49 protein-coding genes and 1 tRNA gene are annotated in these 49,688 nt (G+C 71.9%); 30 read left to right on the top strand and 20 right to left on the bottom strand.

Annotated elements, in window-relative coordinates; genetic code table 11:
- Positions 1-506: 506 nt before the first annotated feature.
- The gene (locus tag QSK30_RS24130; RefSeq protein WP_285506025.1) at positions 507-881 is read right to left on the bottom strand and encodes a transposase; all 375 of its coding nucleotides are present in this window, start codon (positions 879-881) and stop codon (positions 507-509) included.
- A gap of 402 nt (positions 882-1,283) precedes the next feature.
- On the bottom strand, positions 1,284-2,243 hold the full coding sequence (locus QSK30_RS24125) for an aldo/keto reductase (protein ID WP_285506024.1): 960 nt from the start codon (positions 2,241-2,243) through the stop codon (positions 1,284-1,286).
- A gap of 89 nt (positions 2,244-2,332) precedes the next feature.
- On the opposite strand from QSK30_RS24125, the gene QSK30_RS24120 reads away from it, so the two are divergent.
- From QSK30_RS24120 to QSK30_RS24110, 3 genes are read left to right on the top strand one after another with little or no spacing between them, the layout of a single operon-like run.
- A complete protein-coding gene (locus tag QSK30_RS24120; protein WP_285506022.1) occupies positions 2,333-3,277 on the top strand; it encodes an oxidoreductase in 945 nt (314 codons plus the stop codon).
- 40 nt (positions 3,278-3,317) lie between these two features.
- On the top strand, positions 3,318-5,075 hold the full coding sequence (locus tag QSK30_RS24115; RefSeq protein WP_285506020.1) for a long-chain-acyl-CoA synthetase: 1,758 nt from the start codon (positions 3,318-3,320) through the stop codon (positions 5,073-5,075).
- Positions 5,072-5,611, top strand: coding sequence for a DUF1697 domain-containing protein (locus tag QSK30_RS24110; RefSeq protein ID WP_285506018.1), 540 nt, complete (start codon positions 5,072-5,074; stop codon positions 5,609-5,611). Before QSK30_RS24115 ends, QSK30_RS24110 begins: the two co-directional genes overlap by 4 nt.
- A gap of 173 nt (positions 5,612-5,784) precedes the next feature.
- Here QSK30_RS24110 and QSK30_RS24105 read toward each other — a convergent pair whose 3' ends face one another.
- Positions 5,785-7,179 (bottom strand): MFS transporter, encoded by a 1,395-nt coding sequence (locus tag QSK30_RS24105; protein WP_285506016.1) that lies wholly within the window; start codon positions 7,177-7,179, stop codon positions 5,785-5,787.
- A 400-nt stretch (positions 7,180-7,579) separates the two neighbouring features.
- Positions 7,580-8,320: a class I SAM-dependent methyltransferase gene (locus tag QSK30_RS24100; protein ID WP_285506014.1), complete on the bottom strand. Its 741-nt coding sequence runs from the start codon at positions 8,318-8,320 to the stop codon at positions 7,580-7,582.
- A 120-nt stretch (positions 8,321-8,440) separates the two neighbouring features.
- Here QSK30_RS24100 and QSK30_RS24095 point away from each other — a divergent pair, with 120 nt between their 5' ends.
- Positions 8,441-11,404: a glycosyltransferase gene (locus tag QSK30_RS24095; RefSeq protein WP_285506012.1), complete on the top strand. Its 2,964-nt coding sequence runs from the start codon at positions 8,441-8,443 to the stop codon at positions 11,402-11,404.
- Here QSK30_RS24095 and QSK30_RS24090 read toward each other — a convergent pair whose 3' ends face one another.
- A complete protein-coding gene (locus tag QSK30_RS24090; protein ID WP_285506010.1) occupies positions 11,405-12,262 on the bottom strand; it encodes a class I SAM-dependent methyltransferase in 858 nt (285 codons plus the stop codon).
- A gap of 7 nt (positions 12,263-12,269) precedes the next feature.
- Positions 12,270-13,649 carry a hypothetical protein gene (locus QSK30_RS24085; RefSeq protein ID WP_285506009.1) on the bottom strand — a complete coding sequence of 460 codons (1,380 nt, stop codon included), beginning with the start codon at positions 13,647-13,649 and terminating at the stop codon, positions 12,270-12,272.
- Positions 13,650-13,795: 146 nt separating this feature from the next.
- Between QSK30_RS24085 and QSK30_RS24080 the strand changes: the two genes are divergently transcribed.
- Positions 13,796-14,998, top strand: a complete 1,203-nt coding sequence (locus tag QSK30_RS24080; RefSeq protein ID WP_285506007.1) for an acyltransferase family protein — start codon at positions 13,796-13,798, stop codon at positions 14,996-14,998.
- Here the strand turns inward: QSK30_RS24080 and QSK30_RS24075 are convergent.
- A complete protein-coding gene (locus tag QSK30_RS24075) occupies positions 14,885-15,718 on the bottom strand; it encodes a hypothetical protein (protein ID WP_285506005.1) in 834 nt (277 codons plus the stop codon). The two genes, QSK30_RS24080 and QSK30_RS24075, sit on opposite strands and share 114 nt — an antisense overlap.
- A gap of 94 nt (positions 15,719-15,812) precedes the next feature.
- Between QSK30_RS24075 and msrA the strand changes: the two genes are divergently transcribed.
- On the top strand, positions 15,813-16,481 hold the full coding sequence (gene msrA / locus QSK30_RS24070) for a peptide-methionine (S)-S-oxide reductase MsrA (protein ID WP_285506003.1): 669 nt from the start codon (positions 15,813-15,815) through the stop codon (positions 16,479-16,481).
- A 5-nt stretch (positions 16,482-16,486) separates the two neighbouring features.
- On the opposite strand, the gene QSK30_RS24065 is transcribed toward msrA, so the two are convergent.
- The 4 genes from QSK30_RS24065 to QSK30_RS24050 form a co-directional block, all read right to left on the bottom strand.
- Entirely contained in the window at positions 16,487-16,747 is a 261-nt protein-coding gene (locus QSK30_RS24065; protein ID WP_285506001.1) for a Txe/YoeB family addiction module toxin, read from the bottom strand.
- Complete coding sequence (locus QSK30_RS24060) at positions 16,744-16,986, bottom strand: type II toxin-antitoxin system Phd/YefM family antitoxin (protein WP_233427811.1); 243 nt, start codon at positions 16,984-16,986, stop codon at positions 16,744-16,746. Before QSK30_RS24060 ends, QSK30_RS24065 begins: the two co-directional genes overlap by 4 nt.
- Positions 16,987-17,494: 508 nt before the next feature.
- Entirely contained in the window at positions 17,495-17,953 is a 459-nt protein-coding gene (locus QSK30_RS24055) for a hypothetical protein (RefSeq protein ID WP_285506000.1), read from the bottom strand.
- A 115-nt stretch (positions 17,954-18,068) separates the two neighbouring features.
- A complete protein-coding gene (locus QSK30_RS24050; protein WP_285505997.1) occupies positions 18,069-18,341 on the bottom strand; it encodes a DUF3892 domain-containing protein in 273 nt (90 codons plus the stop codon).
- A 292-nt stretch (positions 18,342-18,633) separates the two neighbouring features.
- On the opposite strand from QSK30_RS24050, the gene QSK30_RS24045 reads away from it, so the two are divergent.
- The gene (locus QSK30_RS24045; RefSeq protein ID WP_285505996.1) at positions 18,634-18,972 is read left to right on the top strand and encodes a hypothetical protein; all 339 of its coding nucleotides are present in this window, start codon (positions 18,634-18,636) and stop codon (positions 18,970-18,972) included.
- Here QSK30_RS24045 and QSK30_RS24040 read toward each other — a convergent pair.
- Complete coding sequence (locus QSK30_RS24040; RefSeq protein WP_285505994.1) at positions 18,969-20,063, bottom strand: UDP-N-acetylglucosamine 2-epimerase; 1,095 nt, start codon at positions 20,061-20,063, stop codon at positions 18,969-18,971. The two genes, QSK30_RS24045 and QSK30_RS24040, sit on opposite strands and share 4 nt — an antisense overlap.
- Positions 20,064-20,187: 124 nt before the next feature.
- On the opposite strand from QSK30_RS24040, the gene QSK30_RS24035 reads away from it, so the two are divergent.
- The 3 genes from QSK30_RS24035 to QSK30_RS24025 are packed head-to-tail and all read left to right on the top strand — an operon-like array spanning position 20,188 to position 23,540.
- Positions 20,188-21,576 (top strand): DUF2252 domain-containing protein, encoded by a 1,389-nt coding sequence (locus QSK30_RS24035; protein ID WP_285505992.1) that lies wholly within the window; start codon positions 20,188-20,190, stop codon positions 21,574-21,576.
- 39 nt (positions 21,577-21,615) lie between these two features.
- Positions 21,616-23,196: an Eco57I restriction-modification methylase domain-containing protein gene (locus QSK30_RS24030; protein ID WP_285505990.1), complete on the top strand. Its 1,581-nt coding sequence runs from the start codon at positions 21,616-21,618 to the stop codon at positions 23,194-23,196.
- A gap of 44 nt (positions 23,197-23,240) precedes the next feature.
- Positions 23,241-23,540: a YiaA/YiaB family inner membrane protein gene (locus QSK30_RS24025; protein WP_285505988.1), complete on the top strand. Its 300-nt coding sequence runs from the start codon at positions 23,241-23,243 to the stop codon at positions 23,538-23,540.
- Between the two features lie 74 nt (positions 23,541-23,614).
- Here the strand turns inward: QSK30_RS24025 and QSK30_RS24020 are convergent.
- Positions 23,615-23,687, bottom strand: a tRNA-Gly gene (locus QSK30_RS24020).
- A 255-nt stretch (positions 23,688-23,942) separates the two neighbouring features.
- Here QSK30_RS24020 and QSK30_RS24015 point away from each other — a divergent pair.
- From QSK30_RS24015 to QSK30_RS23960, 12 genes are all read left to right on the top strand, one after another.
- On the top strand, positions 23,943-25,538 hold the full coding sequence (locus QSK30_RS24015) for a sigma factor (RefSeq protein ID WP_285505987.1): 1,596 nt from the start codon (positions 23,943-23,945) through the stop codon (positions 25,536-25,538).
- A gap of 168 nt (positions 25,539-25,706) precedes the next feature.
- Positions 25,707-26,144: a DUF983 domain-containing protein gene (locus tag QSK30_RS24010; protein ID WP_285505985.1), complete on the top strand. Its 438-nt coding sequence runs from the start codon at positions 25,707-25,709 to the stop codon at positions 26,142-26,144.
- A 94-nt stretch (positions 26,145-26,238) separates the two neighbouring features.
- Complete coding sequence (locus QSK30_RS24005) at positions 26,239-27,102, top strand: Fpg/Nei family DNA glycosylase (RefSeq protein ID WP_285505983.1); 864 nt, start codon at positions 26,239-26,241, stop codon at positions 27,100-27,102.
- Positions 27,103-27,169: 67 nt separating this feature from the next.
- Positions 27,170-28,447: a sensor histidine kinase gene (locus tag QSK30_RS24000; protein ID WP_285505982.1), complete on the top strand. Its 1,278-nt coding sequence runs from the start codon at positions 27,170-27,172 to the stop codon at positions 28,445-28,447.
- A 49-nt stretch (positions 28,448-28,496) separates the two neighbouring features.
- Positions 28,497-29,369, top strand: a complete 873-nt coding sequence (locus QSK30_RS23995) for a S49 family peptidase (RefSeq protein WP_285505981.1) — start codon at positions 28,497-28,499, stop codon at positions 29,367-29,369.
- Between the two features lie 135 nt (positions 29,370-29,504).
- Positions 29,505-30,314: a LytR/AlgR family response regulator transcription factor gene (locus QSK30_RS23990; RefSeq protein ID WP_285505979.1), complete on the top strand. Its 810-nt coding sequence runs from the start codon at positions 29,505-29,507 to the stop codon at positions 30,312-30,314.
- Positions 30,311-30,706, top strand: coding sequence for a hypothetical protein (locus QSK30_RS23985; RefSeq protein WP_285505978.1), 396 nt, complete (start codon positions 30,311-30,313; stop codon positions 30,704-30,706). Before QSK30_RS23990 ends, QSK30_RS23985 begins: the two co-directional genes overlap by 4 nt.
- Before the next feature lie 30 nt (positions 30,707-30,736).
- Positions 30,737-32,527 (top strand): sodium/solute symporter, encoded by a 1,791-nt coding sequence (locus QSK30_RS23980; RefSeq protein ID WP_285505977.1) that lies wholly within the window; start codon positions 30,737-30,739, stop codon positions 32,525-32,527.
- 81 nt (positions 32,528-32,608) lie between these two features.
- Positions 32,609-33,103, top strand: a complete 495-nt coding sequence (locus QSK30_RS23975) for a SigE family RNA polymerase sigma factor (protein ID WP_285505975.1) — start codon at positions 32,609-32,611, stop codon at positions 33,101-33,103.
- Entirely contained in the window at positions 33,103-33,927 is an 825-nt protein-coding gene (locus QSK30_RS23970; RefSeq protein ID WP_285505973.1) for a hypothetical protein, read from the top strand. The genes QSK30_RS23975 and QSK30_RS23970 overlap by 1 nt, the downstream gene beginning before the upstream one ends.
- A 48-nt stretch (positions 33,928-33,975) precedes the next feature.
- Positions 33,976-34,317 (top strand): rhodanese-like domain-containing protein, encoded by a 342-nt coding sequence (locus QSK30_RS23965; protein WP_285506104.1) that lies wholly within the window; start codon positions 33,976-33,978, stop codon positions 34,315-34,317.
- 1 nt (position 34,318) lies between these two features.
- The gene (locus tag QSK30_RS23960; protein ID WP_285505971.1) at positions 34,319-35,224 is read left to right on the top strand and encodes a DUF4328 domain-containing protein; all 906 of its coding nucleotides are present in this window, start codon (positions 34,319-34,321) and stop codon (positions 35,222-35,224) included.
- 21 nt (positions 35,225-35,245) lie between these two features.
- Here the strand turns inward: QSK30_RS23960 and QSK30_RS23955 are convergent, their stop codons facing one another.
- Entirely contained in the window at positions 35,246-36,427 is a 1,182-nt protein-coding gene (locus tag QSK30_RS23955) for a cytochrome P450 (RefSeq protein ID WP_285505969.1), read from the bottom strand.
- A gap of 88 nt (positions 36,428-36,515) precedes the next feature.
- Here QSK30_RS23955 and QSK30_RS23950 point away from each other — a divergent pair, with 88 nt between their 5' ends.
- The 5 genes from QSK30_RS23950 (at position 36,516) to QSK30_RS23930 (ending at position 40,655) form a co-directional block, all read left to right on the top strand.
- Entirely contained in the window at positions 36,516-38,324 is a 1,809-nt protein-coding gene (locus QSK30_RS23950) for a hypothetical protein (protein ID WP_285505967.1), read from the top strand.
- Between the two features lie 64 nt (positions 38,325-38,388).
- Complete coding sequence (locus QSK30_RS23945; protein WP_285505965.1) at positions 38,389-39,351, top strand: DUF5926 family protein; 963 nt, start codon at positions 38,389-38,391, stop codon at positions 39,349-39,351.
- Positions 39,348-39,683: a DUF952 domain-containing protein gene (locus QSK30_RS23940; RefSeq protein ID WP_502871877.1), complete on the top strand. Its 336-nt coding sequence runs from the start codon at positions 39,348-39,350 to the stop codon at positions 39,681-39,683. The genes QSK30_RS23945 and QSK30_RS23940 overlap by 4 nt, the downstream gene beginning before the upstream one ends.
- Before the next feature lie 139 nt (positions 39,684-39,822).
- Positions 39,823-40,314: a SigE family RNA polymerase sigma factor gene (locus tag QSK30_RS23935; RefSeq protein ID WP_285505962.1), complete on the top strand. Its 492-nt coding sequence runs from the start codon at positions 39,823-39,825 to the stop codon at positions 40,312-40,314.
- The gene (locus tag QSK30_RS23930) at positions 40,311-40,655 is read left to right on the top strand and encodes a hypothetical protein (RefSeq protein ID WP_285505960.1); all 345 of its coding nucleotides are present in this window, start codon (positions 40,311-40,313) and stop codon (positions 40,653-40,655) included. Before QSK30_RS23935 ends, QSK30_RS23930 begins: the two co-directional genes overlap by 4 nt.
- Before the next feature lie 73 nt (positions 40,656-40,728).
- Here QSK30_RS23930 and QSK30_RS23925 read toward each other — a convergent pair whose 3' ends face one another.
- Positions 40,729-41,259, bottom strand: a complete 531-nt coding sequence (locus tag QSK30_RS23925) for a ferritin (protein ID WP_285505958.1) — start codon at positions 41,257-41,259, stop codon at positions 40,729-40,731.
- A gap of 325 nt (positions 41,260-41,584) precedes the next feature.
- A complete protein-coding gene (locus tag QSK30_RS23920; RefSeq protein ID WP_285506100.1) occupies positions 41,585-42,769 on the bottom strand; it encodes an arginine deiminase in 1,185 nt (394 codons plus the stop codon).
- Positions 42,770-42,952: 183 nt separating this feature from the next.
- Here QSK30_RS23920 and QSK30_RS23915 point away from each other — a divergent pair, with 183 nt between their 5' ends.
- Entirely contained in the window at positions 42,953-43,519 is a 567-nt protein-coding gene (locus tag QSK30_RS23915) for a DM13 domain-containing protein (RefSeq protein ID WP_285505956.1), read from the top strand.
- Here QSK30_RS23915 and ligD (QSK30_RS23910) read toward each other — a convergent pair.
- Complete coding sequence (gene ligD / locus QSK30_RS23910; protein WP_285505954.1) at positions 43,516-44,430, bottom strand: non-homologous end-joining DNA ligase; 915 nt, start codon at positions 44,428-44,430, stop codon at positions 43,516-43,518. The genes QSK30_RS23915 and ligD (QSK30_RS23910) overlap by 4 nt on opposite strands.
- Positions 44,420-45,901: a non-homologous end-joining DNA ligase gene (gene ligD / locus QSK30_RS23905; protein WP_285505951.1), complete on the bottom strand. Its 1,482-nt coding sequence runs from the start codon at positions 45,899-45,901 to the stop codon at positions 44,420-44,422. The genes ligD (QSK30_RS23910) and ligD (QSK30_RS23905) overlap by 11 nt, the downstream gene beginning before the upstream one ends.
- A gap of 84 nt (positions 45,902-45,985) precedes the next feature.
- Between ligD (QSK30_RS23905) and QSK30_RS23900 the strand changes: the two genes are divergently transcribed.
- Positions 45,986-46,405: a hypothetical protein gene (locus tag QSK30_RS23900; protein WP_285505949.1), complete on the top strand. Its 420-nt coding sequence runs from the start codon at positions 45,986-45,988 to the stop codon at positions 46,403-46,405.
- Here QSK30_RS23900 and QSK30_RS23895 read toward each other — a convergent pair.
- Together QSK30_RS23895 and QSK30_RS23890 are read right to left on the bottom strand one after the other, a co-directional pair.
- Positions 46,402-47,208 (bottom strand): CPBP family intramembrane glutamic endopeptidase, encoded by an 807-nt coding sequence (locus QSK30_RS23895; protein ID WP_285505947.1) that lies wholly within the window; start codon positions 47,206-47,208, stop codon positions 46,402-46,404. The genes QSK30_RS23900 and QSK30_RS23895 overlap by 4 nt on opposite strands.
- Before the next feature lie 63 nt (positions 47,209-47,271).
- On the bottom strand, positions 47,272-48,057 hold the full coding sequence (locus tag QSK30_RS23890) for a DUF2470 domain-containing protein (RefSeq protein WP_285505946.1): 786 nt from the start codon (positions 48,055-48,057) through the stop codon (positions 47,272-47,274).
- Between the two features lie 107 nt (positions 48,058-48,164).
- Between QSK30_RS23890 and QSK30_RS23885 the strand changes: the two genes are divergently transcribed.
- Positions 48,165-49,274, top strand: a complete 1,110-nt coding sequence (locus QSK30_RS23885; protein ID WP_285505944.1) for a hypothetical protein — start codon at positions 48,165-48,167, stop codon at positions 49,272-49,274.
- Positions 49,275-49,688 lie beyond the last annotated feature (414 nt).

The raw sequence follows: 49,688 nt of genomic DNA, 5'->3' as shown, positions 1-49,688 counted from the left end.
ACCTTGGGTGATCTGCTTGGGTGATCTGCTTGGGTGATCTGCTTGGGTGATCTGCTTGGGTGATCTGCTTGGGTGATCTGCTTGGGTGATCTGCTTGGGTGATCTGCTTGGGTGATCTGCTTGGGTGATCTGCTTGGGTGATCCGCTTGGGTGATCCGCTCGGCTGATCCGCTCGGCTGATCCGCTCGGCTGATCCGCTCGGCTGATCCGCTCGGCTGATCCGCCGCAGTGTCTTCTGACCACACCCCGGTCACCCTGTCAATCCCGGTTCGACCCGAGCGCCCTGCGGCCGGTCGCCCACCTCGCCCGGCACCGCACCACGGCACCCATCGGACACCGCCACCCGGACCTCGATCCAAGTTCACCCGTCTGAGACCCCGAGTTGTCCACAGCCAAGATCAACACCTGCCGTTCCCCCGCCTCCACCAGGTAAAATGGCTGCGGGGCCTGCCCCCTGGGACGGGTGGGGCATGTTCTGAGGGGGGTGGGGTGTCCCTATGTGGTTGTCAAGCTGCGGTGGGGACTGGTGCTGGTTCGGGGTGTCGGTGGTGGGTGTTGGTGCGGAGGATGGCGTAGGGGACGTCGCGGCGGCGGGCGAGGCGGATGAGGGCGGGTTGGGTTCTTGCCCTCGGCTCGTTTGCAGTTGTGGTGGGCGCGGCTGACCGGGTCGGTGTGGGGCGGGCGCGGCGGGGGAGAGCGCGCGGGTAAGTGTGCGGCTGTGGGTCCGGGCCGGGGTGCTCGCCCTTGACGCTGGTGCCGGAGGCGCGGTTGACCGGGGCGATGCCCGCGTAGGCGGCGCGGTGTCCGGAGGGGGCGGGGTTCGAGGCGTCGCTGATCTTGTGGAGGATGCGGGCTGCGGGCTTGACGCCGGTGCCGGGCATCGGGGTCAGGACTCCGGCGAGTAGGTGGGCATCGAGTCCCCCTTGACTTGGTCGGCGGCCTGTTTGTGTTGCTGGAGGACCGTTTTCAGGCTGTCCGCCTTGCGGGGCGGGCCGGTGTCTGCGGCGGTGGTGTCTGGGACCGCAGCGGTTGTTCGTCCAGGGTGGGTTTGTCGCCCGTGTGTGGTGCGTGGAACTTCGTGATCGTGGCGGTCGTGTCCCGATTCGGCGGTCCCTCGATGCCACCAGACCCGGCGACACCACCCCCCCGGATCACGGGTTCGACTGGGGGCGCAAGTCATGCGGACCTGGCGACCACCACTCCCAGCCGGGAGCCACAAAGAAGTAATGGAGGGTGTTGAAAGGCTGGCTGGCTCAGGGGGCTTGTCAGCTGCCGGGGGTGGGTCAGCGGCGGGGTGGGCAGATCTCGTCGATGGCGGCGAGGTCGTCGGGGGTGGGGCGCCAGGTGGGGGCTTTCGCGTTGGCGGTCACCTGTTCCGCGGTGGTGGCGCCCGCGATGACCGAGCCGACGGTCGGTCTGCTGGCCAGCCAGCCGATGGCGAGGGTGGTCATGGTGATGTCGCGTTCGTCGGCGAAGGCCCTGAGCTTCTCGATCCGGGTCCACGGGGCGTCGGCGAGCAGTCGGTGCCTGCCCGCCAGCCTGCTGCCCTCCGGGGGTGGGGTGTCGCGGGCGTACTTGCCGGTGAGCAGGCCGTTGGCCAGCGGGAAGTACGGCAGCAGGCTCACCGCGAAGCGGTGGCAGGCGGGGACGACCTCGCGTTCGGTTTCGCGTTCCAGCAGGGAGTAGTGGTTCTGGGTGGACACGACCGGGCCGACCCGTTCGGTCTGGGCGGTCCAGCTGACGTCGGCGATCTGCCAGGCGGCCAGGTTGCAGACGCCGGTGTAGCGGACCAGGCCGTCGCGGACCAGGTCGTCGAGGGCGGACAGGGTTTCCGCGAGCGGGGTGCGCGGGTCCGGGCGGTGCACCTGGTAGAGGTCGATCCAGTCCGTGTCGAGTCGGCGGAGGGAGGCCTCGGCGGCGCGGCGGACGTAGCGGCGGGAGCCGCGGGCGCCGAAGTCGGGGCCGTTGCTGCCCTGCATGTCGAGGCCGAACTTGGTGGCGATGACCGCCTTCTCCCGCTTGCCCGCCAGCGCCAGGCCGAGCAGCTCCTCGCTGCGGCCGCGCGGTGCCCCGTACACATCCGCCACGTCGAAGAAGGTCACACCGGCCTCCAGGGCGGCCTCGACCAGGGCGCGGGAGCCCGCCAACGACTCGGCGGCCGTGCCCGGCCTGCCGAGGTTGTTGCAGCCCAGGCCCACCGAACTGACGACCAGTCCGGACTCGCCCAGGTGACGGAGCTCCACAACGCTGACCATAGGGTGGCGCACTCGTGTGATCCAGACGTTGTGGCCACACCCTGTGTGGGTGACGTCGGTAGGGCAGGCTAGGGCCCATGAGCAGACCTGACGGTGATCCGGGGGCCGCGGCCACCGGGTGGACCGCCGCTGACATCCCCGCCCTGGGCGGCCGGACCTACATCGTGACCGGCGGCAACAGCGGCCTCGGCTTCGAGACGGCCCGCGAGCTCGCCGGGCACGGCGCCGAGGTGATCCTCACCGCCCGCGACCCCGAGAAGGGGCGGGCCGCGGTCGAGCGGATCCAGGCCGCGCACCCCGACGCGCGGGTGGAGTCCCGGCTGTTGGACCTCGCCGACCTGGACACCGTCGAGGTGTTCGCCAACGGCATCCAGCAGGTCGACGTGCTGATCAACAACGCCGGAGTGATGATGCCGCCGCGCACGGAGAGTGCGCAGGGGTATGAGTTGCAGTTCGCCGTCAACCACCTGGGGCACTTCGCGTTGACCGGGCGGTTGCTGGACGTGCTGAAGGAGAGCGCGGACCCGCGCGTGGTCACGGTCAGCTCCTTCCTGCACAAGCGCGGCCGCATCCACTTCGACGACCTGCACGGCGAGCACAAGTACTCGCGCGCCGGCTACTACTCCCAGTCCAAGCTGGCCAACGTGGTGTTCGGGCTCGAGCTGCACCGGCGGCTGCGGGCCAACGGTTTCGCGGTGTCCAGCCTGCTGGCGCACCCGGGCTACTCGGCGACCAACCTGCAGTCCAGCGGCCCGACCGGGGTGGCGAAGCTGGCGATGAAGGTGTCCAACCGGTTCATGGCGCAGGAGGCGTCGATGGGCGCGCTGCCGCAGCTGTTCGCCGCGACGTCCCCGGACGTGGAGAGCGGCCAGTTCATCGGTCCGGACGGGCGCAAGGAGCAGAAGGGCTACCCGCGGGTGGTCGAGCCGCTGGAGGCGGCGCGCGACCGCGAGCTGGCCAAGCGGCTCTGGGACACCAGTGAGGAGCTGACCGGGGTGGCGTTCGGCCTGGCCGCCCGCTGAGCCTGCCGGGAGTAGCTACTTCCCAGTAGCATCCCGGTGCATGGATGCGACGGAGCAGTCGGCGGCCACCCGGGTCCGGGTGGGGGACCTGGCTCGGGCGCTGCCCGGGCTCGCCTTCGAGGGACCGCGGCTGGCGCTCGGCGGCCTTCGGCTGCTCACCATGCGGCCCGCGATGCGCGAGTCGATCGGGCACATCTTCCAGCGGGCCGCGGCCCGGCACCCGGACCGCCCGTTCGTGCGGTTCGAGGACCGGGAGATCAGCTACGGCGCGGCGAACACAATCGTCAACAAGTTCGCCTCGGTGCTCGCCGCACACGGCGTGCACCCGGGTCGCACGGTGGCCATCCTGGCGGGCAACCGGCCGGAGACGCTGTTCGCCGCGCTGGCCGCGGTGAAGCTCGGCGCGGCCGCCGGGATGGTCAACACCAACCAGCGCGGCGACGTGCTCGACCACAGCCTGCGACTCCTCGACGCCACGGTCCTCGTGGTGGGCAAGGAATGCCGCGACGCCCTGGCGGGTATCGAGGTCCGCGAACCGCTCGACCTGGACACCCTCGGCGACGCCGCGACCACCGAGGACAACCCGGCGGGCACCGAGCGGATCATGGCGGGCAGCAACGCTTTCTACATCTTCACCTCCGGGACCACCGGGCTGCCCAAGGCAAGCGCGATGTCGCACTACCGGTGGCTCAAGAGCATGACCGGCATCGGCGGCTTGGGCGTCCGGCTGCGCGGTGCGGACACGCTCTACTGCTGCCTGCCGCTCTACCACAACAATGCGCTCACCGTTTCGCTCTCGTCCGTGCTCTCGGCGGGGGCGACGCTGGCGCTGGGCCGCTCGTTCTCCGCCTCGCGGTTCTGGGACGAGGTGGTCCGGCAGCGCGCCACGGCGTTCTGCTACATCGGCGAACTGTGCCGCTACCTGCTCAACCAGCCCGTCCGCGAGGCGGAGCGCGGGCACCAGGTGCGCGTGGTGGTCGGCAACGGCCTGCGCCCGGAGATCTGGGACGAGTTCGCCCGCCGCTTCCGCATCCCGCGGATCGCCGAGTTCTACGGCGCCAGTGAGTGCAACCTGGCCTTCGTCAACGCGCTGAACCTCGACCGCACCGCGGGCATCTGCCCGCTGCCGTTCGCCGTCGTCGAGTACGACGCGGAGACCGGCAGGCCGAAGCGCACCGGGGACCGGCTCCGGAAGGTCCGCGCGGGCGCGGTCGGCCTGCTGCTGACCAAGGTCACCGACCGGGCGCCGTTCGACGGCTACACCGACCCCGAGGCCACCGAGCGCAAGCTGGTCCGGGACGGCTTCACCGACGGCGACTGCTGGTTCGACACCGGCGACCTGGTGCGCCACCAGGGGTTCAAGCACGTCGCGTTCGTCGACCGGCTGGGGGACACGTTCCGCTGGAAGGGCGAGAACGTGGCCACCACCGAGGTCGAGGGCGCGCTCGGCGAGCACCCGGACGTCGAGCAGGCCGTGGTCTACGGCGTGCCCGTCGCGGGCGCCGACGGCAAGGCGGGCATGGCCGCGGTGAAGCTGCGCGCTGGCGCTCGGTTCGACGGGCGGGGTCTCGCCGCGCACCTCGCGGCGCGGCTGCCCCCGTACGCGGTGCCGCTCTTCGTCCGGGTGGTCGACGAGGTCGAGCAGACCTCGACGTTCAAGTCGCGCAAGGTGGACCTGCGCGACCAGGGCTACTCCGACGAGGTCACCGACCCGCTGTACGTGCTCGACGACGGTGCGTACATCGCCTCCTATCCCGACTATCCGCGCGAGGTGGCGGCGGGCAAGATCCGGGTGTGAGCGCATATGTGGCCCTGCTGCGCGGGGTGAACGTCGGCGGTCGGGCGAAGATCGCCATGGCTGACCTGCGGTCGGTCCTCGCCGGCCTCGGGTACGGGGACGTGCGGACGCTGCTGCAGAGCGGGAACGCGGTCTTCACCGCCGCCGCGAAGCCCGCGGCCGTGGCGGCCGCGGTCGAGTCGGCGCTGGAGACCGAGCTGGGTCTCACGACCCGCTGCCTAATTCGCACCGGCGACGAGCTGCGGGCGGTGATCGCGGCTCACCCGTTCGCCGAGGTGGCCGACAACGGGTCGAGGATGGTGGCCGCGTTCCTGTCCGAGCTGCCTGCCGCCGCGGTGCGGGCCGAGCACGACCCGGTGGCACTCGACCCGGAGCGGATCCGGCTGGGCGACCGGGTGATCTACCAGTGGTGCCCGGACGGGATCTCCGAGGCGCCGCTGATGGGGCCGTACGTCGAGCGGAAGTGGAAGGTCGTGGTGACGGCTCGGAACTGGAACACCGTGACCAAGCTCGCCGACATGGCAGGACCCGGCTGACCGTCCGCGCGACCCGGCTCAGGAAGCCGCCGAGCGCCCCGGATACACATGACCACAGGGCGCGCGCGGTGCCGGTGAGCTGCGGCCGGATGGTGAACACGCAGGCAAGATAGCCGAATCCGGCGGATGCGTTCGAACACTTGTGCACACTGTGGACAAGACCTGTGGATAACTCAGGCGGGCACCTCCGCCGGCGCGGGCGAGGTGCGTGCGGCACGGCGGGTGAGCACGGTGAACAGGACCACGACACCGGCGATCATCGCGCCCATCAGCCACAGCGACAGGTGCAGCGAGTCGGTGTAGCCGGGCCCGGCCAGCGTGCCGCCGGTGCCGGTGGCCAGGATCGAGCCGATCACCGCGATGCCGATCGTCTCGAAGGCGAGCCGGGACGTGCCGAACATGCCGGAGGCGGTACCGGCCCGGCTCGGGCCCGCGCTGGCCAGCGCCATGTTGTCGACCAGGCCGGTGGACAGGCCGATGCCCGCGCCGAGCGTGAGCAGCGGTGCGGCCAGGGACAGGGCGGTGCTGTCCGGGCCGATCGTGGTGAGCCAGAGCGTGCCCGCGCCGACCAGGACGAGCGCGACCAGCAGCACCGAGTTCTCCGCGACCCGCCGGACCAGGATGCCCGCGAGCAGCGGCAGCACGAGGATGGGCGCGGTCAGCAGGATCAGCGTCGCGCCCGCCTGCTGCGCGCTCTGGCCCATCACCGCGGTCAGGTACGACGGCAGGTAGACGATCAACGGCACCAGCACCGCGACGAACGCCGCGGCGGCGAGCGCGGCCGCGAGGAAGCGGGGCGTGCGCAGCAGGTCGAAGTGGAACATCGGGTTCGCCACCCGGCGCTCGATCACCACGAAGGCGACCAGCAGCGCCACGCCGCCCGCGAACGCCACGAGCACCAGCGGGCTCGCCCAGCCGAGCGCGGGGCCCTCGATGAACCCGGTGATCACCAGCAGCAGGCCCGCGGTGAAGGTGGCCGTGCCCGGCCAGTCCACCCCGAGCGCGTCCGGGTTGCGCGACTCCGGCAGCACCGGCACCAGCGCGAGCGCGGCCACGCCGACGGCCGCGGGCAGCCAGAACACCGCCTGCCACCCCAGCGCGCCCATCAGCACACTCGCAACCGACGGCCCGAACGCCAGGCCGAACCCGATCACCGTGCCGAACAGGCTGAACGCCCTGGCCCGCTTCGGTCCGTCGAACGCACTCGCCAGGATCGCCACCGCACTGGTCGCCGCCGCCGACGCGCCGATCCCGGACAGGCCGCGCAGCACGTCGAGCACGAGCAGGTTCGGGGCGACCGCACTGAGCAGACCACCGGCGGCGAAGATGCCGGTCCCGAAGGCGAACACCCGCCGCCTGCCGAGGATGTCGGCCAACCCACCGGCGGCGAGCATGAAGCCCGCGAAGGTCGTGTTGTAGGCGTTGACCACCCACTGCACCGAGGCGAGGTCGCCGTGCAGCGCCTCCCGGATGTCGGGCAGCGCGATGGCCGCCCCGGTCAACGTGATCGGGAACATCAAGACGGCGAGCAAGACCGTGGCCAGCGTGACGGCTTGGTTGTTGCGCACCCCAGCATGTTCGTCGCTTACCGAACTATTGGGAAGCGGGTATCTGGGATGGGGCCGGGGCAGTGGGGAGGGAAGGCCAGGTCAGCGGTGGGGAGGTGCTGGTGGACGTGGTGCGTTCCACATCTGGCTCGCTCTGGGCTTGCTTTGGGGCTGGCTGCGCCCGGGGTTGCCGCGTCGGGGTTTGCTCAGGTGGGGTGCTGGATTGGGTGGAGTGGCTTTGCCCGGGGCCCCTAGGGGCGATCGTCGTGGGAAAAGCGGGTGGGGAAGGGCATCCCACGACCACAGCAAGTTTACGATCGCCCCTCCCCCCAGACAAAGCCACTCCACCCAATCCAGCAGGCGAGTTGTCCAGGTGCGGTTGGGGCTGGGGTCGGTCAGTGAGCCGGGCGGGCAGTAGTGCTCAGTGGCGACTGCGGAGCAGGCAGAAGGCGCGTTCGTCTCGGTCCGGGGTGCTCGGGTCTGAGCCCGAGGTCCGGCCGACTGTCGTGTAGTCCACGATGTCCCAACCGGTGCGCGACAAGAGTCGGCGCAGGCCCTGGTCGGAGAAGATCCAGAAGTTGGTCGCGTCGCCGTTCGTCTCGTCCGGGCCCACCAGGTAGGCCAGCGGCAGGTCTCGCAACGTGGTCGCGTGGTCCGGGGAGAGTTCGGCGATGCGGGTCGACAGGAAGCAGTACTCGGCGCGCTTGGCCAGGTGTTCCAAGGCGTAGTAGGGGTTCTTCAGGTGGTAGAGCAGACCCATGAAGAAGACCACGTCGTAGCGGTCGGCGGGCAGGGTGAACTGCGAGTCGAGGTCCACGTCGACCACGCGGGCGCCCGAGTCGAGGGACTTGCGGATGCGGTCGGCCGCGCGCAGGCCGTTGTAGTTGGTCGGGGCGTAGTCGACGAGGTCGACCGTGCAGCCGAGCTCCTGCTCCAAGAAGAACCCGAAGTCGCCGTCGGCGCAGCCGATGTCGGCGATGTGCTTGCCCTTGACCGCGCCGAAGATGTCGCGGTTGTCGCCGGTGAGCAGGCCGCGCAGGTGCACGATGTTGCTCATCGTGTCGTACGGGTACCAGGGGAAGTCCGGGTCGATCTCCTGTTTCCTGGTGGCCAGTTCCGCGCGGAAGCGCAGCGCTAGCTCTGACACCGCATCGAAGTCCACGTCGCCTCCGCGCTCGCAGGAAACCCGCGACAGCTTATCGGCGACGATCCGATCGACCAGGGCCAGATCGCACCTGGTTCACTTTTACCGGCGAAGCCTCACGCGACTGGGAGACGATGCATGACCGACGGCGCACCCGAGCTGCGGATCGAGCGGGCCCCGGCTCCTGAGGGCACGCTGGCCTCCCACCTGCACCGACACCGGTACGCGCTGGCGGCGGGCCTGAGCGCGGGCAAACGGGTCCTCGACCTCGGCTGCGGGCGCGGCGCAGGCGCGGCCGTGCTGGCCGAGCACGCCGCCGAGGTCGTCGGGGTGGACGCGGACCGGTCCCTGGTCGACGCGGCCCGGTCGGCGCACCGGCGGTCGAACCTGCGGTTCGAGTCCGGCTCGGTCGGCGACACCGGTCTGCTGGCCGACCACGGCACCTTCGACGTGATCACCTGCTTCGGTGCGGCGGGCGAGCGCGACCGGCTGCTGCGCGTGGTGCGCGGCTGGCTGGCCGAGGACGGACTGCTGCTGGTGGACGTCGAGGGCCTGTCCAAGGCCGCGTTCACCGAGCTGCTCACCGACCGGTTCGCCGCTGTCGCCGTGCTCCGGCAAGCCGCGGCCGTCGGCTCCGTGATCGCCTCCGCTGACCGCGACACCGTCGGCGGCGCGGTCGGCCGAACCCTCCGCCGGGATGGGCAGGAGTGGACGGTCGAGGCGGATTTGCCCTGGGAGTACACCATTGTGGCCGCGTCCAATGTGGACCTGCCGGTCTTCCCGTCGGTCGACCTGCTGGTCGACCCGGAGTGCTCGCCGGTCGCGGGCGCCGAGACCGACCGGCTGCGCGACGAGCTCACCCGGGTCGCCACCACCCTCGCGCACGAGGCGCGCACCGCCTCCCGGCAGGCCGCGCGCATCGAGTGGCTCAGTTCCTCGCTGGCGGAGATGGAGCGCCGCGCGGTTCGCGCTGAGCGACAGGTGAGCCAGCTCAGCGAAGAGGTGCAGAAGCAGTCCGCGCTCATCCAGCGTGCGCTCGGCCGCTACCGGCACACCGTTGAACGGGTCGCCCCCCGCGGCACGCTTCGGCGTGACGTCTACGAGCGCGCACTCGGCCGTACGGCCGGGGTTCCCGCGCCCGCGCCCGCCGAACTGTCGCCGGTCGCCGTGCACACCGACGAGTCGCCGCTGGTCAGCGTGATCATCCCGACCTACGGCAAGTGGTCCTACACCCGCCAGTGCCTGCTCACCCTGGCCGCGGCCAACTCCACCGTCCCGTTCGAGGTGATCGTGGTCGACGACGCCTCGCCCGACGACGCCGCCGACCAGGTCGCCCGCTGCCCCGGCGTCCGGCTGGTGCGCGCCGAGCGCAACCGCGGCTTCATCGGCGCCTGCAACCTCGGCGCCGAGCACGCCCGCTCGGACCTGCTGGTGTTCCTCAACAACGACACCGAGGTCCGCCCCGGCTGGCTCGACGAGCTCTACGAGACGATGACCTCCGACGACCGCATCGGCCTGGTCGGCGCCAAGCTGGTCTACCCGGACGGCTCGCTGCAGGAGTGCGGCGGCATCATCTGGTCCGACGCCACCGGCTGGAACTACGGCCGCGGCGGCGACCCGGGCGAGCCCGCGGTGAACGTCACCCGCGACGTCGACTACTGCTCCGGCGCCGCGATCATGGTCCGCCGGGACCTGTTCGAGCAGGTCGGCGGCTTCGACACCCGCTACGCGCCCGCCTACTACGAGGACACCGACCTCGCCTTCGCGATCCGCGCGAGCGGGCACCGCGTGGTCGTGCAGCCCAACTCGGTCGTGGTGCACCACGAGGGTGTCTCGCACGGCACCGACATCGCCCAGGGCGTCAAGCGCCACCAGGAGCTCAACCGGGTCGTCTTCGCCCAGAAGTGGGCCGACGAGCTGGCCAGGCAGCGCCCGGAGCCGACCCCGGCGAACCTGTGGCTGGCCAGCAGGCGCGACCCGCTCGACCGCGACGGCGGCCTGGTGCTGGTGATGGACCACAAGATCCCCACCCCGGACCAGGACGCCGGGTCGATCCGGATCTACCGGCTCATCGAGGAGCTGCTGGCCCTGGGCTGCCGGGTCGTCTACTTCCCGGCCGACTACGCCGAGACCCAGCCCTACACCGCCGACCTGCGCCGCAAGGGCGTCACCGTGCTGTCCGACCCCGGGCGGCAGCAGACCTTCGTGCGCGAGGTCGGCCCCGAGCTGGCGCTGGTGCTGCTGGCCCGGCCGTCGGTGGCCTGGCTGCTGCTCGAGCAGCTGCGCGAGCACGCGCCGCAGTGCACCATCGCCTACGACACCGTCGACCTGCACTTCCTCCGGCTGGAGCGGCAGGCCGCGCTGGCCGAGCAGGAGGGCGAGCTCGCCGAGGCGCTCGGGCTGCGCCGCAAGGCCGACGCCTCCCGCGAGCTGGAACTGGGCCTGATGCGGGCGTGCGACCTGTCGCTGGTGGTCTCGCCGGTCGAGCTGGAGCTGCTCGCCAAGCTCGTCCCCGAGGCCGACGTGCGCATCCTGTCCCTGGTGCAGGACGTCGACTGGGCGCCGTCGAGCCCGGACGGCCGCGCGGGCGTGCTGTTCGTCGGCGGCTACGACCACCTGCCCAACCGCGACGCCGCGGCCTGGCTGGCCGAGGAGATCATGCCGCTGGTCCGCCGCGAGCGGCCCGGCACCGTGCTGCACCTGGTCGGCAGCAGGCCCACCCGCGAGGTGCTCGACCTGGCGAGCGAGCACGTCGAGGTGCACGGCTTCGTGCACGACCTGACCTCGCTCTACGCGCGCGCCCGGGTCGTCGCCGCGCCCCTGCGGTTCGGCGCCGGGGTGAAGGGCAAGATCGCCGAGAGCGCCGCCCTGGGGGTCCCCACGGTGGCCACCACGATCGGTGCCGAGGGCATGAACCTGACTCCTGAGCAGGACATCCTCGTCGGCGACGACGCCGAGGAACTGGCCGCGGCGATCATCCGCCTGCTCGACGACGACCGCCTCTGGCTGCGCCTCTCGGCGGGCGGCAAGATCAAGGTCGACGAGGTCTTCGGCCGCGCCGTCGCCCGCCGCTTCCTCGAGGGCGTGCTGGCCGGGCACTGATCACCGCGTGGAGTCGGTGCGCTCCAGCCACAGGCTGCCGCCGCCGAACGAGTGCCCGCCGGGCAGCGCCATCGCCCGGCGGACCTCCTCCTCGAACCGCCAGTGCGCGTAGGCGGAGCCGAACAGCACCCGGAAGCCGTGGCTGTACATCAGCAGCGCGCGCACCAGGTACTGCTCGTTCCAGCTGCGGTTCTCGCCGAGCACCCAGTCCTTCGGGTACTCGTGCGGCAGGAAGATGTCGTGGATGTGCACCCGGACCCCGGCCCGCAGCCGCGGCAGCACCTCGAAGTAGAGGTAGTTGACGTCGCTGCCGGTCTTGGCCACGTGCGAGGAGTCGATGAACAGCATGTCGCCCGCGCCCAGCCGGTCGAACTCGGCCAGCGGGACGTCCTGCACCTTCTGCTCCAGCACCCGGGACAGCCCGGCCACCCCCGAGTGCAGGAACGCCCGCGGGTAGGGCTCGACGCAGGTGATCTCGACCGCGTCGTCGAGGAAGCGGCGGTTCACATCGGCCATCAGCAGCGACGAGAAGCCGGAGCCGACCTCGATCACCCGGGCGGGCCGCCAGTGCCGCAGCAGGACGAACAGCGACCGCGCGTCCAGCCAGCTGAACTGGGAGTTCTGGGTGAAGAACCGGTCCAGGTCGGGGGTCTCGGGCAGCACCTCGGGGTAGTCGTAGTCGCCGAAGTAGCGCGGGAACAGCTCGGTGAGCACGTGCCGGTGGTGCTCGTCGTCGAAGTCGATGCCCAGGATCTCCGGCCGCGCGGGCCAGAGCCGCGTGGACTGCGCCGCCAGCTCGCCCGGGTCGGTCACCGGTGAGTAGAAGTGACCGTTGGGGTGTGAGGCCTCGATCGTCATCGACGAACTACCTCCCGGTCGGCGGGGCGAACTCGACCTGGTTCTTCAGCAGGTCGACGAAGGCCTCCCGGACGCCCTCCGGCGGCTTGGACTGGGTGAACGCGTCGACCACGACCACCCGGTTGTAGAGCACGTACACCCCGCGGTGGACCGAGCCGGTGCTGTCGGTGAACACCTTGACGCCCTTGTAACCCACATCGGTGAGCTCGCGCAGGGCCGCCTGGTCCTTGACGTAGGCCGCCGCTACCGCCTTCGCCGCGTCGGCGTCCTTCACGTCGAACACCACGAGGCTCAGGATGTTCGCGCCGTCGGTGTTGGTGGCCAACCAGCCGTCGGTCATGCCGTTGGCGTCGAGGGCGGCGATCGTCTCGGGCCCGAACGGCTTCTCCGCCTTCATCTTCTCCAGGCTCAGCGCGCCGCCGCCGGGGCGGGTCGTGCCGGGCAGCGGGGAGAACAGGGACGCGCGGCCCGGCCCGGGGTCGGGCTTGGCCGCGGGCGGGTCGGGCAGCTCCGGCGCCCGGGACGCGGTGGTGGTCGCGCTGGTCGTCGGCAGGCTGTTGGGCGGGGTGACCGGGCCGCTGCCGGTCTCGCTGCCGTTGTCCTTGGTGAAGTAGAAGTAGGCCGCCACGCCGAGGCCGAGGACCAGCACGACCACGATGAGGATGCCCAGGCCGCGCTTGCCGCGCTTGGGGGCCTTGGTGGTCTCGAACACCTCCGGGCCCTGGTGCAGCCACGGCGTGTTGCCCAGCTCCGGCATCGGCTCGTCCGGGTGGCCCCACGGCGGCACGCTCTCCATCGGCCGCTGCTGGCTCCAGCCGCCGGAGTTCATCGGGCGGGGCGGGGCCGGGTAGCCACCGGAGAGGTGCGGCGGCGGCTGCTGCTGGTGCGGCGGCTGCTGGGCGTTGCGCAGCTGGCTGTCGGACACGACCTGGGTGCGTTCGCCCTGGTCAGCGGCGATCGGGTTGCGGACGATCTGGGTGCGCTCGGGCTGGTCGTCCTGGCGCACCGTCTGGGTGCGGTCGGCGCCCAGGTCCGCGGGCGGCGGGGTGTTCGCCGTGATCGGCGCGATGATGCTGGTCGCCTCGTTGGCCGGGGTGCTGTCCTGCCAGCGGAACGCGGGCGGGAACGGCCCGTTCTCCGCCGGGTTCGACTCGGCGGGCGGCGTCGGGGCGGGCGGTGGCACCGGGGCGGGCGGCAGCGGCGCGGGCTGGGCCAGGGGGGTGGCGGCGGGGGCGGGGGTGACCGGGGTGAACGGCGTGGCCGACCCCGTGTCCCCGCTGGCCGCCTTGGCCAGGACCGCGTCGCGGCGCACCCGGTAGTCGTCGGATGAGAGCCGACCGGCCGCCAACTCGGCGTCCAGCTGCCTCAACTCTTCTTGCCACGTCATCGGCGAGCCCCTCACCCTTACCACCGCGTTCGCGCACCGGCAAAAGTCGGCATCGACCTCGGTGCGCGGCGAAGAAGCCATGCCCTCCACCGTGAGTCGGTACCCTACCCAATGTCACCTGCCGCCGAGGGAATCGGGTAATACCGGTGGACTTAGCGAACACTCGGCGGTACGCACCGGCGAGCCACGGGTTCGCCTGGTTGCGGATCGTGTGCGCGCTCCTGGTCATCTTCGACCACACCGCCCCGATCTCCGGCCAACGGCCGATCATGCTCCCGGCCAGTTGGCACCTGCTGCCCTCGCACTTCGGCCTGATGGCGTTCTTCGCGATGAGCGGCTACCAGGTCACCAGCAGCTGGGTGCACGACCCGTCCGCGCTGCGGTTCGTGGTCAAGCGGGTCACCCGGATCTGGCCGCCGCTGCTGGCGACCCTGCTGCTCACCGCCGTGGTCATCGGCCCGCTGTTCACCACGCTGAGCCTGGGGGACTACTTCAACGACCAGTCCACCTGGGGCTACGTGGTCAACGGCGCCTCGGTGCTGAACCTGCAGCACACGCTGCCCGGGGTGTTCGTGGACAACCCCTACCCGGACTCGGTCAACGGTTCGCTGTGGACGCTGCCGATGGAGCTGTTCGCCTACGCGATCGTGCTGCTGCTCGGGGTGACCACCCTGTTGCGGCGGTTCCCGTTCGCCGCGGTGCTCGTCCTCGTGGCGCTGGTCGCGGTCGACACCCGGCTGATGACCACCGGCGGCGGCAGCTTCCTGAGCGTGCCGGTCGGCGCCACGGTCACCTTCCTGGTGCCGTTCGTCTGCGGGGTGGTGCTCTACCTCTACCGCGACAGGCTCCCGCTGTCGCCCGCGTTCGCCTTCGCGCTGGTCCTCGTGCAGGTGGCGGTGCACTTCACGCCGGTCAGCGCGTTCTGGCTGAGCTTCGCGGTCAGCTACGGCGCCATCACCCTCGTGCACCACTGGCCGCGGTGGCTGGTGGTCGACGAGAAGTGGGTGCGCAACAGCTACGGCACCTACCTGTGGGGGTTCCCGGTCACCCAGATGCTCGCCCAGCTGGGCCTGCGCGCGGCGTGGCCGCTGGCGGGCGCCGCAATGGTGCTCTCCTACGGTCTGGGGCTGCTCTCCCGCCGGTACGTCGAGCTCCCCACCATGCGCCTGCGCGACGTGCTGCTGACCGACCGGCGGACCGTGGACACCGTGGTGATCAGCCGCTCGGTGATCGAGTCAGCCGACCGGCAGGGTGGCGCGGGTCCGGTCGAGGACCGATTCGAAGTACGCCCGGAACCCCTCGTCGTCCGCGGCCCCGGTGGCGGTGACCAGCACGGTCCACCGCGTTGAGCGGTAGATCCCCCGGTAGAGCTGCACGGTCGGGTGAACGGTGCGCACGACCTCGACACCGCTGGTGCCCTCGGGCGCGGGCGCGACGACCCAGCCGGAGGCCTTCGCGTAGCCCAGCGCCTGCGCGGTGCGATCTTGGCCCGCGCCGTTGTCCAGGACGTTGACCACCAGCGAACGGGGGCCGTCCGCGGTGGCGGTGTTGACCAGGCCCGAGCTGTCCTCGGGCGCGACGCCGCGGGCGTAGAGGCCCAGCTGCGGCCCCAGCGTGGCGGGCAGCACCGCGGGCTGGGACACGACCGTGCCGGGCAGCGCGGGCAGCTTCACGACCAGCTCGGCCGCCGGTGACACGGCGACCGGCGCCGCCGCCTCGGGCTTGTCGCCCCTGCTCACGGCCCACCACACGGCGGCCCCGACGGCGATGGCGGCGACCACCGCGACCACCACCAGCCGCCCCGGCCCGCGCTGCGGCGTGGCGGTGGTGAACACCGCCTCACCGTCGAAGTGCGGCTGCGGTACGGGTAAGGCCTGCGGCACGTCGTTCGGGGGCGGCCACCCCGGCTGCGGGGGCACGGCGGACTGGAACGCCGAGCCCGGGATCCGGCCGGTGGTGCTGGAGGCCTCGGCCAGCACCTCGTCGCGCCGCCTGCGGTGCTCACCCGCGCTCATCCGCCCGGCGGCCAGCCGGGCGTCGAGCTCGCGAAGGTCGTCCTGCCACTGCATCCGCTCGCGTCTCCTCGCTAGGGGGTTGCGCCGTGGTGGTCCATCCTGGCCGAGATCACCCCGCGCGTTCCGCGAAGGTCTCTACAGTGGGGCTATGACGCTGTTCAGGCGGGACAAGAGTCGCACCGTGGCGGCCGACCGGGCACTACCCGGCCGCCCCGACCCGCTGCGGGTCTCGCCGCACCACGCCGTGCACACCGACCGGCGGATCGTCCCACCGTTCCCCGAGGGCACCCGGACCGCGGTGTTCGCCATGGGCTGCTTCTGGGGCCCCGAGCGGGTGTTCTGGCAGGTCCCCGGCGTCTACTCCACCGCGGTCGGCTACATCGGCGGATACACCCCGAACCCGACGTACGAGGAGGTCTGCTCGGGGCTCACCGGGCACACCGAGGCCGTGCTGGTGGTCTACGACCCGGCGGCAGTCGGCTACGCGGACCTGCTAAAGATCTTCTGGGAAGGCCACGACCCCACCCAGGGCATGCGCCAGGGCAACGACCTAGGCACCCAATACCGCTCCGGCGCCTACTACGCGGACGACGAGCAGAAGACCGCCATCGAGGCCACCCTGACCACCTACCAACAGGCGATCACCGCGGCAGGCCACGGCACCATCACCACCGAGATCGCCCCCGTCGGCCAGTTCTACTACGCCGAGGATTACCACCGGCAGTACCTCTCACCAGCCAAGAACCCGAACGGCTACTGCGGCATGGGCGGCACCGGCGTGGCATGCGCCATCGGCCTCGGCGTCCGTGAGGGCTGAGGGCTCTACTTGCCGTAGTCGTAGCGGCAAGCGGCGATGCGGACCTCGTCCCCTGCCAGTTTGTAGATCAAGCGATGTTCGTCGGTGATGCGGCGGGACCAGTAGCCCTGGAAGCCGTGCTTCAACGGCTCTGGTTTGCCGATCCCCTCGTTGCCGTTGCGGGTGACGTCCTTGATCAGCTCGTTGATGCGCCTGAGGATCTTGCGATCCTCGGACTGCCACCAGACGTAGTCTTCCCAGGCGAGTTCGTCCCAGGTCAGCTTCATTCGGCCAAGTCGTGCTGTGCGCCGCCGCCGGACTCCAGTCGCTCGATGGCCGTGATCAGTCGCCGGGCGTTCTCCGGGCTGCGGAGCAGGTAGGCGGTCTCCTTGAGTGACTGGTAGTCATCCAGCGACACGATGACGACCGGTTCGTGGCCTGCCCGCGTGATCACGACCTCTTCGCGGTCATTGACCACGGAGTCGAGGGTCTCGGCGTACTTCGCGCGAGACTCGGAGTAGCTCATGGTCTTCACTAGCACCCTCCCTTCGACGTACAAGATAATGTACGTCCGCTGGCGTGCTGGCGCAAGGGCGCGCTGCCCGGTGTCAGCCATGATCAAGCTTCGGGTCGGCGTATTGCCTGCGGCATGGGCGGTACCGGCGTGGCCTGCGCCATCGGCCTCGTTGTCCGCGAGGGCTAGTCGGTCTGCTTGGGGCGGCCCGTGCCCGCATGGGTCACCCACGTTCTGGGCAGTACCAGATCCGGCCGCCCGCTGTGACCTCGTATGGCCATTGGTCCAACACTGTGCCCGCGAGCTCGCGAGCGCCCAGGGTGCCCCGGAGGCGGTGCTGCCGAGCGGGATTCTCTGGCGCGGTCGGTCGTTCGGTCAGCACGATCCAGGCCTCCCAGGTGTTGGCTCGGGCGGCTTGGCAGAGCTGTTCCCAGCCCTTGGCTGCTTCGGTGGTGGCGAACCGGGCTTCCCAGCCGCCGGGGCGTTGGGGTGGGGCGACGCCGCGTTCGGCGGGCATGGGTCAGTGGTTCACCGGGGTGGGGACCTCGCCGAAGTCGTCGCCGAGGGGGCCGCTGAGGGCGGTCCGGAGTTCGGGGTCGGCGTGGACGGCTGCGGTGCTGCGCCATTCCGTCACGGCTTGTTCGAGGACCGACCAGTGGCCCAGTTCGGCGGAGGCTTGGAAGGCGCGGACGAAATCACGCGCGAACTGGAGTTGGTCTTCCTGTGGGAGTACGTCCGCCCAAGGGAATTCCTCCAGCAGGGCGACGGTCACGATGTCCGGCGGCAGGTGCGCCAAGACGTTGCGCAACGCCCGTGCGGCAGTGACCGATCCCGCCGCGGCCGAGCGCGTGCGGTCCTCCCGGACGAGCAGCAGCGCCGCCCCGTCGCGACGGCGGACGAGCACGTCGCCCTGGTCGGCGAGTGCGGCGACGCCCTTGGGGTCGCGTTGCAGCTCGCTCCACTGCACCTCGGTGGTCATGACGCCAATTCTGAACTTTTTCAGAAGTCTCGCAAGTGGTCCCGCGCCGACCGGGAGACGGCGGCCGTTGGACTGCCTGCTGGTGGTGGCCAGGGGCACCACCAGCAGGCGGGGGTCAGAACTTCGGCAGGGCGAGCAGGTTGTTGGACCACTGTCCATCAGCCTGGGTCTGGATGTACGGCTTGCCCGTGCTGGGGCGGCGCACGTGGATCTCGGCGCGCTCACCGTTCTCCAGGGTGTGGGCTCGGTTGCCGTTGTCGAGGTAGGTGACCATCTCGGCGACGGTGACGGATTCGGGGGTTCCGTTCGGGATCACCCGCTTGACGTGCGTGATGTGCTTGTGCTCGTTGCCGCCGTCCGGGCGGATGTGTGTTACTCGTGCGGACACGGTGATACCTGCCAATCCGGATTGGCCCCTGTGGGGCGTTGTGATGTCCGAGTGTTGGCTGTTCTTCGTGTTTAGCGCAAACAGCGTTTGCGGTGTCGGCTCATTTTTGTCAATGAATTCCCTGTGGGTAGTCAACAGGCGACTGCAGTGGCTACCTGGGCATTTACTTCGACCTGGCCACTATTTGTCCAAATAGATGCCCGCAACCCGGCAGTGACCTGATTCACTCGTCCGGGGAAACTGGGTTGCGGTGCCGTTCTACGCTGGGCGGACCATGAACACTCCAGCCGAGGTGCCCGACGGCGTCGTCGCGGTGGTGCGCAAGCTGCTGCCGGACAACGACTTGGGTGCCGCCCTCGCGAAGCAGCTCCCGTACGCCCGCGTGGCGTCAGGTTGTCGGTGTGGGTGTGCGACCGTTGATCTCGTGGTCGATCGCTCCGCCGTCGGGCCCGCGCCGCAGGAGCCTGGGAATCCCGTTGTGGGTGAGGGATCGATCCGCGGTGTCGACGGCCAGACCGTCGGTGGCGTGATCCTCTTCGCCGGTGGTGGTTACTTGTCGTGCCTGGAGGTGTATTCGTTCGGGGACGAGCCCATTGCCGAACTCCCCGATCCCGCGGTGGTCGATCCCTAGCAGTAGCCCAGCTGGGAAAGGGTGCTGGCGATGAGCTCGCTGGGGTGGTACTTGTCCACCAGCGACACCGCGCGCCTGGTTGGGTAGTCGGTCAGGAACTCCTGGAGTTTGGTTCCGCTCATCTCGGTGAGCAGGATGTTCTGGCCGATGCCCACGTGCCGTTCGGTGCGCTGCCGGTGGATGGCGCACGGCGTCCCCAGGTAACCGCACTCCTCCTGGAGGCCGCCGGAGTCGGTGACGACGTACTCCGCCCGGGCGATCAGCGGCAGGAAGCGCAGGTAGCGCTGCTTGGGGTGGATCTGGAAGCGGTCGTCGAACAGGTCTCGCAGGCCGAGCCGCTCGATCTTCTCGCGCTCCGGGGCGCCCGCCATGTACAGCACCGGCAGGTCGCGGCTCGCCGCGCGCAGGATCTCCAGGGCCTCGCGGTACTTGTCCGGGCGGGACAGCAGCTCGAAGCGGTGCAGGGTGGCCAGGCCGAAGCGCTCGGGCACGCCGTCCATCACCGGCTCGTCGATCGCACGGCGCATCGAGTCGATCGCGGTGTTGGCCTCGGTGTCGACGACCACTCCACGCGCGCCGCGCAGGTTGGCGACCTCGCGGGGGGTGGGGGCGAAGTGGATGTCCACCAGCCGGGCCGCGATCTTGCGGTTCAGCTCCTCCGGGAGCGGGCTGAGCAGGCTGCCCGAGCGGGTGCCCGCCTCGACGTGGGCCACGCGGGCCCCGAGGAGGCGCTTGCCGATCAGCGAGCCGTACGGGGTGGTGAAGGTGTCGCCGTGCACCACGACGAGCGGGGGTCGGCCGTCCTCGGTGAGCGCCGCCCTCAGCTCCGCGCGCCTGGCCCACGCCGTGCGGGCGACGGTGGCGGCCCAGGCCGGGACCTGGCCGGGGGTCTCCAGGTTGTCGGCGCGCTCGCGCGGCACCAGCCACACGTCCGGGTCGGGGAGCCGCAGGTCGGTGAGGACGTCGGCCACCTCGGCCACGTGCTGGGCGGTGAACCAGATCTTTGGGCGGGTACCGCGGTCCACGATCGCCTGGTACACCGGCGCGATCTTGATCAGTTCCGCCGTGGTGCCGACGATGAAGGAGATCAACGGGTCGCCTCTTCTGCGTTCGGGATCGGCGAGGGGCCTGCGGCCACGCGGACCCGGCCGGCCGAACGTACCACCGGCCTGGAACCGCGTTTTCCCTCGCCCGCCACCAGGCATGATGACCCGCATGGGTGAACGGGTACGCGCGCGGGCCGCTGTCGCGCTGGGGCACTGGGTCGAGCCGAGCGAGGTCTACGCGCGCGGGCGGGCGTTGCGGGAGGAGGTCGCGCACGCCGAGCACCGGGTGGTCCGGCTGGCCGCCGACCGGCCCGCAGTGCCGGACTTCGTCGACGAGAGCAACACCGGCCGGGTGCCCGACCTCGTCCCGCTGCGGGTGGGCCGGATGCTGGTCTCGCCGTTCGCCTTCTTCCGGGGCAGCGCCGGGCTGATGGCCGCCGATCTCGCGCTCACCCCGGGCAACGGCCTCGAGGCCCAGCTCTGCGGCGACGCGCACGCGGCCAACTTCGGGCTCTACGGCACGCCCGAGGGCCGGATCGTGATGGACATCAACGACTTCGACGAGACCGTCCCCGGCCCCTGGGAGTGGGACCTCAAGCGGCTGGCCACCAGCATCGTGCTGGCCGGGCGCGAGGGCGGGGTGTCGGAGAAGGGCTGCCGGGAGGCCGCCGAGGACGTGGTGCGCTCCTACCGCAAGGCGCTCGACCACCTGGCCGAGCAGCCGTTCCTGGAGTCCTGGTCGGCGCTGGGCGACGAGTCCGTGCTGACCAAGGTCGACGCCGCCGCCCTGCTCGACGACTTCGCCAAGGCGGCCAAGAAGGCGCGCAAGAACACCAGCGCGCGGGTCGCGGCCAAGTGGACCCAGCGCGGGGCGGACCAGCGGTGGCGGTTCGTCACCGACCCGCCGGTGCTGACCCCGGTCGACGCCCGGGTGGCCGACGCGGTGGTCGCCGCGCTGCCCGCCTACGTCGACACGCTGCGCGAGTCCCGGCGCAACCTGATCATGCGCTACAGCGTGTCCGACGTGGCGTTCCGCGTGGTCGGTACCGGCAGCGTGGGCCTGCGCAACTACCTGGTGCTGCTGCACGGCAACGGCGACGAGGCACTGGTGCTGCAGGTCAAGGAGGCGCAGCCCTCGGCGCTGGCCGCGCACCTCGGCCTGGGCGCGGCCAAGCACGAGGGCAAGCGGATCGTGCACGGCGCCCGCCTGGTGCAGGCCGAGACCGACATCCTGCTCGGCTGGACCACCGTCGAGGGCAGGCACTACATCGTCCGCCAGTTCCGCAACCGCAAGGGCGAGATCGACCCCACCACCCTGGAGCGCGACCACCTCGACGACTACGGCCGCTTCGCCGGTGCCCTGCTCGCCCGCGCGCACACCCGGTCGGTGGACCCGCGGCTGCTCGCCGGCTACTGCGGCGCCGGCTCGGGCGGCGAGGAGCTGGACACCGCGTTCGGCCGCTTCGCCGTCGACTACGCCGACCAGACCGAGGCCGACCACGCCGCCCTGGTCGCAGCGGTGGGGTCCGGGCGGCTGGCCGCGCTGGTCGAGGACTGATCGGCGACCGGCCGCCGGGCGGTGTGACACCCTCCTGCGATGCCCATCGACCACCGCAAACGCCTCGGCGCGCACTACACGCCCGCGGCCCTGGCGGGGTTCCTGGCCGGGCGCGTGCGGCGGGTGCTGCCGGCGACCGACGGGCCGATCCGGGTGCTCGACCCGGCCTGCGGTGACGGCGAGCTGCTGGCCGCGGTCGCCGCGCACTGGCCGGACGCCGAGCTGGTGGGCTTCGACCTGGACGCCGACGCGGTGGCCACGGCCAAGGCGCGGCTGCCGCACGCCGAGCTGACCCAGGCGGACTTCACCGAGGCCACGCCCGGGCCCGGCTCGTTCGACCTGGTGATCACCAACCCGCCCTACGTGCGCACCCAGGTGCTCGGCGGGGCGGCGGCCGCGCGGCTGGCGGCCCGCTACGGGCTGCGCGGCCGGATCGACCTGACCCACCCGTTCGTCGCGGTCGTGCCGGAGCTGTTGCGGCCCGGCGGGGTGCTCGGGCTGCTGTGCTCCAACCGCTTCCTCACCACGCGCGCGGGGGCTAACGTCCGGGCCCTCTTAGGGAAGCAGTTGGCCGTACGGGAGGTTTTCGACCTCGGGGACACCCGGCTGTTCGAGGCGGCAGTCCTGCCTGCCATTGTGATCGCGGTTAAGGGGGAGCAAGCGGAAGCCCGCTACGCCAGTGCGTACCAGGTAGATCAAGAGGCGCCTGAAGGTGACCTCTACGCCGCTCTTACCGCCGACGAGGACCGGGTCATCCGCGTTGGTGCGCGGACGTTCGCGGTCTCCACCGGCACGCTCGTCCGGGGCACACCCGAGCAGCCCTGGCGGCTGACGACCCCCGCGCGCGAACGCAGGCACGCCGACGTGCGCAGTCGCACCTGGCGGTCGCTGGGCGAGCTGGCCAAGATCCGGGTGGGGATCAAGACCACCGCCGACCCGGTGTTCATCAGCGAGGACTGGGACGGTCTGCCTCCCGAGCACTCACCCGAGGCGCAGCTGTTGCGCCCGCTGCTCACCCACCACGACGTCCGCGCGTGGCTGCCGCCCGGTCCGCCGCGCGCACGGGTCCTCTACCCGTACCTCGACCTGCCGACCCGCGCGGTCGTCGACCTCAAGGACCACCCGCGCGCGGCGGCCTACCTGGAGTCGCACCGCGCCCGGCTGGAGTCCCGCGGCTACCTGACCGCCGCCGGGCGGGAGTGGTTCGAGATCTGGGTTCCGCAGCGGCCCGCGCTGTGGCGCGAGCCGAAGATCGTCTTCCCGGACATCAGCCCGGAGCCGCGGTTCACCGTCGACCGCAGCGGCGCGGTCGTCAACGGCGACTGCTACTGGATAAGCGTCCCCGAGCTCGGGGGTGACGAACTGGCCCACCTGGTGCTCGGCATCGCCAACTCGACTTTCGGGGCCCGCTTCTACGACGAGGTCTGCGGCAACCGCCTCTACGCGGGGAGGCGTCGGTGGATCACGCAGTACGTCGGTCTCCTACCGCTACCGGATCCGGTGACCCCGGCAGCACAAGAGGTCATCCGAGTGGCGCGGGAGCTGACAACCACGGGCGACCTCGCCGCGCTACCGCTGCTCGAGCGCGCAGTGCGTAGTGCGTTCGGTGAAGTCGAGTAGAGCTACGCATGACGGCGGCGCCGCCGTTGCCGATGCTCATTCCCATGACCTCTCAGCCCAAGACCCCGTCGTCGCCGACCACCTCGGCCTTCTTCGCCCAGGCGGCGCTGTCGTTCGGAATCTCGCTGGTGGCGATCAGCGTCGGCATCGCGGTCTTACCCGTCGACCCGTGGGTGCGCGCGTTCCTCGCGATCGGCGCGCTGTACACGATCACCTCGGCGTTCACCCTCGCCAAGGTGATCCGGGACCGCCAGGAGGACTCCGCCGTGGCCTCGCGGATCGACCGCGCGCGGGTGGAGAAGCTGCTCGCCGAGCACGACCCGTTCCGCCCCGACATGGTCTGAGCCGAGTCCGACCGGACGGGGGGCTGACCGGAACATGACGAAGGCCCCCTTGACAACAAGGGGGCCTTCGGCTGAGCGGACGACGAGACTCGAACTCGCGACCCTCACCTTGGCAAGGTGATGCGCTACCAACTGCGCTACGTCCGCCTGCGCCGGATCACCGGTGCGGAGCAGACTATAACCAGCGGCCCGCGTCGCCGTCACATCGGGGCCGCCGCGGCGTCCCACCAGCGTCCTGCCGACAGCCTTGTCGTGCTGATGGCGGATGGGTGCTCGTGCGTCTGGCCTAGTACAGATGATGGGGTCCCCTTACCGTTATTCACGTTTATCGACCGCGAGACAACCGCGTGTGGCATCTTGTTCACCACTGTCTCGACGGGTCAGGAGGAGGTACCGGGCCGGATGACCGGGAATCACCGGCCTGCTTCCGGGGGGTGTCGTGACGGCGAGGACGACCCGTCGTCCGCCGCCACCGAGGACCTCGCAATCCTGCAGCGCCTGCGCTCGGGGGACGACGCCGCCTTCGGCGAGCTGTTCTCCCGGCACTGCGACGCCGTCCGCAGGCTCGCGCTCGGCCTGGTCAACGACCGCGCCGAGGCCGAGGACCTGGCCGCCGAGGCGTTCTTCCGCGTGCTGCAGGCGATCCGCCGCGGCTCGGGCCCGGTGGACAACGTCCGCGGCTACCTGCTGATCGTGACCCGCCGGGTGGCCTGGGAGTGGAACGCGCGCAAGCGCGACGTCCCGGTCAGCGACGAGGAGCTCAGCCACCGCGTCGGCGCGGGCCCGGACAACACCGGGGCGGCCACCGAGCGCACCCTGATCACCCGGGCGTTCACCAGCCTGCCCGAGCGCTGGCGCAGCGTGCTGTGGAAGGTCGAGGTCGAGGGGGAGCGGCCCGCGGTCGTCGCGGGCAACTTCGGGCTCAGCCCGAACGCCACCGCGGCGCTGGCCCGGCGCGCCCGGCAGGGGCTGCGCGCGGCCTACCTGCAGGCGCACCTGACCGTCGACCGCGGCTCCACCGGCTGCCGGTCGGTGCTGGAGAAGCTGGGCGCCTACACCGCGGGCAGCATCAAGGGCACCGAGCGGCGCAAGGTCCGCGCCCACCTGTCCATCTGCCCCTCTTGTACCGCTATGCAGGCAGAGCTGCAGGACGTCTGCTCCGGTCTGCGCGCGCACGCCGCCTACCTCGCCGCCCCGGTCGCGGCACTGGCCATCTGGCAGCAGATCGGCACCACCGCCACCGCGGCCACCACGGCGGGTGCGGTCAAGGGCCTGCTCGCCAGCGCGAAGCTCCAGGTCACCCTCGCGGCGACCTCGGCGGCCGCGGTCGGTGTATTCGGCCTGGCGCTGGTGCCGTGGGGGACCGGCGGCCAGCCGTCCGCCTTCGACGACTTCGACGGGGCGGGGCCGACCGAGTTGGTGGTCAGCCCGGAGCCCGCCACCGAGGGCGACGTGGCGCCGGTGTCCGGCACCCCGACCACCGCGCCGCGGCCCCGGCGCACCGGCGCGCCCGACCCGCACACCCCGGCACCCGGGCGCGACGACGACGGTGTCGCCCGCACCAGCGCCCCGCCGCCGGAGGTGCGGTTGCCCGCGCAGACCGCGGGCGACGTCGTCCGGATCCCGGCGGGCGCGGGGGCGCCCAACACCGCCACCAGCGGTGTGCCGCCGCAGCGCAGCAAGGCCACGACCACGACGACCACCCGGCGCGCGCCCGAGCAGCGGGTGGGCACGCAGCAGGTCGAGGTCTTCGACGAGTCGCTGCCGATCGTCTACACCCAGACCCGCTACGAGCGGAAGTGGGCCATCTACGACCGCTACGACGTGATCACCGAGACCACCGTCACCACCAAGGTCAACTCCGCCCGGCAGACCACGGTCAGCAGCAGGCAGACCGAGTACACCCGCAGGCACGAGCCCCGGCGGACCAGCGGGACCAGGGTCGAGACCGGGTCGTCGGTGTCGGTGTCGGTGACCGGGGGCTCGGTCCCCAGGTAGCGACACTAGTTGATCAACCTGGGTGGCCGGTGCGAGAATCGTGGGCGTGAGGCCAGGTCGGGCATTTCACCCGTTGGGCGCATCGCGGAGGCGGTAACGTTGTCCCCCGGTGTAGCAACGTGGGTGTGATGTCCCGGATCACGCACGCACCGCGCCGGAGGGCAGGAGATGACGCGTCAGGTACGCGACGTGAACGGCCGACTGTGGACCGTGCACGGCACGCTCGAGTGGCGCACCCCGGCCACCGAGGACGACTTCGAGCACGACGTGGCCGCGGGCTACGTGCCCGGCGTGGTGATGCTCGCGGTGATCGGTGTGCTGGCGATCGTGCTGCTCTACTGGACGCCCGCGGCGGTGGTCGTCCCCGCCTGGTTGGTCTTCCTGCTGTTCCTGCTCGCGCTGTTCTTCCCGGCGCGCTGGGCCGCGCGCCGACCGTGGACGCTGGTCGCCGAGACCGGCGACGACGGCGACGGCGAGGCCACCGAGCGCTGGATGGGCACCGTGCGCGGGTACTTCACCGCCCGCGGCGAGATCGCCCGGATCGCCAAGGAGATCGGCCAGGACACCCAGCCCAGCTACGAGGGCGTGCTCAAGCCGATCACCTAGTCGATCACCCGCTCGGCCACCCGGCCCGCGGGGTGGTGGCGACCGCTCGACCGCCAGGCATGACATCCGGGCCCGCAGCGGCGACACTGTGCTCGTGCCGGAACTCCCCGAGGTCGAGGCCCTGGCCCACCACCTGCGCGAACACGCCGTCGGCCGGACGGTCGCCCGGGTCGACGTGGCCTCGCTCAGCGTGCTCAAGACCGCCAGCCCACCGTGGACCGCGCTGCACGGGCGCACCGTCACGGCCGCGAACCGGTACGGCAAGTACCTGGACCTCGACGCCGACGGTGTGCACCTGGTCACCCACCTCGCCCGCGCGGGCTGGCTGCGCTGGGCCGACACCATGTCGGCCGCGCCGCCGCGCCCGGGCAAGGGGCCGCTCGCGCTGCGGGTGCACCTCGGGCCGCCCGGCCAGGGCCCCGGGTTCGACCTGACCGAGGCGGGCACCAAGAAGGGCCTGGCGGTGTGGATCACCGAGGACCCGGCGGCGATCGAGCAGATCGCCACCCTGGGCCCGGACGCGCTGGCGCTGACCAGGGACGAGTTCGCCGAGCTGCTCGCGGGCCACACCGAGCGGCTCAAGACCCTGCTCACCAGCCAGCGGGTGATCGCCGGCATCGGCAACGCCTACTCCGACGAGATCATGCACGTGGCGCGCCTGTCGCCCTACGCGACGCCCGCCCGGCTGGACGAGGAGTCGGTCGACCGGCTCTACGCCGCCGCCCGCACGGTGCTCACCGACGCGGTCGCCCGCTCGGTGGGCCAGGACGCCGCCCGGCTCAAGGGCGAGAAGCGCTCCGGTCTGCGGGTGCACGCCCGCACCGGCCTGCCGTGCCCGGTGTGCGGCGACACCGTCCGCGAGGTGTCCTTCGCCGACAAGTCCTTCCAGTACTGCCCGACCTGCCAGACCGGGGGGAAGCCGCTCGCCGACCGGCGGATGTCTCGCTTGCTGAAGTAACCCCGTGACGCAGCGGTACCGTGAGCCCGTCCTTGTCACACTTGCCGGTGAACAGGAGCCTGACCAGGTGGTCCAGTTATTGACCCAGCGCGCGTTCGTGGGTGTGCTCGCCACGCTCGTCGTGCTCGGTCTGTTCGTCGTGCTGTGCAGGCCCCGCAAGTCCGGGTCGTTCCACGACGCCGTGCTGGACACCGTGCAGCGCCTGTCCAAGGCCGCCCCGGAGCTGCGCAACGGGCTCACCGAGCAGGCCGCCGACCAGGCCGCCCAGCAGCTGCTGCAGATGCTCAAGTGCGTGGCCATCGGCATCTCCGACGCCGACGGGCGGCTGCTGTCCTGGGACGGTGCCGCCAACGACCACTACGTCGACCTGGAGGACCAGATCCTCGACGCGGTCCGGCACGGGCACCGCGCGCACGTCCAGCACGAGAACCTGCAGTGCCGCAGGCGGGGCAGCTGCCCGATGCGGGTGGCGGTGATCGTGCCGCTGATCACCGACGGCCAGCCGGAGGGCGCGCTGGTCGTGGTCGGCGGGCTGAACAACCACCGGCTCATCCGCGCCGCCGACGAGGTCGCCCGCTTCCTGTGCATCCAGCTGGAGCTGGCGAAGCTCGACGAGTCCAAGCAGCAGCTGGCCAGGGCCGAGACCAGGGCGCTGCGCGCGCAGATCTCGCCGCACTTCATCTACAACACGCTCAACACGATCTCCTCGCTGATCCGCACCGACCCGGAGCAGTCGCGCGAGCTGCTGCAGGACTTCGCCGCGTTCACCCGCTACTCCTTCCGCACCTCCGGGCTCTTCGCCACGCTGGCCGACGAGCTGAGCAACATCGACCGCTACCTGACCATCGAGTGCGCCCGCTACGGCGACCGGCTCAGCGTGCGGCTGCGGATCGCGCCCGAGGTGCAGTCGGTGGTGGTGCCGTTCCTGGTGCTGCAGCCGCTGGTGGAGAACGCGGTGCGGCACGGCATCGCCAAGAAGCCCGGCGGCGGCACGGTCAGCGTGTTCGCCCACGACAACGGCAACGAGGCGCTGATCACCGTCGAGGACGACGGGGTCGGCATGGACGCCGACCGGCTGTTCGAGGACCTGCGCGACGCGCACAAGACCGGGTCGCACGTCGGCGTGGGCAACATCAACCACCGGATGCGCCAGGTCTTCGGCGACGACTACGCGCTGATGGTCGAGACCGCCCCCGGCGCGGGCATGAAGATCACCCTGCGGGTGCCCAAGTACTTCCCCGGCGTGCGCCCCGACCTGCCGGACTTCTCCGGCGGCGACGACGAGGAGATGGACGGCCCGGGTGGCCCGGTGCCCCCGCAGGCCACCGCGCACGCGGGGTCCTGAGCCGGGTTCACCCGTCGCCCCGCGCTACCCGCACGTAATGTGGGCAGGTATGAGCGTGACCGAGAAGCTGGCCGCCCGGCTCCCCAGGATCGGCGAGCGGGGCGACCGCTCCCCGGTCGTCTCCGTCGTCCGGCTGCACGGGGTGATCACCCCGACGCCGTCCCCGCTGGCCCGCGGCGCCATCAACATCAACACCGTGGAGTCCGCCCTGACCAGGGCCTTCGACCACGACCGGCTGGTCGGGGTGGCGCTGGCGATCAACTCCCCGGGCGGCGCGCCGACCCAGTCCGCGCTGGTGGCCGAGCGGGTCCGCGAGCTGGCCGAGCGCAAGAGCGTCCCGGTGCTCGCCTTCTGCGAGGACGTCGCGGCCTCCGGCGGGTACTGGCTGGCCTGCGCGGGCGACGAGATCCACGCGCACGCCTCCTCGCTGGTCGGCTCGATCGGCGTGGTCTCCGCCGGGTTCGGCCTGTCCGGGCTGCTGGAGCGCTTCGGCGTCGAGCGCCGGGTGCACACCGCGGGCACCCGCAAGGTCCGGCTCGACCCGTTCCAGCCGGAGAACCCCGAGGACGTGGCCTGGCTGACCGGCCTGCAGTCGCAGCTGCACGACCAGTTCACCGGCTGGGTCCGCGACCGGCGCGGCGACAAGCTCGTCGGCGCGCCCGAGGACCTGTTCTCCGGGGAGGTCTGGACCGGGGCCAGGGCGCTGGAGCTCGGTCTGGTCGACGGGCTGGGCAGCCTACGCGCGGTGGTGGCCAAGCGCTTCCCGGACGCCGAGGTCGCGGTCGCCGAGCCCAAGCGGCCGCTGCTGGCCCGGCTGGGCATCGCGGGCGGCCCCGGGTTCGGCCTGTCCACTTCGGACCGGGTACTCGCCGCTGTCGAGGCCGTGGAGAACCGCGCAACGTGGTCCCGATTCGGGTTGTAGGGGACACGGGGGTGCGGAAAAGGTAAACGGGCTGTCACAATCTGTCGGAATGCTTCACCCTCTGGGCTGGACCTGGGTCGACCCGGAATTGCCCATGGACAGGCGACCGCACCAATCGGCAAGATTGCGCTCACCGTGAGTACAGCGAACAACACCCCCGGTCTCGTCGTTCTCGCCGTCGACGACGAGAAGGCTGGCATGGACGTGCTGGTCGAACGGCTGAACGGCAACCGCCACGTGCGCCGGATCCTCTCCGCCTTCGACGCCACCGAGGCGCTCCTCGTGCTGGCCGGGGACGACGAGGAGCTCGCCGCGCGCAAGGAGGCGGGCCAGTCCGTGGTCGACGCGGTCTTCGCCGACCTGGACATGCCCGGGCTCACCGGGATGGAGCTGGCCAAGGTGCTGGCCGGGTTCAAGCCCGCGCCGGTGCTGGTCTTCGTCACCGCGCACAGCCACGAGGCGGTCGCCGCCTTCGAGCTGGGCGCGGTGGACTACCTGCTCAAGCCCGCCGAGCAACCGCGGATGGACAAGGCCATGGAGCGGGTGCTGGCCAAGATCCACCAGAACGGCGGCGGGGGCGCCGCCGCGGTGCCGGAGCAGCGCGACGACGAGGTGATCCCGGTCGAGCTGGCGGGCACCACGAAGCTGGTGTCCCGCGCGGCCGTGCGCTGGGTGGAGGCCCAGGGCGACTACGCCCGGCTCTACACCTCCGACGGCTCGCACCTGGTCCGCATCCCGCTCGCGCAGCTCGAGGAGCGCTGGGAGAAGGCCGGGTTCGTCCGCATCCACCGCTCCTACCTGGTGCCGATCTCGCTGATCACCGAGCTGCGGATGGGCGGTTCCGGCTACTCGGTGGTGATCGGGCACGAGGAGAAGGTGCTGCCGGTCAGCCGCAGGCACACCCGCGAGCTCAAGGACCGCCTGGTCCGCGGCGGCGGGCCGTGAGCAGGTACCCGGCCGAGGGCGAGTCCACGCCCGCCCGGCCCCGGCGCAAGCGGGTGGTGCTGGCCGACTCGCGCGCCCCGGTCACCGTGCTGCGCACGGTGGTCGAGCTGGAGGAGCAGACGAGCTGGGCCGAGGAGGTCGTGCGCGGGTTCATCCGCACCCAGTTCTGGACCGCGGTCCGGCTCGCCCTGATCATCGCCGTCGTCTTCGGCAGCCTGCCGCTGGTGTTCTTCCTGGCCCCGGGCCTGTCCGGGGTGACCGTCGCCGGGGTGTCGCTGCCCTGGCTGCTGCTCGGCGTGCTGCCCTTCCCCCTGTTGTTCGGGATCGGCTATTGGTACAACGTGCTGGCCGAGCGGCACGAGCGGGACTTCGTCGACATGGTCGAGAAGTAGCCGCTTCCCCACGACTGGAATCCTGGTGCGTTGGAACTGAACCTGTGGGCAGTGGCGGCGATCCTGCTCGTCGGCCTGGCGACGTTCTCCCTCGGGTTCCGCAGCTCCCGGCTCGCCAGCACCACCCAGGACTTCCTGGTCGCCCGGCGCACCGTGCGCTCGCAGCGCAACGCCGCCGCGGTCTCCGGCGAGTACCTGTCCGCGGCGTCCTTCCTCGGTGTGGCCGGGCTGGTGCTCAAGGACGGCGCCGACGCGCTCTGGTACCCGATCGGCTTCACCGCGGGCTACCTGGCGCTGATGCTGTTCGTCGCCGCGCCGCTGCGCCGGTCCGGGGCCTACACGCTGCCCGACTTCGCCGAGGCGCGGCTGGGCTCGCGCGGCCTGCGCAGGCTCTCCACGGCGTTCGTGGTGTTCATCGGGATCCTCTACCTGGTCCCGCAGTTCCAGGGCGCGGGCCTGACCGTGCACCAGATCCTGCCCACCCTGCCCACCTGGGTCGGCGGCGCGCTGGTGGCGGTGGTGGTGATCGTCAACGTCTTCGGCGGCGGCATGCGCGCGGTCACCGTCGTGCAGGCGTTCCAGTACTGGCTCAAGCTCTTCGCGATCGCCGCGCCCACCTTCGTGCTGTGCGTGCTGTTCGTCGGCGACGGCGGGGTGCGCGGGCTGGGCGCCACCGGGCTCTCCGAGGCGGCGCCGCCCCGGTTCACCGCCGACACCGCGGTGAACGTCGAGACCGATGTGGTGCTGCACGTCGAGGAGCCGGTGTGGCTGACGATCACCGGCCGCGCCGACTCGGCCAACGCCGACGGCGTGGCGTTCTGGGGGCCGGGCACGCACACCGTGGACGAGGGCACCGAGCTGCGCTTCACCGCGGGCTCGGCCACCCCGGTCGTGCAGGGCGCGCCGAGTGACAACCGGACCTGGCTGAGCCCGGTCACCGGTTCCGGCGACCTGTTCACCACCTACTCGCTGATCATCGCGCTGTTCCTGGGCACCATGGGCCTGCCGCACGTGCTGGTGCGCTTCTACACCAACCCCGACGGCAAGGCGGCCCGCCGCACCACGCTGCACGTGCTGCTGCTGCTGGGCCTGTTCTACGTCTTCCCGATGCTGCTCGGCGCGCTGTCGCGGATCTACGCGCCGGAGCTGCTGGTGTCCGGCCGCACCGACGCGGCCGTGCTGGCGCTGCCGATGAAGATCGCGCCCAACACGCTGGGCGAGATCCTCGGCGCGATCACCGCGGCGGGCGCGTTCGCGGCGTTCCTGTCGACCTCATCCGGGCTGGTCGTCAGCGTCGCCGGGGTGCTCTCCACCGACGTGCTCAAGGGCCGGGTGCGCGACTTCCGGTTCGGCACCGCGCTGGCGGGCAGCGTGCCGCTGCTGCTGGCGCTGGTGCTGCGGCCCAGCGACATCTCGCTCAGCGTCGGCATGTCCTTCGCGCTGGCCGCCTCCACCTTCTGCCCGGTGCTGCTGCTGGGCATCTGGTGGCGCAAGATCACCTGGGTCGGCGCGGCGGCCGGGATGCTGGTCGGTGGGGTGCTGGTGCTGGTCTCGCTGACGATCACCACGATCAGCGGCTACACCGGCGGCTGGGCGCCCGCCTTCTTCCAGCAGCCCGCGCTGGCCACCGTGCCGATCGCGTTCCTGGTGGTGATCGTGATGAGCAAGGCCACCCAGGGCAAGATCCCGCCGGACACCAACCGGATCCGGATGCGCATGCACGCGCCGGACCGGCTCGGGTTCATCCGCGACCGCGACGTCGCCCGGTTCGGCACCGCCGAGGAGCGCTCCCGGCTCGCCAACGGCCGCCACCGCCGCTGATCCCGCCGCTGATCTCGCCGCGCGCGCAACCCCGGGCGCCCGTCGTGCGTAGACACCACGACAACTGGGGAGGTGTCGGGGTTGGCGCGGGCACGGGACACGGAGTTCGCCGAGTTCTTCTCGGCCCGCTTCGACACCTACCGGCGGATCGCGCACGCGCTGTGCGGGGACTGGGCGGAGGCCGAGGAGATCGCGCAGGAGTCGTTCGTGAAGGTCTACGCGCGCTGGTCGAAGATCCGCCGGGAGACCGCCGACGCGTACCTGCGCACCGTGGTGACCAGGGCGTTCCTGGACACCCGGCGCCGTGGCCGGGCCCGCGAGCACAGCGTCCCCGAGGTCCCGGACACCGCGGTCGACGGCGAGTCGGACGTGCCCGAGCAGCAGGTTCTCCGGGCGGCCCTGCTGGGGGTGCCACCCGGACAACGAGCCGTGCTCGTGCTGCGCTTCGTCGCGGACCTGTCCGTTGACGACGTGGCCAGTGCGCTCGGGTGTTCCCCGGGCACGGTCAAGAGCCAGACCGCGCGCGGGCTCGTCGCGCTGCGGGCGGCGTACCCGGCGAGTGCGAGGAGCGTGTGATGTCGGCCGACGAGCAGCAGGCGTTGCGCGCGCTGATCGAGGTACCCGCTCCCGCGCCGACCACCACCCTGGAGGTGGTGCTGCGCCGAGGCCGTGCGCGGGTCCGGGTCCGGCAGGCCGGTTCGGTGCTGGCCGTCGTGGTGGTCGTCGGCTTGCTCGGCGCGCTGGTCGCCTGGATCCAGGTCCCGGCGCACCGGCTGCCCGCGGCCACCCCGCACCTGGCGGGCGAGGAGGTCGGCTGGCCGCGAGCCGCGCTGCCCGCGAAGACCGGTGCCACGCCGTGGCAGCGGGTCGGGCCGCACCCGGCCACGTTGTCGGTGTGTCCCAGCAGCCAGGTGGGCGCGGTGCCGACCGGGATCGGGGACACCGCCGAGGCGACCCTGCAATCGGTGCGCGACCTGCTGGTGGCCACCGTCCGCGACGCGCGGATCGGCTACTGGACCGACCTCGACCCGGCCGTGCACCGCTACAGCCTCGACATCACCGACGCCGACGGGGTCGGCAGCGTCGACCTGATGACCAGCGCGTACTCCACCGACCCGGGTACCGCCGCCGACACGCTGGCCTTCACCGAGCGCAACTGCCTGCCCCCCAAGCGCGCGGTGCTGACCGACAGCTCGGTGGCGCAGGTCTACCCGGTCGCGCCCGACGGCGACCAGTCGATCCGGTTGACCGCGCGGCTGTTCCGCCCGGACGGCCGGATGCTCGTGGTGGTGGTGCGCAGCCGCGCGGGGGTGCCCTTCGGCAGTTGGGACCGCGGCACGCTGCCGCTCTCGGAGCAGCAGCTGGCGCAGACCGCGCTGCGGCTCGCGGCCGTCGGGTAGGCCCTTCACCCGCGTTCTACGGGCGCACGTGGCAGCATCGATGCCGTGATGCCCAACAGCGTGCCCACCGTGTCCGTCGCCGACCTCACCGGGCAGCCACCGGCCGAGGTCGTCCTGCTCGACGTGCGCGAGCAGGACGAGTGGGACGCCGGGCACGCGCCCGACGCCGTGCACATCCCGATGGGTGAGCTCAGCGCCCGGTTGGGCGAGCTGCCCGACGACGCGCCGGTCTACGTGATCTGCCGGTCCGGCGGCCGGTCGGCGCGGGTCACCCAGTACCTCACGGTGAACGGGTGGGACGCCAGCAACGTCGAGGGCGGCATGCAGTCCTGGGCGGCCGCCGGTCACCCGGTGGTCACCGACTCCGGTACCGCGCCGCAGGTCATCTGAGGTGCGACCAGGACTCCGGTACGACTGGGTGGCGACGCCGCCGCCCGGGGTGAGCGCGCCCGCGCCCCGCCGGGTCCAGGTCCGCTACCTCGGTCCACCGGCCTACCGCACCCCGCCGAGGTGGGGTTTCCCGGTCCTGGCCTGGCGGTGGCAGTCGACCGCGGCCGACGCCGAGTCGCCCGAGGTCACCGCGGCCGCGGGGGTCGAGCGGGTGCGGGTTCGCGCGCGGGCGGCCGTGTCGGCGTTGTGGCTGCTCGCCGTGCTGGCGCTGGTCGCCGCGGGCGCCGAGGCCTGGCGCTACGCCCTGCTGGTGCAGAGCCGGACCGGCGCGCTGCCCAGGGGCACCGTGCGGTTCTCCGACACGCTGGTGCTCACCGGCTCGATCTTGTCGCTGGTCCTGGGCGTGCTGGCCGCGGGCGCGACGCTGTGGTGGCTCTACGCCGCCCGCCGCGCCGCCGCCGAGCGGGCCGGGTTCGCCCCCGCCCGGCCGGACTGGGAGGTCGGGCCGAGCCTGCTGATCCCCGGCTACAACCTGGTCGTGCCCGGCGCGATCATGGCCGAGCTCGAGCACGCGGTGTTGCGCAGGCCCGCGGAGGAGCGGCCGCGGCCGACCCCGCTGCTGCGCGCCTGGTGGATCGCGTGGGCGGCGAGCGGGCTGTTGTTCGCCGTCACGGTGGTGTGGCGGCTGCGCGACTCGGTCCAGGCGCAGGCCGACGGCGTGCTGCTGACCGCGGCGACCGACCTGGCCGCCGTGGTGGTCGCCGTGCTCACCGCGCGGGTGGTCACGCGGCTGTCGTCGTTGATCTCCCCGGTGAACCCGGCGAGCGTCCGCCTGATGCGGGTGGTGCGGGTCGATGGCGCACCCGCGGTCGAGCGGGCCGTGCGTCCCGCGACCGCGACTCGCTGATCGGCCTGCGGTGTGCGCTGGTCAGCAGACCGGCAGTGTCCGCAGGCCCCTGATCACGAACTCCGGCCGCCGCTCCGGTTCGGCGGCCGGCCGCAGCCCGGGTAGCCGGGTGGTGAGCGCGCGCAGTGCGCCCGCCACCTCGAGCCGGGCCAGCGGGGCGCCGACGCAGTAGTGGATGCCCGCGCCGAACCCGAGGTGCGGGTTGGGCGCGCGGCCGAGGTCGAGCCGGTCCGGGTCGTCGAACACCAGCGGGTCGCGGGCCGCCGCGCCGAGCAGGGCGGCGATCTTGTCCCCGGGCTCGACCAGGTGGCCCGCGACGCGCACCGGCTCGGTCGCGGTGCGCTCGAAGAGCTGCAGCGGCGCGTCGAAGCGGATCAGCTCCTCCACCGCGGTGGGCAGCAGTGCCGGGTCGGCCACCAGCCGGTCCCACTGGTCGCGGTGGCGCAGCAGGGCCAGCACGCCGTTGCCGACCACGTTGACCGTCGCCTCGTGGCCCGCCATCAGCAGCAGCACCCCGGTCGCCACGAGTTCGTCGGTGGTGAGCCGGTCCGTGCCGTCGCGCACCGCCACCAGGTCGCTGACCAGGTCGTCGCCCGGTTCGACCGCCCGGCGTTCGGCGAGTTCGCGTAGGTAGTCGGCGAACTCCCGGGCGGCCCGCTCGGCCGCCGCGGCCTGCTCGGCGGGGAGGCCGTACTCGTACATCTTCACGATCGCGTTCGACCACGGTCGCAGCCGGTGCCGGTCCTCGGCGGGCACGCCCAGCAGCTCGCCGATCACCTCGATCGGCAACGGCGCGGCCAAGCCGGTCAACAGGTCGGCGTGGCCGTCGGCGGCGATCCGGTCCGCCAAGTCGGCCACCATCCGGTCGGCGAGGGCGTCCACGGTCGACCGCAGCCGCTCGGTGTGCCCGCGCCCGAACGCCGCGGCGATGAGCCTGCGCAACCGGGTGTGCGTCGGGGGTTCGTTCTCCAGCAAGGAGTTCCGGTGCAGCAGGTTGAACGCGGCGAACTCGGCCACCGGCTCCTTGTCCGTCCACAAGCGACCGAGCGAGCGCTCCCGCAGCACCGCCGAGCAGGCCGCGTGCGAGACCGCGACGGCGAGGCCGAGCCGCTCGTTCCAGTGCACCTCGCCCCGGGCGCGCAGTGCGGCGAACACCGGGTACGGGTCGGCGACGAACGCCGGGTCGGCGGGGTCGAAGCTCACCCGGCCACGTTACTGCCTGCGGTGTCACTACCTGCGGTGTCGCGTGCTCCTTGCTAGCTTCGGGGCACCAATCGCCAGGGAGTCCGAAGTGGTCGTCTCAATCGAACTGTTGACATTGGACGAACCGCCGCCCGAGCCCGCCGTGCGCCTGCGCCCGCGGGCGGTGGCCGCGCGGGTCCTGGTGCACGCCGCGTGGGTCACGCTGCTCTCGGTGGCCGTCGTGGCCAGGGTGGGCCGCTTCGGGTTCAACCCCACCGACCAGGGGTTCATCCTGGGCGCGAGCTGGCGGGTCCTGCACGGCGAGGTCCCGCACCTGGACGTCATCTCGGCCCGGCCGCTGGGCTCGGCGGTGCTGCACACGATCGACTTCGCGCTGCCCGCCCCGCTGTTCCTGGCCTCCTCGTTCGTGATGATGGTGGAACTGGCGGTGGCCACCATCGCCTGCGCGGCGCTGCTCACCCGCAGCTCACCGCTGACCTGGGGGCCGCTGCGCACCGGGCTGGTGGCCGCGGCCGCGCTGGTCAACCTGCACGGGTTCCCGCTGATGGCCTGGCACACCGTCGACGGGATCTTCCTCGTCTCGGTCGGCTGGTGGCTGCTCGACATCGGACTGCGGTCGGACTCCGCGTGGCCCCGGCGGATCGGGCTGTTCCTGCTCGGGTTCGCGGTGATGTGCAAGCAGAGCTTCATGTTCGGTGTGCCCGTGGGGGTCCTGCTGGTGTTCCTGCACCCGGCCCGGCGCGCAGACCCGCGCGGTGGCCGGTGGTGGGGCCGGTTGCTCGTCGACCTGGTGTGCCTGGGCGCCTTCCCGCTCGGCTACCTCGGGGTCGTCGCGGCCGCGGGTGGCCTGCGGCAGGCGGTCGACCAGCTGACCGGCGGCGCGGGTGCCTGGGGCGGCAACCTCCTGGACTTCTGGGACTCTGCCGTAGGCCCCGACCAGAAGGCCGTCTACCTGCTGCTGGCGTGCCTGGTGCTCGCCGGCGCGGCGTGGTCGCTGCGGTCGAGGCTCGGCGGCGCGGGGGTGTGGGTGCGCTTGGTGCCGACCCTGGTGGCCGCCGCGGTGCCGCTGTACCTGCTCCACCACGCCACACTCGGGTACCCGCTGCTCGTGGCGGTACCGCTGCTGTGGGTGTTCCTCGTGACGGTGGTGGTCACCGCGATCGCGTACCGCGAGGTGCCGTGGTGGCCGCTGGCGATCGGCCTGCTGGCGTACATGGCGTCCCTGTCGTGGGGGTACAACGTCCCGGCGCTGCTCGCGGGCACGCTCGTGCTCGGCACCCTGGACCTGCTGGTCCGCCACTTCCCCGACCTGCCCGCCCGGCTGCCCCGGATCGCCTGGCGCGTGGTCGGCTCGGTGCTGGGCGCCGCGGCCCTGGTGGTCGCCGGGCTGTCGGTCGCCGCGGCGCACGACCGGGCTCCGTACGCGGACCTGCCGCAGGGCAGCCTCACCGCGGACCTCGGCGACGTCACGCCGACCTTGCGCGGTGTGCGGTCGAACCCCAGCGTGCACACCTACGTGCGGCAGATCGGCGACTGCCTGCGCCGCTACCCCGCGGCGAGGGTCGCGGTGCTGCCGGAGAACGCGTTCGTCTACCCGGCTTTCGGGGTGCGCAACCCGTTGCCGATGGACTGGCCGGTGCCCTTGGAGCTGATCGGCGACGCCACCAGCAGGGTGGTCGCCGCCGCGGGTGACCTCGACCGGGCCGGTGACTACCTGGTGCTGTTCGAGACCGTCTCCGGGCGCGCCCTGGCCACCGGCGCCCCGGTACCCGCCCAGGTGGCGTCGGACGCCCCGATCGTGCGCTACTCGGGCGTGGAGGACGCCATCCGCGCCGAGCTCACCGGGCGCCCGGTCACCTGCGGCAGCTTCGTCGGCGTGTGGTCCCCCCGACCGTGAGCCCGCGCGCGGTTGGGTAGCGTCCGGCCCACTCGGTTCACCGGTCTCGATGAGGAGCTCGCAGATGTCCAGGCGATCCGCCGTGAAGAACGTGCGCAAGGCCAAGACCCCGGACGCCTCTGGCATCGGCCCCCGCCAGCCCTGCCCCTGCGGCTCCGGCAAGCGCTACAAGGCCTGCCACGGTTCGGCCGGTGGCGCCGTGGACGTCCCGGTGGCCCGCCCGTTCGAGGGGCTGGCGGCCGAGGGTGAGCTGATCGCGCTGCGCGAGTTCGTGCCGTCGGGCACCGCCGCGCTGACCCTGCTCGACGGCGGCGACCGCCAGGTCACCCTGGCCACCGTGCTGCCGATGGCCGCGGCCGCGCTGGTGCGCGCCGACGGTGTGGCCTACGTGGGCCTGCAGGTGCAGACCCGGTCCAGCGACATCAGCCGCGACCTGGCCCGCGCGGTGCGCTGGGTGCTCGACGCCGCGCCCGGTGACGTGCTCGGCGTGGTCGGCCCGGAGACCGCCGAACCGGGTGAGCGGCCGGAGCGGCTGCAGGACCTGCTCGACCCGGCCGCCGCGCTGGACCCGGTGGTGCACACCGACTTCACCTGGTGGATGCCCGAGGGCAGCGAGCCGACCGGTGAGGTCGCGCTGTCGCTGGAGCGGGCCAACAGCGCCATCCTGCCCACCGAGCGGATCGGTCCGTCGGCCTACTGGGTCGACGCGGGCGAGAAGGCGCACCTGCGCTGGGTCCGCCCGGAGCCGGAGGAGGACCTGCTGGCCGCGCTGGCCCGGTTGCACGCCTGCGGTGAGCTCGGCCTGGGCGAGGGCTCGCGCTACGCGGGCTCGTTCCGGGCGCACGGCCTGCTGGTGCCGGTGTGGGACCTCGACCGCGAGCTGCACGCCCGCGAGTGGACCGAGGGCGTCGACGCCCTGGGCACCCGGCTGGACGCGGCGCTGGCCTCGCTGGCCGACGAGCCGCTGACCGGCGACGAGCGCCGGGCCCGCGACGGCCTGCTCGGCAGGCAGATCACGATCCGGTGATCCTGCACATCACCACCCGCGAGCAGTGGCCCGCCGCCGAGGTGGCGCCACTGCCCGGCGAGGACTTCGTGCACTGCTCGGACCCGGGCACCGTGCACCTGCCCGCCACCCGGCTGTTCGCGGGCCGGACCGACCTGCTGCTGCTGGAGATCGATCCGGCCCGCCTGGGTGTGCCGCTGCGGTGGGAGGCAGGCGCGCCGCCGATCCCGGGTGGCCCGTGGTTCCCGCACGTGTACGGCCCGATCCCGGCCGCCGCCGTGGTGGCCGTGCACGAGTTCCCGCCCGGCCCGGACGGCGCTTTCGACCTGCCGCCGTCGCTCGCGCTGCGCTAGCTCGAGCCGGGGATCGAGCCGGGGGCCTAGAGGCAGGTAACGGTCGGGACTCGCCCGGCAACGGGACCGCTCGGTCGGGCGTGCTCAAGGTGCCGGGGCCAAGGGGGTCCCGACGTCACGGGGAAGGCCCACGGCGGGGATGGACGACTTCGCTGAGTTCGCGGGCAGCGCCATGCCCGGGTTGCTGCGCTACGGCCACGCGCTGACCGGCAACCCGCACGACGCGGCGGACCTCGTGCAAGGGGTGCTGGAGAAGGTCGGCTCGCGCTGGCCCGCGGTCGTGCGCCGCTCGGGCGACCCGCTGGCCTACACGCGCCGGGCGATGGCCAACGCGCACGTGAGCCGCTGGCGGCGGTCGCGGCGGGAGAACCTGGTCGCCGACGTGCCGGACTGCCCGGCCGCCCGGGCGCGCTACGCCTTCGAGGACGAGCCGCTGTGGCGGGCCCTGCGCACGCTGCCGCCGCGCCAGCGCGCGGTGATCGTGCTGCGCTACTACGAGGGACTGTCCGAAGTGGAGATCGCCAACACCCTGGGCGTCACGGCGGGAACGGTGAAGAGCCAGGCCAGCAAGGCGATGTCGGCCCTGCGCTGCGCGCTGGCCGACGCCGTCGACGGGAGGTGCGAGGCGTGAACGTCGACCAGGAGCTGCGCAGGCTGTTCGCCGACGACCGGCTGGACGTGCCCGCGAAGGCGGGTGCCGCCGAGGCGGTCGTGGCGGGTGCGCACCGGGTGCGCAGGCGGCGGGTGGCGGCGGGCGCCGCGGGCGGGGCGGTGCTGGCGGCGCTGCTGGTCACCGGTGGTGTGGTGCTGGCCGGGATGGGGTCGGCGAGCCAGTTGCCGCCCGCGGGACCCGGGCTGCCCACGGCGACGCCGACCGCGCAGACCACCATCGCCCCGACCGAACCCTCGGACGCCCTGCGGTACCCGACCGCGGGGGCGACGGATCCGCCCAGCATCCCCGCGAGCCGCTAGGGCGGGCCGCTGGACAGCACGGACGCGGGGACGGTGTCCGTCCCCGCGTCGTCGTCCGGTTAGCGTGTCCCAGTCAGAGCGCCCCGCCCGCGGCGCGGGGAGCCAGCGGGTCGTGGCCGCCTTCGCCGACGACCTCGCGGGCGAGGTAGTTCTCCACGTCGAACAGGTTGCCGTTGGCCCGCTTGACGACGTTGAGCAAGGTCGACATCGAGGCCACCTCCTCGACCTGTTCCTTGAGGAACCACTGCATGAACTGCTCGCCCTTGTAGTCGTCCTCGTCCCGCGCGACCTTGGCCAGCGTGATGATGTCGTCGGTGACGCCGCGTTCCTGCTGCAGCGCCAACGTGATCAGCTCGGCCGGGTCGGAGAAGTCGTTGCGGACGTCGTCGATTCCCGGGATGGCGACCGGGATGTCGGTGTCCAGCAGGTACTGCGTGATCATCATGGCGTGGTTGCGCTCCTCGAGCGCCTGCCGGTAGAAGTGCTTGGCCAGCCGCGGGAGGTCCTGTCCGTCGAACCAGACCGCCAGCGCCGTGTACTGCTGCGAGGCGGTGAACTCGTTGCGGATCTGGGCCTGCAGGAGCTGGTGGAACTTCGTGGTCATGGCCCTGACAATACGCTGACGGCCCCGCGCGGAGCCAATTGTTCTGGCCATTCCGGCGGAATATTGATCACGTTAGGCAAGGCTTAGGAATGATATTTCAGGTTAGGCATTCCTAAGCTTTTCGGCGGGATTCACCATATCGGGCGAGCCCGTTCGACCGGCGCGCCGCGGCGGGCGGTGCCAGGATCTCCCCGACCCCGACCGGTACCCGAGGAGCACGATGCAGACCGAACGCAGGTGGCAGGCCGCGGCCGCCACCGCCCTGTTGACCGTGTTCGGCCTGCTCGCCTACCTCGCCCTGCGCTGGATGCTCGCTTAGCCGCGATCAGAGCGCGTCGCGGGTCACCGGGCAGGACATGCAGCGCGGCCCGCCGCGGCCGGTGCCCAGCTCGGAGCCGCTGATCCGGAGCACCTCTATCCCGGCGTCCTCCAGCCGCGAGTTCGTCTCCACGTTGCGCTCGTAGGCCACGACCACACCCGGCGCGACCGCCAGGGTGTTGTTGCCGTCGTCCCACTGCTCGCGCTCGGCGGTCACCGGGTCCAGGCCGGTGTCGATCACCCGCAGCCGGTCGATGCCCATCGCGGTGGACGCGGCGTCGAGGAACGGCGTCGGGCCCTCGACCCGCACCCCGCCCGCCCCGTCCGGGCGCAGGCTGTAGGCGCGCAGGGTGTCGCGCACCGCCGGGTACATCACCACGGCGTCCCGGTCGACCATGGTGCACACGGTGTCCAGGTGCATCGTGGCCCGGTCCTGCGCGATCGGCACCGCCAGCACGGTGTGCGCGAGCCCGTCGCGGAAGGCCGAGCGGGCCAGCGACTCCGCGCCCGCCGGGGTGGTGCGCTCGCCGACCCCGATGGCGATCACGCCGGGCGCCAGCAGCAGCACGTCGCCGCCCTCGACGGGGGCCGAGTGCGCGCCGTACGCGCGGCCCGCGGTGCGGAAGCGCGGGTGGTAGGCGTAGATCAGGTCGAGCAGCGCGGTCTCCCGGGCCCGGGCGGGCATCGCCAGCGACGCGATGGCCACCCGGTCGCCGATCCAGACCGACGAGTCGCGGGTGAACAGCAGGTTGGGCAGCGGGTCGACGACGAAGTCGTGCGGGTGGTGCATCTTGCGCACCAGCGAGGCGCCCTCGGCGGCGGGCAGCTCCTCGAAGGTCATGCCCGCCATCAGCACGTCGGCCAGGCCCTTGGCGTCCACCGTGGCCAGGTAGCCCGCCAGCGCGTCGGCCAGCTCGTTGCCCAGCCGCCGCCGGTCGACCGCGGTGGTGGCCGCGGCGGCGTGCGCGCGCTCGTCGGCCAGCGCGACGACCAGGCTGTCCGAGAGCAGCATGACCTCGACCCCGCGCCCGGTGAGCACGTCGGCGAAGGCGTCGTGCTCGTCCTGGGCGCGGTCGACCCAGGGGATGCTGTCGAAGAGGAGCTGGTCGTTGTTCCTCGGCGTGAGGCGCTTGAGCTCGTTGCCCGGGCGGTGCAACAGCACCGTGCGCAGCGGGCCGACCTCGCTGTCCACGCGCGGGGAGGGGGCGGGCTGCTCGGCGTCGGGGACGTCCGGGATGTCAGCGGTCACGAAACGAGCGTAACCACTCAGTAAGGAAAACGCTGCCTGCGACCGGGCATAATGGCGAAGAACGCCACAGATCGCCATGCTTGTTTGCGAATCGTTAAGTGAAGGGCCGGTTTTATGCGCGGATCGTTGCGTCGCAGGGTGGTCTGGGGTGGCGTTATCACCGCCCTGGCCCTGTTGATCGTCGGATTGTGGTTGTTCCAGCCCTGGAAGCTGGTCACGCACAACTCGGTGGACGAGGCCGTCCCCGCCGCGTTCGAGGCCCCGACGGCCACCGCCACGACTCCCGAGACCGCCGCGACCGCCGCGCCTTCAGTGACTTCGACTCCGCCGGTGCTCACCACCGCGCCCGCGGGGCCGAAGGTGCTGGGTGAGGGCGCGTTCGTGAGCCAGGAGCACCCCACCCGAGGGACCGCCCGGGTGCTCGAGCAGGGTGGCGCCCGGCTGCTGCGGCTGACCGGGTTCTCCACCTCGGACGGCCCGGACGTGCACGTCTGGCTCTCGGCCGCCCCCGCGGGCGCGGACTGGCACGCCTACGACGACGGCCGCTACGTCCGGCTGGGCAAGCTCAAGGCCACCGACGGCAACATCAACTACCCGATCCCCGCCGACGCCGACCTGACCGGCATGCGCAGCGTCGTCATCTGGTGCGACCGGTTCAACGTGGCCTTCGGGTCCGCCCCGGTCGACCTCTAGCGCGGCAGCCGCGGCGCCTTGCCCGCCAGCAGCGGCGCGAACAGGTCGCCGTGCTCCTCGACCCGGTCCAGCACGTCGTCGGCGGTGAACACCAGGTCCTCGGGGGCGCGGCAGGCGGCGACCTCGGCCCAGGTGAGCGGGGTCGAGGCGGTGGGCAGCGGGCGGGCGCGCAGCGAGTACGGCGCGACCGTGGTCTTGTTCGGGTTGTTCTGGCTCCAGTCTATGAACACCTTGCGGGGGCGCAGGTTCTTCGCCATCCGGGACACCACCAGGTCGGGCAGCTCCTTCTCCAGCCGCTCGGCCATGGCCTTGGCGTAGTCGGAGGTGCGGGTGTCGGAGGCGGTGGTCACCGCCGCGTAGAGCTGCATCCCCTTGGAGCCGCTGGTCTTCGCGACGACGTCGAGGCCGTCGTCGGTGAGCAGCTCGCGCAGCCGCAGCGCCACCCGGGCGCACTCGACGATGGTGGCGGGCGGGCCGGGGTCGAGGTCGAACACCAGCCGGTCGGGGTGCCGCTTGCCGCCCCGGGCGCCCACCGTCCACTGCGGGACGTGCAGCTCCAGGCCGGCCAGGTTCGCCGCCCACACCAGCGACGGCAGGTCGCACAGCAGCGCGAAGTCCAGCGACTCCGCGCCGGTCGAGCTGCCCGGGGTCTCGATGGTGACGGTGCGGATCCACTCGGGGGAGTGCCGCGAGGCGTTCTTCTCGAAGAACCCCGGTTTGGCCACGCCGTCGGGGAAGCGGCGGAAGGTGACCGGCCGGTCGAGCAGGTGCGGTGCCAGCACCGGCGCGACCCGGCTGTAGTAGTCGATCACGTCGCCCTTGGTGAACCCGTCCTCGGGGTAGAGCACCTTGTCCAAGTTGGACAGTCGCAACCGCCTGCCGTCGACCTCGACCAGCACCTCACCGGCCACCGCCCGACCACCCCTCGACGTCCTCGGGACCCTTGTCCGGCCGCAGCCCGCGCCAGGCGGGCGCGCGCATCCGGCCGTCGGCCGTCCAGTCCCGGAACACGACCTCGCCCACCAGTGTGGGCCGCACCCAGCGCGCGTGCCGGGCGCGCTCGCGCGGCACCTCGTTGCAGAACGGCGGTGTCTTGCGCTCCAGGCGCAGCAGCTTCGCGGTGAGCTCGCGCAGCGCCTCGTCGGTGAACCCGGTGCCGACCTGGCCGACGTAGCGCAGCCCGTCGGGGGAGGGCACGCCCAGCATCAGCGAGCCGAACACGTCGCCGCGCCTGCCCTCGCCGGGGCGCCAGCCGCCGATGACCACCTCGACGGCCCGCAGGTCGGTGATCTTGCGCCAGTCCGGGGTGCGCCTGCCCGGGTGGTACCGGGAGGCCAGCCGCTTGGCGATGATGCCCTCGAGCTGCTGGTCGCGGGCGGTCTCCAGCACCGCGGGCCCCTCGCCGGGGTAGCTCGGCGAGGTGTTCCAGTGCGGGCCGCGCAGGCCGAGGCCGAGCAGCAGCTCGCGGCGCTCGGTGTAGGGCAGGGCGGCGCACGGGCGGCCGTCGAGGTGCAGCACGTCGAAGACCACGTAGGTCACCGGCAGGTCGACGGCCAGCTTGCGGGTGAGGCGCTCGTCGTCGACGTGCATGCGCTTCTGCAGGGCGGCGAACGAGGGCTTGCCGTCGGCGAAGGCCACCACCTCGCCGTCGAGCCACACCTGGGTGCTGCCCAGCTCCTCGCCGAGCGCGCGCAGCTCGGGGTAGGTGGCGGTGATGTCGTTTCCCTTGCGGGAGAACAGCCGCAGCCTGCCACCGTCCACTCGGGCCAGTGCGCGGACACCGTCCCACTTGAACTCGTAGGCCCAGTCCTCGTCCTCCTCGGCGGTGGGCAGCGCGCCGGGGGAGGCGAGCATCGGCTCGAGGGTCTGCGGCAGCGGCACCCAGTCGGGGCGCTGCGGCGGTTCGGAGCGGCGGACCATCCAGTCGCGGTCGGACTTGCCGCCGTGGAAGAAGGTGTACCTGCCCTGCACGCGGCCGCCGGCGAAGACGACCGCCACCTCGCGCTCGCTCCACTTGACTGTCTCGTAGGTGCCGCGGTCCCAGATGACCATCCGACCGCCGCCGTACTCGCCCTTGGGGATCTCGCCCTCGAAGGTCGCGTACTCCATCGGGTGGTCCTCGGTGTGCACGGCCAGCCGGATGTCGCCGGGTTCGGTGGGCAGGCCCCTGGGGACCGCCCAGCTCACCAGCACGCCGCCGCGTTCCAGCCGGACGTCCCAGTGCAGCCTGCTGGCGTGGTGCTCCTGGATGACGAACGCCAGGGTGTCGCCGTCCGCGCCGGTTTCGAGCACGGCGCTGTCGAGCACGGCGTCCTCGGCCGGGACGGGTTCGGGGGTGCGCCCGGCGTCCCGCTTCCGGCGGTACTCGCCCAGGCCAGCCATGGCCCCATTGGTACCCGGAGCTGCGTCGATCCGCTAGCGGAAAGGTATTGAAACGCTGTTACGTAACACTGTAATCTTTCCGGCATGACCACTTTCGCACTCTCCGACGCCAGCCGGGTGCTGGCGGGCACCGTCCTGCTCTCCATCGTCGGCATCGAGTTCGGCGGCTGGTACCTGATGCGGCTCGCCCGCGGCCAGGCCCCGGCGACTCCGTTCCAGCAGCGGTTCGCCCGCGCGGGTCACGCGCACGCGGGCGTGCTCGTCACCCTCGGGCTCGTCTGCCTGGTGTTAGCCGACGGCGCGGCCCTCACGGGCGCGCTCGGCTGGCTCGCACGACTCGGCGTGCCACTCGCCGCGGCCCTGATCCCGGCGGGGTTCTTCTTCTCGTCCATGGGACGGGGCGAGGTCGTGCGGCCCAACCGGTTGATCGGCCTGGTCTGGGCGGGTGCCGTCGCGCTGGCGGTGGGGGTGGTGTCGATCGGGGTCGGGCTGTTGGTGGCCTAGGGCAGCCAGGACACCTTGCCGCGCAACAGCGAATATCCCACGAAGGCCACGAAGTCGAGCAGCGTGTGCGCGATGACCAACGGCCACAACCGGTTCGTCCGCTGCCACACGCGGCCGAACACCAGTCCCATGACCAGGTTGCCCACGAAGCCGCCGAACCCCTGGTAGAGGTGGTACGAACCGCGCAGCACTGCGGCGAACACGAGCGAGGAGTTCTCCCGGAACCCGAGGTGGCGCAACCGGCTGATCAGGTACCCGACCACCAGCACCTCCTCGGCCCACGCGTTGCCCGCGGCCAGGAGGGTCAGCACGACCGGTCGCCACCAGGTGTCGTCCAGAGTGGACGGAGCCACCGCGAGGTTGATCCCGAGGGCGTGGCTGACCAGGTAGAACCCGAGCCCGGGGAGCCCGATCAGCGTGGCCAACCCGACCCCGGCCGCAGCGTCGGACCCCTTGCGGCGCCCGTCGAGCCCGACCTGCGCCAACCGCATGCCCGCGCGGTAGAGCAGGTAGAGACCGAGGGTCCCCCAGGCGACGAGCCGCACGACGCCGAGGAGTTGTTTGAGCAGGTCGATCAGGCCGAGGTCGGCCTGCGGGACGTTGATGGCGACGGTCTGCCTGCTGAGCGCGACGGGTTGCAGCAGGGCGTCCACAAGGGACAGCAGACTGCTCAGCCCGGAGAGGCCGAGGGTGATCGAGAAGACGATGACCAGCTCGATCCGCACCAGCCGCCGCTGCTCGGGATCGTCGATGAAGTCGGAGCCGTCGCGCACCGGCGCCAGCCACTCCCGCAGTCTCCCCACCCTGCGGGAAGCTACTCGCCCCCGTGTGTGGACGCCCTACAACGCCGGGTGGTCGGCGGGGGGCTAGCCCGCGCTGCGGGCGGCCAGGAACGGACAGCCGACGAGTCGCCGGAGTTCGGCGCTGAGTTCCGTCGGGGTGCTGACCGGGTGGGAGAAGGCGAGGCGGACGTCGTGGTCGGCGTCGGCGGCCTCCACGCGCAGGCGCAGACCGAAGCGGTCCAGGCCGAGCGGGCGCACGTGGCCGCCGCGCAGGTCTTCGGGGAGGTGGCGGACGAGGGCGCCCACGACGTCGGTGTGCGTGACCTCCAGGTGGCGCAGCCACCCGGCCTCGAACGCGGCGAACGGGTCCGGTTCGGCGGCGGTGAACGCGGCCAGGGCCACCGAGTGCGAGCCCTCGGCGTCGGCCAGGACCAGGGAGGCGGGGATGAGCCGGAGCAGCGCGGCGCCGTGACCGAGATCGAGCAGCCGCGGGTCGGGCCTGCGCTCGGCGACCACGAGGGCCTGGGCGCGCGACTCCTCCTCGGACAGCGCGCGGAGCCACCCGGTGATCCACAGCAGCCCGCGGATCGGCTCGCGCAGGGGCACCGGGGCCGCGTCGGCGAGCTCCACCATCGTGGCCAACTCCCCGCGCGGCGCCTGCCAAGCGGCGGCGACCAGTTCGTGGTCGTCGGGCAGCAGGACACTGACGGTGCCGTCGTCGTGCACGTGGTGCAGCAGCGGCGAGATCCGGTCGGACCCGCTCGGGTCGGTCGCCGGGACCAGCGTCGCCCGACCACCCAGGGCCGCGATGGTGCGCGCCCGCTCGGCCGGATGCGGTGCCGGCGGACGCGGCGCGTCGCTTCGGGTCACTGCCACACCTCCTGACTTAGGCCACCCTAACTTGTGTCGGGTCCGCTGGGAAGTCGTCTACCACGAACTGGCTACGCTGCCCAGGTCAACCGCCACCGGGAGGGCACATGAGCAAGGTCACCCAGCGCGAGGCAGCCGCCGTGGAACCACCGGTCGAGGGACCCGCCATCGAGGACCTGGCCACCGCCCGCGCCCTGACCTCGATCCGGCTCCCGCTGATCGGGCTGCCGTTCGCGGTACTCCTCTTCGGTGTCCCGGCGGTCTGGCTGATCGCGGCGGGCGGGGGTTGGATCGGCATAGCGATCCTGACAGTAGCGGCGCTGGCCTTCCTGGTCACCCTCGTGCTCGCGGTGCTGATCAGCGGCCGGTGGATAGGTCCCGCCACCCGCCTGCTGCGCACCTCCCCGTGGCGCCCCGCGACGGTCAAGGTCTTCCGCCCCACCCGGGGCCTGCCCAAGGCCCGCCTCCTGGCCCGGTTCCCGGACGGCTCGACCCTGAACCTGCTCGCACCCGCGCTCCCGTGGGCGGCACAGCAGGTCCTGGCCCGCACCGGCAAGATCTGGCTCGTCGGCCCGGACGACAAGGGCTGGACCGCGATCCGCTCGACCGGCCTCGCCCTGCCGTTGGGCCAGGCGAGGGTGAGCACGGCGGAGTTCACCAGCGCCTACGAGATCTCGGTGGAACAGCCCGCCCCCGTCCGCGCCTCGCTGGCCTCGGCAGATGCGGTACTGGCGAGGGTGATCGCCGCACCACGCAAGCGCGCCCGCACCGACCTGGTCGCCCCGGCCCTGCTGACGATCTTCGCCGGCTTCATCGTCGTGGACCTGCTGCGTCGTGGGATTCGAGCGGACCAGGTGTGGCTGTCCATCGGCGTCTTCGTGGGAACCCTGGCGATCCTGGCACTGCTGGGATGGCGCATCCACCGGATGCTGCACTGGTCGAAGATCGACCGACTCCTGGCAGCCGGGCCGTGGACGCAGGTGCCAGTCGACCTACCGGCCCCGACCCGAGTCACCCGCAAGACAGTGACCGGCCAGGCAACGCTGCCAGACGGCCGAGTCGTGCCGGTTGTCCTGCCACGGGCTGGATCGTCGTTGCGGACGAACGTTGCGGCTACGGGGGTGCTGTGGGTGGCGGGGAAGCCAGAGGCAGGACTAACGGCGGCCGCAGGCTTGCCCGGTTACCCATTCCTGAACCTGGCACACTTCGGGGAGTAATTCGGCGGGAATGCAGACCCGCTGCAAAACCACGGCAGAGTCTCGCCTCGCCACCACCCAATGGCAGCGGATAGGCCAATCCCGCTGGCACACAATAGGATCCTGACCCCGCCGATACCGCAGCGGATAGGCCGACCCCGCCCGCACCCAAGTGAATCCCGTCCCCCAGCAAACCGCAGCGGTGAGGCCGACCCCGCCCGCACCCAAGTGAATCCCGTCCCCCAGCAAACCGCAGCGGTGAGGCCGACCCGGCTGGTACGCAAGTCCCGTTACGGATGCTCGATCTGGTGGACTCGCTTCGTGTGGGGGGAGAGTGCCGCTAAACTTGCCGTGGGTGGGGATGCCCTTACCTGCCCTTTTCTCTCCACCGCGGTGCTCTAGGGGCCCCGCACGAAGCGAGTTCACTAGATCGAG

The organism is Actinokineospora sp. NBRC 105648, assembly GCF_030269645.1.
In the GTDB taxonomy this organism is placed as follows: Bacteria; Actinomycetota; Actinomycetes; order Mycobacteriales; family Pseudonocardiaceae; genus Actinokineospora.
The sequence above is the reverse complement of the archived record's forward strand: the minus strand, read 5'-3'. Positions and strand labels throughout refer to the sequence as shown.

Bases quoted from the DNA above. Each gene is read 5' to 3' on its own strand.
- QSK30_RS24130 (WP_285506025.1), bottom strand. From the start codon at position 881: ATGCCCGGCACCGGCGTCAAGCCCGCAGCCCGCATCCTCCACAAGATC.
- QSK30_RS24120 (WP_285506022.1), top strand. From the start codon at position 2,333: ATGAGCAGACCTGACGGTGATCCGGGGGCCGCGGCCACCGGGTGGACC.
- QSK30_RS24115 (WP_285506020.1), top strand. From the start codon at position 3,318: ATGGATGCGACGGAGCAGTCGGCGGCCACCCGGGTCCGGGTGGGGGAC.
- QSK30_RS24095 (WP_285506012.1), top strand. From the start codon at position 8,441: ATGACCGACGGCGCACCCGAGCTGCGGATCGAGCGGGCCCCGGCTCCT.
- QSK30_RS24090 (WP_285506010.1), bottom strand. From the start codon at position 12,262: ATGACGATCGAGGCCTCACACCCCAACGGTCACTTCTACTCACCGGTG.
- QSK30_RS24085 (WP_285506009.1), bottom strand. From the start codon at position 13,649: ATGACGTGGCAAGAAGAGTTGAGGCAGCTGGACGCCGAGTTGGCGGCC.
- QSK30_RS24075 (WP_285506005.1), bottom strand. From the start codon at position 15,718: ATGCAGTGGCAGGACGACCTTCGCGAGCTCGACGCCCGGCTGGCCGCC.
- msrA (WP_285506003.1), top strand. From the start codon at position 15,813: ATGACGCTGTTCAGGCGGGACAAGAGTCGCACCGTGGCGGCCGACCGG.
- QSK30_RS24065 (WP_285506001.1), bottom strand. From the start codon at position 16,747: ATGAAGCTGACCTGGGACGAACTCGCCTGGGAAGACTACGTCTGGTGG.
- QSK30_RS24060 (WP_233427811.1), bottom strand. From the start codon at position 16,986: ATGAGCTACTCCGAGTCTCGCGCGAAGTACGCCGAGACCCTCGACTCC.
- QSK30_RS24055 (WP_285506000.1), bottom strand. From the start codon at position 17,953: ATGACCACCGAGGTGCAGTGGAGCGAGCTGCAACGCGACCCCAAGGGC.
- QSK30_RS24035 (WP_285505992.1), top strand. From the start codon at position 20,188: ATGGGTGAACGGGTACGCGCGCGGGCCGCTGTCGCGCTGGGGCACTGG.
- QSK30_RS24030 (WP_285505990.1), top strand. From the start codon at position 21,616: ATGCCCATCGACCACCGCAAACGCCTCGGCGCGCACTACACGCCCGCG.
- QSK30_RS24025 (WP_285505988.1), top strand. From the start codon at position 23,241: ATGACCTCTCAGCCCAAGACCCCGTCGTCGCCGACCACCTCGGCCTTC.
- QSK30_RS24015 (WP_285505987.1), top strand. From the start codon at position 23,943: ATGACCGGGAATCACCGGCCTGCTTCCGGGGGGTGTCGTGACGGCGAG.
- QSK30_RS24010 (WP_285505985.1), top strand. From the start codon at position 25,707: ATGACGCGTCAGGTACGCGACGTGAACGGCCGACTGTGGACCGTGCAC.
- QSK30_RS23995 (WP_285505981.1), top strand. From the start codon at position 28,497: ATGAGCGTGACCGAGAAGCTGGCCGCCCGGCTCCCCAGGATCGGCGAG.
- QSK30_RS23970 (WP_285505973.1), top strand. From the start codon at position 33,103: ATGTCGGCCGACGAGCAGCAGGCGTTGCGCGCGCTGATCGAGGTACCC.
- QSK30_RS23965 (WP_285506104.1), top strand. From the start codon at position 33,976: ATGCCCAACAGCGTGCCCACCGTGTCCGTCGCCGACCTCACCGGGCAG.
- QSK30_RS23945 (WP_285505965.1), top strand. From the start codon at position 38,389: ATGTCCAGGCGATCCGCCGTGAAGAACGTGCGCAAGGCCAAGACCCCG.
- QSK30_RS23935 (WP_285505962.1), top strand. From the start codon at position 39,823: ATGGACGACTTCGCTGAGTTCGCGGGCAGCGCCATGCCCGGGTTGCTG.
- QSK30_RS23925 (WP_285505958.1), bottom strand. From the start codon at position 41,259: ATGACCACGAAGTTCCACCAGCTCCTGCAGGCCCAGATCCGCAACGAG.
- ligD (WP_285505951.1), bottom strand. From the start codon at position 45,901: ATGGCTGGCCTGGGCGAGTACCGCCGGAAGCGGGACGCCGGGCGCACC.
- QSK30_RS23900 (WP_285505949.1), top strand. From the start codon at position 45,986: ATGACCACTTTCGCACTCTCCGACGCCAGCCGGGTGCTGGCGGGCACC.
- QSK30_RS23885 (WP_285505944.1), top strand. From the start codon at position 48,165: ATGAGCAAGGTCACCCAGCGCGAGGCAGCCGCCGTGGAACCACCGGTC.